We start from the raw sequence: 57,671 nt of genomic DNA on the forward strand, positions 1-57,671 counted from the left end.
TCGATTCACTTTTGCAGGATCTTGCGAGCGAGGAAGACGGCGAGAGTCGTGACACGCAGAGAGCAAAGCTTGAATTGTATCTGCAGGATTATTCCGGCCGCGAGGGTAACTTCGCCCGCATGATGTCGGGCTCAACTGCTCCTCAAACACGTCGCACTCTACAATCTGCTTTTAATAGAGCAAGCAGTTGGCCAATGGTGCTGGTTGCGCAATCACGTGTCGGTCGTGAAGGCCTCAACCTGCATGAAGCCTGCCGCACTGTGGTGCTCCTTCACGCCGAGTGGAACCCAGGCATTGTCGAGCAACAGATTGGGCGAGTAGACCGCAAAAACAGTCTTTGGCTTAGAGATTGGCGGGACTGGAGCCCCGAGCGGGTTGGACCTCCACCCCGTATCAGGGTTCACCCTGTTATTGTCAGCGGCACCTATGACGATCACAACTGGCAGGTTTTAAAGGGTCGTTGGCTGGAGTTGAGAGCACAGTTACATGGCGACGTCCTACGCCCCCACCAACTGGCGTCCGAAATGGATGACACAAAATCAGCATCTATTGAACTGGTTCGTCGCTCGACGCCTGATTTTTCGCCTCCTTGTGGTAGTTATCCGGGGCAACTGGCAGAGCGAGAGTTCTGTAAAAAAAGCTGTGTGAGCAGAGAGATACCAGAAAGAGCCGAGAACTAATCCATCATCTTCAGTGTTCCCCGAATGACATAGACTTACTACAATTCCGGATGTGGTGTTCGAACACTATTCGCAAACCACAATGCGTTGGCTGATGGCATGGTCTTTTGGACGGTTTTCATATGACAAATATCAATCACAATAGGCCGACACTTCGCCTTCTCGACAACTATAAGCGTGAACTTAGGTCCCTGTCACATAGCGATAAAATCTCGAAAGTGGCCACGGAAGAACCGACGCGTGGTAGAAAGAAGCGGATGCCGGACGTGAGCCCATCCGCGCAGCAAATTATTCTTTCAATGTTTGATGCTGCTGATCGATATTACCAGTCTTTCTCAAAATTTTTGCAGACTTTGTCACCAGAGGCCGAAAAATCGATCCGAAAGAAGGGGACTGCATTTCGGAGAGAGTTAGACCACGCCCAAGTAAAGCTCATAGATGAATGCGTTAAACTAGTGGTGGAAGCATTGCGTGAGAAAATTGAGGTGCGGGTTTCACAAAGTACGGGACACGGATTTCAGTAAGTCGCGGACACCGATTTCGGAAAGTCCGGGACAGCAATTTCAGTAAGTCGCGGACAGCATCGCGACAGATTTAGATCGATTTTCGTGAGCGCCGATCTGGCACTTTGCCCTCGTGTTTTTGAGCGAGGAATTGATGCCCAGACGGAAGCTAGCGAGACATACCGACGTGAAGGACATCCGATCGATCCTGCGGCTGACGTTCGAACAGGGATTGTCGATACGCGCCGTTTCCGAACGGCTGAAGATGAGCAAGACGTCGGTTTCGACGTATCTGCTGCGGGCGCGGGAAGCTGGGCTTGCGGTCTGGCCTCTTCCACCTGGCCTGGACGAGGACGACGTTCTGGAGCAACGACTATTCCGCCGAATGGGGCGACCTCCGCGCGATACCGACGAACCGAATTGGCCAAAGGTGGCCAGCGAACTGAAGCGCAAGGGCGTGACGCTCAATCTGCTATGGCAGGAATACCGGGAAGCCCATCCGGATGGCTATGGCTATACGTGGTTTTGCTGCCGGTTTGCCGATCACGAAAGCCGGGCCAAACCCACCTATCGCAGCCGTCATGTTGGTGGCGTAGCGATGGAATGCGACTATGCCGGCCACACGATCCCGATCATCGACCCATCTACTGGCGAGATCCGCGCGGCGCAGATCTATGTGGCAGTGCTGAGCGCGTCACAGTTGACGTTCTCTTATGCCAGCTTCAGTCAAAAGCTGCCCGACTGGATCGAGGCGAACCAACGGGCCTTCAGTTACTTCGGTGGTGTGACGAAGACAACCATCTGCGACAACCTCAAGTCTGCGGTGGCCAAGGCTCTTTGGTTTGAACCGACGTTGAATGCGACATTTGCGGCCTTCGCCGATCACTACGATACGACATTATTGCCGGCACGACCGAGGCGTCCTCGAGATAAACCCTCCGCCGAAGGGTCGGTTTTAATCGTCGAGAGGTGGGTTCTGGCCAGACTTCGAAACGAACGTTTCTTCAGCCTTGTCGATCTCAATATCCGCATCAGCGCTCTGATCGAGGACCTCAATAGTAGAACGATGCGCCGATATGGCAAATCGCGGCGCGCTTTGTTTGATGAAGTCGAGCGCTCCGAGCTCAAGCCGCTGCCTTCAACGCCGTTTGAATATGCGGAATGGAAGGTCGCGAAGGTCCATCCCGATTACCATGTCGAGGTCGACAAGACATTCTATTCCGTGCCGCACGGTCTCATCGGAAGACGGGTCGATATCAGGCTGACGTATCGGGCAGTCGAGATCTTCTTGGACCACAAGCGTGTTGCCAGCCACATCCGAAGCTCGCAGCGCTCCGGCCACATCACCGTCAATGAACATATGCCCAAGGCTCACCAACGCTATGCAAACACGACACCCCACACATTGCGCAAGGAAGCAGCAAAGGTCGGGACCAATACGGCGATTTTTATCGAACGTTTGCTATGCGACCGGCCGCATCCCGAGCAAGGCTACCGATCTGCTCAAGGCGTTCTTTCCCTGGCGCGCCGTTACGAATCCGAGCGGCTGGAACTTGCTTGCGAGCGAGCGCTGGTCATCAACGCACTAAGCTATTCGTCTGTCGCCAACATTCTCAAATCTGGTCTCGATCAGGCTCCAACCATGAGCGAGGCTGTGAAGCCGGCGCCGCCGCACGGCAATATCCGCGGCAAAACCTACTACCAATGAAGAGGACATCAGATGCTGACACATCCAACCCTGGACCAGATGAGTGCGCTTGGCCTCGCCGGGATGGCGACCGCCTATCGCGAGCTCATCGAGCAGGCTCATGGAAACGATCTTAGCTTCGACGAACGGCTGGGCCTGATGCTCGACCGCGAGATCGCGGTGAGAACAGACCGACGGCTGACAAACAGGCTCGCCACAGCAAAGCTTCGTTTTGCCAATGCCTCGATCGAAGACATCGATTTTGGATCTCGCCGCGGTCTTGACCGCCGGAACGTCTTGTCTCTGGCACAAGGTGCATGGCTGAAGGCAAACGAGAACCTGATCCTGACCGGCCAAACAGGCACCGGAAAGACGTGGATTGCCTGTGCTTTCGCGCGACAGGCCGCCCGCCTCGACTATTCGGTGCTCTACGTTCGAATGCCGCGACTGTTTGAGGACCTCGCACTCGCCAGGCTGGATGGACGCTTTCCGCGCCTCGTCGACAAGCTTGCGCGCGTTCACTTGCTGGTGCTGGATGACTGGGGAACCCACACCCTGAACGATCGACAGCGCCTCGATCTGCTAGAAATCTTCGAGGAACGATATCGGCGGAAATCGACCCTGATCACGGCTCAGCTTCCCGTGGCGGCTTGGCACGAAATGATCGGAGAGGCCACTTTAGCTGATGCGATTTTGGACCGTATTGTTCACAACGCACACCGCATAACGCTCGAAGGCGACAGCATGCGGAAACGAAAAATGCCGACGCTCTTGACCGGCGGCGAAATAACCGAAATCAATCACCCGTAACAGCAACCAGGCAACCGGAATTCGATCGCACCCGTTGTCCGCGACTTAGCGAAACGCTTGTCCGCGACTTGCTGAAATGACTGTCCCGATTTACCGAAATCCGCAAATTGAGGGAAAGAATGGTGTCATGGAATGGCTAATCTGGTTCCAAGATGATGCCCAGAACACGAACGATTCCGGTCTGCTTAACATCCTGGAAATTGGTGTTAGGCCGGCCTTTAAGAAGATCGAAGTCGCCATTGATGAGGGTGTCTTCCGACAAAATCCCAGCACCGCAGGGTGCTGAATGACAGACGTTTCCCTCACGAATATTACGATAAACAGCAACAACCTCTGTTGCCGCGAAGCCGCAATTTGCAGCATCGGCTTTGTCAATCTAAAGAGAAACCACCTCGCAACCTATTGCTCTGGAGCATCCTTGAAAGGAGCAATGGAATCGATCTCCGCGATTTTCTGGAATTCGCCGAGATATTCCTGACGATGATGTTCAAGCCAGCGGCTGATGCGGCTATTAGCAAGCAGTTTGGCGACGTATCCCCGTGCTACGGTAAGGTGAAGGTTATCTATCCCGTAAGTTTCTTCAACGCTCTTTACTTGTGTTTGCAATGCAGCCAGCTCCCGCTCCATCCGCGCGATCTGCTGTCCTGACGGCGTGCCGGCGCCTCGACCTGAGCCTTGCTTGCGGGCAACGAGTTGGCTGTCGGGTGTGGCGGCGCGTATCGCTCTGGCAAACATGATGGAAAAGTTGTGTTGACCGATCATCAAGTCGGCGGCCTCAATTTGCCGGACAGCCGACATCTGTCTTAAGACATCAAAGACAGTCATAGAACACGGTGTATCTTTCAGCATTTCTGCGGCCTCTGGACTAATGCCTTCAAGCAGTCGAAACCGACGAATGACCGACTCGACCTGAAGCCCAAGCGCATCTGCAATGTCCGCGGACGACACACCACGTTCAATAGCACGCGCAATCATCCGATGCTCCTGGATCGGGGCGAGGCGATTGACCCGCTTATTGTATGTGTAGGTATCGTCGTCGGTTGCGATCAAACACTCGACCTCGATGGTGCCAAGCTCCTTCAAAGCCTCTAATCGTAGATGGCCGTCGAGCAGAAACCAGAGACCAGGGTTTTTGTTGTCCGCGATGACTACCGGCGCCTCGACCAAACCAATCGCCTTGATCGAACTTAAAACCTGCGCGAATTTCCTGCTTTCGCGGGCGCCTTCAGGCAGGGATTTCAGCGGTACGATCGCAGAAATGGCTATTGTTTTTATATCTCGATCAAATGCGAAGTGAATTCGGCCATCACCGTTGTCATCATCATCGTCATGCCCATCGCTCATCATGCCCTCCTGAAATTCGGCTGGAGAGTGCTTTTGGCATGGTTGCCAATCCCTCCGCTCTCAACAGATTGAGGAAACTTTCATCCGCGATCAGATCCTTCATGGCCTCGACAATGAAGAGAAGCCGGGTCTGTGCAAAATCTGATTTCTTGATCAAGAGCCGCTGTTTTTCGGCCTCCCTTTGATAAACCTGCATGAGATCATGCGCCGTCATCCGCTTTCCGGTGGCTTTGCGGCCGAAACGCCCCTGTTGTATTCCTTTTCCCTGAGCTCGCATGCGGACATCGAGAAGCCGCCTGACGGCAGCAAGTTTTTTCCCCCGAAGCTGACCCGCCTCATAGGCATCCAGGAGCAAGCTTTGCGCCTCCTCGGTCTCAGCTCGAGATATTTCCATCGCAAGGGTAATCGGGATGAGGCCGGTTTCAACGGCTGCGACAAGGCGTTCCTCGCCCTTCTCGAGAAGTGCGGCGATCATGTAGACCCATTGTGCGCCGACACCGATCCTTTTGGCGATTGCAGCGTCGGTGTAGCCTCGTGCTCGCAAGGCACCAATCTCACGCATGAGGTCGATTGGTCGCGGGGTGCGTCGAGCAATATTCTCAACCAAGCTCATGACAAGGCATTTGTCCTCGCTGGCCTCGATGACGACCGCCGGGATCTCGCTCTGTCCGAGCATTTGAAAGGCTTCCAGACGGCCTTCCCCGCAAACCAGATCGTACCGTGGCCCGCCTGGGCCATTGTGGCGGCTGACAGTGATCGGGCGCTTGAGACCGATGGCTTCGATATTGTTCACGATGTCCCGATGCTGTCGTTTGTTGCGCGCGCGGGGGTTGAGCACTGAGATGCGTGAAATCGGGATCATTTCTATATGACTTGAATGAAGAGCGGACATCACGCGGCCTCCGACAGGTTAACGGGCGCAGCAATCTGATAAAGAATAGTGAGGTCATCGAACCGATAGGCATCAAGCTGCAAGGCATTGTCTTCTGCCATCCTCAATCGATCGGCGAGAAGATCCAGCCTTGGAAAGAGGTAGTAGTCGAATGCCTTCTGGTTGGCCGAATCCATGCGGACAACGACGGTGATGTCGGGAGCAAGTGAGGTATCGAAACGCAGGTTCCAACGTAGAAGTCCCGTCGGTGTCTGGAAGCAGCGAGCGATTACAATTGACAGAGTGAACTCCTCGTTGACCGTTACATGATCGGTTTCGATGTCCTGCCACGCCTTGCTGCCAGAGGATTTCAAGGCGCCCATCACCTGCTCAAGCACATCGGGATGGCGCTTGCGGAGTTCTCGATTGATCTCGACGTAACGGTAATCTCGATCCGGATTGAAGCCCACGAGACTGTAGGCTCGCAGAAGGCTGCCGAACCGCGAGCTGTAGGCACTGCTTGACGGCATGCCATCGCATTCATCGATGACGATACCCGACAAACTCCCCGTTCGTTGGTACAGGTCTCGCAGAGACTGCAGCATCTCTTCGTCGCTCAACCGGAATGACCGGGTGTTGATAACGGTCCGAGCCGCCTCGAAGAGGGATCGCTCGATGACAGCGTCGAACACGCCGTTAGCCCTGATCCACATTTCGGGATCATTGCGGACATGGCGTTTCTTTAATTTGAAAGACTGTCGGTTCCAAACATTGTCGCCGGCATATTTCTCATTGATCAGGATTTGATGGACGGTCCCTCTCGTCCAGTTGCGTCCAAGGTCGGATTTAATGCCCCGTTTATTCAGCTCGGCTGCAATTTCGCTCTCACTTTCCCCATGGTGCACGAATCTGCGATATATCTCACGAACCAGCTCTACCTCTTCGGCCGGCCCCAAAGTAAGGATCACACGGTCAGTCTGAATGCTTTTGTGCTCGCCTCGTTGGAGATTACCTTTTACTTGGCCGTGTTCATCGATCAGCGTACGTCGTAACCCGAAACCAGCTGGTCCGCCTTGTCGGTACCCCTTTTCGATCAGACGGCCCTGCCCTGCGAAAACCTTCGTAGACAATTCACGACTATACTCCCCGGCCATAGCCCGCTTGACGCCTTTGACGATGGTGGACACCGGGCTGCCGTCATTTTCAAACTGTTCGGCGCAATACTGGACAGAGATCCCGGCACGACGGCAGATGTATTCGTAGTACGCGCTTTCATCAGCATCCTGGAAGCGGCCCCATCGACTGACATCATAGACCAGAACCATCGTGAAATCTGTTGTGCCGACCTGCACATCCTCGATGAGTTGGCGCAGCGCATCGCGCCCTTCGATTTTCAGGCCACTCTTTCCTGAATCCGCGTATGTCCTGACAATCTCGATGCCGCGCACCCGAGCATAGTCCCGAATTGCCTCCGATTGGTTTTCGGTAGAATATCGCTGATGATCGGTTGACATACGCACGTATTCGGCAGCCCGCACTGGCTGCGAAACCGATGACCTGCCGCTAAAGGTCTCCCGATCCACTGGCCGCCCCTCCTATCTTCAATCAGAGCGCGTCTGATCCTGAGGCTGTTGCGGCGACCAGCACATCCATTCCTGCAGGCATCCGCATAGCAATTCTAGCGCATGAAGGAGCAGAAGATGTTGCCGAAAAAGGGCAGTAAGTTGCCGATTTGGCCTGGCTTTCTCGGCGATCGAGAGGTTCTCGCGTTCACACTCGCCGATCTCTTAAAAAAAGAGCATGGCGATAGTCACAGAGCGACCAAGGAATTGATGCGGCAGACAGGTGCCAGCGAACGAACCGTAAAACATTGGCTGTCCGCTCAACATGCTCCAGAGGTTATGTTTTTCCTTCGTCTAGTCGTCTCCTCGCCAGTGGTACGAGCTTTTTTGCTCGGGATTATTGAAGGGCCAGCATCGGACCGGACCGCTCCTGCGAACGATCACTCCTTTCGTGTGGCCTCGAAAGAAGCCTACGCTACCGGCGAAGCCGCAATCGCCACGCTGGCAGCAAATTCACGTAGAAATGACCCTAATCATGTCCCTGAAATTGACCCTAAAGATGACCCTGAACCCGAGCTTTTCAATCAACGACAGCAGTGGTTTCTCGAACAAATTAAGGCGGGTGAACGCTTCAGCGCCAAGGAGATTGTTCTCACTTGGCACGTCAGCCTGAAAACCGCACGACGAGATATTAGCGCACTGCTTCATTCCAAGTTACTTGAGTATATCGGATCGCGCAGAAAAGGACGCTATCGAATGAATTCACGATGAAAATGAATATCCGTCGGCATCATCGTCGTCCTGCCCACCGGAAGCGTAGTCAGCGAGATCTCTGTTAATGGCATCCGACGCGGCTCGCCTGCTTAGAAGTCCGACGTCCTCGAGTGCCTCGATGTTGGGAAGATCACGGAGGGTCTGAAATCCAAACGCCGACAAAAATCGGGGTGTCGTCACATAGGTGTAGGGCGCGCCTGGCGTCGGACTGCGCGGCCCGGAGCCGATGAAACCTGCACCGCGCAGATTGCCGATCGTATCGCGGCTGACTTCCTTGCCAAAAATCTTCGCCAACTCGCTGCGGGTTACCGGCTGGAAATATCCCACTGCCATCAGCACCAATGCCTCGAACTCAGACAACGCCGCAGCCCCTCCCCTTGTCGGCGCGGAGGACGCGCGAATGGTCTCGGCAAAGCGTGGGCGGGTACGGTGCTGCCAGCCGCCGGCGACCGCCACCAATTCATATGGCCGATCCCGTAATTCCTCGACCAGATCATCAATTAGCAAGTCGATGCAGCAATCCCGACCGACGACGCGTGCCAGGGTCTCGCGGCTGACCGGCTCCGCCGAGGCAAAGATCACCGCCTCGACGCGCATCATCCACTCCCGCCAACGCAGCTCGACCGGAAGATCCTCTAGTTCCCGATCAAACAGACGCTCATCTGCGTCATTACTCTTCCGGCGGGATGGCTTCGACGCGGGCGATCCGGCCATGGTCATAGCCCAAAAATTCGAAACGAAGATCGGCCGGACAATTCACGCACCGCGTCGTGAGCCTCGAGCCTCTCGAACAGGCGGGACGCCGCCCAACGCGACAGCTGGCCCCCGGGTGACGTCGCCGATACTGCATCGTCATTCAACAGCTTCCGGATGACGGATTCAGCCCCTTTCGTCCGAAGCTTTGGGGTCACGGCAACTAGCCGGGCGGCGCGGCGATCAATCTCCGCGGCGGAGCGTAACGCCGCTTCAACGCCTTCAACAAGAGCCAGACAGATTGCCTTCGAATAGGCCGGTTCGCCCGGCCGCACCCGACCTCGGCCGCCAATCGTGCGGAATGCCGAGCTGAACCGTGCTGGCAACAGCAGAGGGACTGGCCTCGGCCATTTCAGTTTCATCGCCAAAACCACGTCGGCCAGTCCTAACGCCAAAACCTCGGCGTCCGGGCGAGGGGTCGCGATCGCCGATATCAGCTCGGCTAACACGAGGGGTGCCGCACGCCCGGACTGGACCGCCGTATCGATGAGATCCGGGACTGACGCAAGGTCGTCGTCCCATCGGATCGAACACAAGGTCGTCAGTTCCTTGACGAAAGGGGTGCCGGGCATCTGGGATCGACGGCAGAGCAGTCGTGTGGCCAGATACAGCTTTCCGGCCGGACCTGGATCGCCATCTGCGGCCGTCATTAAAACGGCGTCGCGCAGTGCGGCCTCTTCCTCATTGCGGCCGAGCATCCGAGCGGCGACAGCGGCCGATTTCAAGGCAAGGCGATCGCGCCAGCAGCCGATCCACAGAGTATCCGAGCGGATCAGATCATCAAGCGCTTTCAGTGCGATACCAGCAGAGAAGACCGCGTCGCACTCGTCGATGTCACGACCGCGCGCCAACGCCCAGCCCGGCAGGTGCGCGGACCATGTTGGTGTCGGAGTTTGCACTGTCGCGATCGAATCCATGCTGCGCAGCATAGTTCAGATGTGCGCTTTAATCCACAAATATCGCACCTAACCGCACTGCCTGTCGCTCCTAAATAATGTCCGATAATCTTGCATTATCGGACGTTCTGTTCATTATAGAGAAATGGCCCAAATCATCGAGCAAAACACCGAAATTCACGTCGAGGAGACCTCAGCGCTATCTCTCAGCATGGCGCCTGGGTGTGATGTTTCCGCGCCGGAGGTGTCGAGCGACAGCCCCCTCCCCTCTCTTGTCGGCGAGGGCGAGACACCGGCTCATCTCGCCAACCTTGCCGATCGTGCCCGGGGCTACGTCGCAGCGGCCAGTTCCGCCAATACACGCAAAGCCTACCAAGCCGACTGGAAGCATTTTTCAGCGTGGTGCCGGCGCGCCAATCTGGCCGCCCTCCCCCCGCATCCGCAAACTGTCGGGCTCTATATCACCGCCTGCGCTTCCGGCACGGCTGAACGGGGTGCAAAAGCGAACTCAGTCTCGACCATCGAACGCCGCCTCTCCTCTCTCAGCTGGAACTATGCCCAGCGCGGTCTCATCCTCGATCGTAAGGACCGGCATATCGCCACCGTGATGGCCGGCATCCGCAACAGCCATGCCAAGCCACCGGTCCAGAAGGAAGCGGTCATGGCTGAAGATATCATCGCCATGGTCGAAACGCTCGATCGCGGCTCTCTGCGCGGCCTGCGGGATCGGGCGATGTTGCTCATCGGCTTTGCTGGCGGCTTGCGACGTTCCGAGATCGTCGGCCTCGATCTCAAGGCCGACCAGACTGAGGACGGTCGCGGTTGGATAGAGATCCTCGACAAGGGCATGCTTATTACTCTGCGCGGTAAAACCGGATGGCGAGAGGTCGAGGTCGGCCGCGGCTCGGCCGATACGACCTGCCCGGTCGCCGCAATTGAGACCTGGATCAAGTTCGCCAAGCTGGCTCATGGGCCCCTCTTCCGCCGCGTCACAGGACAGGGCAAGGCGGTTGGATCCGAACGATTGAATGACAAGGAGGTCGTCCGGCTTGTGAAACGATCGGCGATGGCTGCCGGCGTTCGCGGCGATCTCAGTGAGATCGAGCGCGCGCTCAAGTTTTCCGGCCATTCCCTTCGCGCGGGCTTGGCCTCTTCCGCTGAAGTCGACGAGCGTTACGTCCAGAAACAGCTCGGTCATGCATCGGCAGAGATGACCCGCAGATATCAGCGGCGGCGGGATCGCTTCCGCGTGAATCTGACGAAGGCATCAGGGCTTTAGGTGACCACTCCCCTACTCCGGAGTGAAATCGTAAGGGGAGATTTCAGTGCAGAATTTGTCGCTTAGCGCTTGAAAAAATCAGAAGCTGAAAGCCACATTCGTGACGAGCTCGCTGAGCTTTTACAGACATCGAAACTCCACGGCACCTCATTGATTGGAGGATCACGTGGTCGTATCGCTCCGCAGCACAATCACCTTCCTGTCGGCAAAGCGCTGGACTTGAAGCCCGTAAATTGCGGGGGTATCGCGCTCGGGTAATATAAAGACAAAATCATCGTTACTCTGCCTCGACAGACGGCTGCATCAAACACATCAGTTCTCCGAGGTCGTAACCTACCAATATCTGTTCTTCTAAAAGGCCAAGCAACAGTGCCACGAAAGCGATGGGCCCATTATGGTGGGAAACGGGTACAGAGTAGTATTCAGGCACGAGTCCCCGAATGTCTTCACCTGCTGCAGCCTCCGCAACCAAGGCGTGGTAATCAGGATGAGACTCGACCATATCAAGTGTGCTCCGGTGATGAACCATCAAAGCACGTCTGACCGCGGTGTCATTTACTGTCCTGATCAGAAACTCCCTATCCAGCGTTACTACTGCGTCTGGCTCGATTTCACCGCCCCCGTATCGGTTGTGATCTAAACGTTCTTGCAACGGCACTCTTGCTGTCACTTTTGTTCCGTAGAGTTTGCTGCCGCGGTACGCCACCACCATCGTGAAAGGCCGATGTGGTCTCCGATCTCCTTGTCTCCTTTTCGCCCTGGTCATTGTCGACAAGTGAGACACGGCAGGTATCTCCTCCAACTTCGAGAGGGCGTCAGCTAGCGTTTGCTCGGTCAGCACCGATTTCGCTTCCACTACACCGTAAACATCGTCGTAAGGAATTAGCCTCGTACCCGATTCTTCATCGAGACAAAGGTTTGGAGAATTGTCTTTCCTGAAAATAATCACATCAAATTCAGACGTGACATCTGCAATGATCCTGTCGTTGTCCCACCGCGTGTAAACAATGTAGCCTCGCGATACCCCATACTTCCCCGGCAGCATCTCGCGTAGAAATTTTCTAATCTGCCCTTCCCTTGGACGACCAGTGTTATCTGGCCGCCGGTGCAGCGCGCCACGCGCGAACGCCAGCTCGAAATCTTTCGCAATAATTCCCGTTAAATCGGTAAGTTTTGGCTTCACTCGTCTCTCCAGATGGACATTTAGACGACGAGTCGCCGTTGCATCAAAACTTCTTTATTGTGCAGATCAGGACAATCTGCACAGCGGATGACCCACGAAGGGAGCAGTCATTGCTACGGAAACGCCTGCCGATGTGCAACGCCCTACCCCAGCTCGCGAGCGACTTCTTGAAAATATTCAGGGAATGATTGGAGAAGCGCGCTCACCGCATCGTATTCCTTCCGGCAGCACGCTTTCACACCTGCGCGATCATGCACATTAGGAAAAGCTTCGGCCAATTGTTGCGCAACCACCCTGTCCGCGAAGCCGGATTCGTAAAACGCGAGCGAAGCTTTAGTTTGAAGACCATTCTTCACCTGCCTTTGAAGCAGCGTAACCGGCTCAACGAGGTCAGGCTCGATAGATTCAATAAGGTCGACGACCGAGGCGAGGATCATGGCGAGATGATAGCCAAAACCATCCTCGCAAAGTGAGACGACGTGGTCGGCCGTCGCGTGGTCGCCACTGAAGCGAATATCGCTCTTCGCGAGAATCTCTCGAAGGGAGGCGAAGGAATTCCCCTCGACCCAACCGGAGAGAATTGTCGGGATCACCGTCAAATCGCTTAAAGACAATATCGATTTCGCTGCCGCAAGAGGTGTCGCCTGCTCTAACAGCAGCGGTAAGAGACTTCCATCTTTAACAGCAGCGGTCAGTTGATCTAAGCTCGCCTCGATCCATTTGCTCAATTTGTGAAGTTCCGCAGGCGGCAAAGGCGACTTCTTAATGAGCAAACGGTAGGCTGCGTCGGTATTGCTTTGAACGGATCTTACCGTTGCCTGGAAAAGCTCCACGACCCGTGGTCGGATCTCATCGTCAGCCAGATGGTAAGCCAGCGTGTTCGCAGCGAGTTTATCAGACGCCGCGACGGCATCTTCTGCATCAAAATCGATGTGCTGCGCGAGATACATCGCGATGCTTTGAATCGCACGCGCCCTCCCCTGCAAATAGTCTCGGAGCTCAGAGGAGCTCGCATTCGGGAACTGCTTGAGGACCTCTTCGACAATCGACGCAATCATCTCAGCGTCGGCGAACGCTAAATTCCAGTCCGCGAGATTGAATGTAAGCACGATAGGAGTGCCGACTGTCTGCTTGTAGTCCTCGAATATCTGAAGAATACTACTCTGGCTTGGCTCTGCCCCATCTTGGTCCAGAAGCGTCTTAGCAGCTTCCCAGCGCCATTTTTTATAGTAATCTTCTCGTTCATCGTAGATCGAAGGCGCAGAGAAAATCACGCTACTCTCCGTGTGCATGCCGGCACGCCCGGCTCGCCCCATGAGATTGTGGAAGTCGCGCGTTTTGATTTTCTCTCTGCCTTGTTGCGTAGCTGTGACGACTAAATATTTAATCGGAAAATTTACCCCTTGGGCTAGCGTCGAGGTGCAGGCAACGATACGGGCGTGGCCAGCCTTCATCGCGTGCTCCACGCAGAGACGGATCCCATGAGGCGTGCTTGCGTGATGCGACAGAACCCCAAGTCGGCTCGCGCCGACAACATCTACATCGCCAAGATTGCTGAATATTAGGTTCCCCAACTTTTCCAACTCTTCGGAATCTGACCACTCTCTGGGCTTATCTAGATCTACATTTCGCTTGAAAAGATCGACAACGCGCCAGGAAACTTTCGACACACTGGCCTTTTGGCCGCAGAACAGAGCTACACTCCCGTTGACGCCCAGATGCAGCGCAAGATATAGTCCAATGTCAACGCTTTCAGATATTTCTGCAGGGTGATCGCGGTCCGGAAACACACGATCGCGCTCTCGCTTGCTCTTCTTTTCGAGCGGAAGTTGCTCGATGATCCTTGGAACGAAGTATTCGTTCTCGTCGGGGTCAATCGGGTTCACATATTGTAGCCAGCCGCGCTCTTTCTGCCAGCTGGCAAATGCGATACTCTTCGCTGTTGGCAGAAGCCCCTTTCCCCCCACGATCGCAGTTGCATCTCCAATCAGCCAGTCCGCGATCTGCTCTGCATTGCCGATAACGGCCGAAATCAAGACGATCTGCGCTCCTGGTTTAAGCATCATGCGAAGCGACGAAAGCAGTAGCTCGTAAGTAGGACCCCGCGTGAAACCCTCGAATTGGTGCCCTTCGTCGTAGACAATCAGTCCGATACGCTCCGCCAATTCGGGTGCGCGACGAAGCATAAAAAGCAGTTTCTCGGGAGTTATTACCAGCACGCTATTTTGCGCAAGGAGCTGCCCCATTCCGAAGTCCATAAGATAGGAATCCGAGACCTCGTCCATAAGCACGGGCTCGTCCTGGAAAGCTCGGACGAGGTCAGAACGAATATCGTGACATAGCGATTTAAATGGCGCCACGATAATTGCCAAGGATGTTCTCTTCGATAGGAATGCCGCTCTGATGATAAGCTCAGTTGCGCGGGTTTTCCCAGCACTTGTGGGCATCTGGATTACTGCTGAACGTCCTCTCAACAGCTCGGCATCAGCAATTCGACGCTGAGCCGGCCACAGTTCGATCGGGAAGCCGGGTTTAGAGAGCGCAGTCTTCCACGCCTCAAGGGTCAGGTCAGACGTTGGAGGGAGCCTGTTGCGAGAAGAATTCTGGATTTTTCCTGCGCATATCGCTGTCACAATGTCCCCGTAGAGAACCTCTCGGTCAGTTCCGATCTCGAGTAGTTTTTCGCGAAGCTCTCGGCAAAGCTCTGGAATAGCGCGCTCATCTTCGTCCAGAAGAGCATAATGTCCTCGGATCAGCTCAAGCAAGCGATCGGCAAAGGCCGCATGAAAGATTTCTACCTCTATCGGTCCTAGGCGATTTTGAAGAATTCTGCTTGCGAGCAAGGCTAGCCCGCCGCCAAGAGCTGCGGGAGGCTCGCTCGAGCGCTTGACGACGACCACGGCATTTCCGATTGCATCAGAAAGATAATAGGCTGAAGCGCAGAGAAGCGAGAACTCGAGAGAGATGCTTTCATCTAACTTTGACTCCAAGTAAGAGTCAAAAAAGGTCGCGGCAAAACGCACGTTGTCGATTGCAGAAATATCTTCAGCCCACGTTTCCGGACGGTCACTCACGGTGGGATCGATAAAGTGGCCGGCAATAGCGCCAGCGGCGTCGCCTAGAATTCCAACTGCCAACGAGTAGAGTGAAGCAGGATCCCGACGTATTTCGATAAAGTCCTCTGGGGCGACCCGAAACTCGTGCATCTTTGCAGTCGCGCGAACCGTTGAAAGAACCTGTATTGCGTTTGCTTCAGGCCTCATTCGCGGCCCTCTCGTATAGCGAGTGTACGAGATCCATCATTGAAGTGCCCTTGATCACAACGAGCCTGAGTTTGTCCTTGTTTGGATGCTCGGAGACTTGGGTTTTATCCAGTTCCATTTTATCAGCCGTTAACTCGTCTAGCACGGCAACCGCGCCACTCCATCGCGTGAAGGGGCGATCAGCTTCATTCTGGAACCGTTCGACTTTGAGCGCAGCGTCCCGACTCTTCCGAAGCAATCGTTTTTTTAAGGCGCTAAGCGTCATAGCTTCTCGCAAGCGGTCCTTGCCGGAATCGTTCACCGCCGTTTGGAGTCGATTTTCCTTCGTCGGCCTAAGTCCGGATTTGGACTCGACGATGAATATCTCATCCTTAGGGCTCGGTTTTTCAGACGCGAACCGAAATCCTACCACGTCTGTGCCGTTGTCCGACACATTTGCATTGATCCGGTCTTCATACCGATGTTCGCGGGGACACCAATAGTCTAAAATGAACTCGAGATAGTCCGCAACGAGGATTTCTCCAAAATCGCCTGATCGCGTCGCCGGGCCCGAGCCAACCTTCGCGCTCGGAAATTTGATCTCAGTCAGGAACTCCGAATGCGATTTTCCCGTCCCTGAAACCAACTCTGGAAGCTCTTCATCAAGACAGTAGTGCTGTCGAAAATGCTTCGCCCACGCGGAAAGGACAGCAGGATCATCTTGATGATTGAGCTCCCAAACTTCAACCAGCGCGCCTTCAGCGGTCTTAATGGCTTCTTTGGTCTTGTTCAGCCATTTTACATGGGGTGGCGTCATTGGGCTTATCTTGGAATCTCGAATCGGAATGGATCTTCAATTATTTCGCTAATAAAAGAGTTTAATACAACCAAGAAATCCTCAATCATGTTCTTCCCCCTACATAGTTCGGATTTACTCAATGCCGTTCGACTTTAGAGATTTTTCCACCGCTCTTGAGACCGCTTGGGATCTATCAGCCGACGTGCCGCTTCCTCCTCCTGCACCCGCGCTTCGCGACGAGCAAGACCAACTGAACACGCTTGTGAACAGCGCTATTTCGGACAATAGTAGCTCATTCTTGGCGACGGATCTGCGCAAGCTCATTCGTTATATCGCGCTGTCCGATGTTCTCAACGGCCGAGATGGCGAGTTGCTCCTTGTTTTAGAAAAGCTTGCCGGGCATTTTCCCGTTAGCGCGGGTCTCGCGTTTCCCGTTCAAAGAGACTGGTGCATCGCTCTCGCAGCAGGTCGACGGCTTTTGGCGTTGAACAACTTCAGAGTAGCCGACATCAAGACAGACAACATGGTCAAGGGGCTCGGCCGGCTCTTAGCCGATGGCCACAGCTTCGGCCTGGATGACAGGGGCATAGACCCGAACTCGAATGGCTTCTCGACCGCCTCGACACTCATTTTGCAATATCTGCAACAAGCAGGACGAGAGAAGGCCTTCGCGTTTCTGGAGGGCTTGGCTCGGCTGGTTAACTTGTACGAGTTCGATCAGGTCCTCTATTCTCGAAATCCGGTCAATCAACCTCGTGAGGCTTCCATCCCCTTTGGATTTCTTTGGCAACTTGCGGCTCGCGTAGAGGATCGAGCGCCAACAGTGCCCGACCACAATATTGTCATGCATAAGGCAGTGGCGACTTCCAGGGATCTCGTTGCAATGACAGCAGTGGAGAGCTACGGGCAATTCTGGGCCCTAAATGTGTCCACCAACGATCTGGACAGATGGCTCGCTGACGCGACGCTAAACGACCACCTTTTCTCTCTTCAGCAGTGGACGCCATATATTACTCCACTCATCCTACGCCATTTTTTTGGTACCGATCACGACGAGAAGCTCCGGCGTGAACTGGGTTGGGGGGTGGAGGACGCAGCGATCTTGGCAGAGATAATTTTGACGAAGGCAAGTACCAGTCCTGGATATCTGACTTCCAGTGATGTCCAGCCAGCCATTCCCCTCGAAGTGTCGAAGGCGTTGTTGCGCGACCTCACACACCAGGCGCCCTCGCCAAACGCAAACTATCTAACCCCCTTCTCGGCTACTCAGGCAGATCTTATGTTCCGTCCGTTCTCGCCGTGCGTAAGTTCTGGCCGATTTTTTATTCCGACTCGGTCGGCTTGCGGCCCTGCTCTCTATGAGGCGGTAGTTGCCGGATTTCGCAAAGTCTTTCCGGATGAGATCAGCGACATGACTGGCGATGGTTTGGAAAGAGCAACTGGAGCGATTTTGAAGTTTCGGGGGCTAAACCCGACTATCGAGGCAAAAAAATATCACATGAACGGCATTGACGGGGAATGTGATCTTGTCCTCGAGGACGACCAAACGATTATCTTCATCGAATGCAAAGCAAAGCCAATCACCCGAGCGGCGATGTCCGGCGAAATGGGCGATCCGACCCTTCTCTATCTGGAGGGGATCGTTGCTTCACAGACCCAGGCTCTGCAGCACGAAACGGTCTTAGAAGAACACGATCGCATCGAATTTGAAGACCACCTCGTTCTTGAACGCAAAGGGAGGAAAATTATTCGTCTTTCCATTACCCTTTTTGACTATGGCACTCTGCAGGATCGGTTTGTGTTCTCGCATCTGTCGGCAGCGCTGACTAATAGTGAGCTCGCATCGACGTCTTCCCGCTCAAAGAAGAGAGTGAAAAAAGCGAACGATATCCTTGATAAGCTCAGGTCCAGTATTGGTATCGAAAAAGACATGAGTGAAGATGCAGCGCGCAATGTGTGGATCAGGGCGCTTCCGACGGCATCTCTTTCCATCGGCCAATTAGCCGCAATCCTCGTCGCAGAGGACAATGTGAGCAAGCTTGCACGAGTCATTTCCCGACCCGCTTCATTCGCTACCGGAAGCGTCCTTAAAGAGTATCACTTTTTAAAGAAGCGACAATTAATCTGATCAGACGTTCTCCACACTCCACCATATCATCACTGAAGAGCCGTAGCTAACTAAGCTTTCGTCACATCGAGCCGCAACAATTAGCGCGTTACCAACGGTCGCAAGGCTCAACACCCTCCGGAATGGCGCAATACATGAGCCCAGAGGATGCCCCTCTCGCTACCAATGAAGCTTGGCGCTATGTACCGTTAAGATCCACTTTGAAATGCATCTCATTTGATAGCTCAATCTTCGTTGTCCCTTCCCGAGTCACTCTGACGCTACGCTCTAGACGTGATTTCTCTTAACGCATCGTGATCGGTCGAAGAGTTGTCAGCCGGAAACTTCGACCTTTATATCGTAATATCACGCGGTTACGGCATTCTCACCTACTTGTCCATGATTAGGCCGAGAGCTTTGGCGCATACTGTTTGCTCGAAGCAACGCGAAAAGCATTGGGCCAAGGGAAAATTCCCCTCGCCGCGCCTTTGCCGTGAGATCGCGAAGGTATCCTCCGGCCGAATTGATATGGCCGGCCCGTTCGTAGATGCAGCTGATTGCAATTGCCGCCCCCGCTTGGCCCATCGTCTCGCAAGCTTCCTCGTAGGCCGACGGGCTGACCCCAAGCATTGATCGAACCGTGACTGCGGCGGACATCAGCTCGCGCCAACTCCCAACCGTCCCCCTGGCCCCAAAATTCCCAATCTCAGGGCAAGCGCGGAGCACCATGGATAATGGGAAGACCTCCGGCTCGTCTTTCCGGCGTCTTTCACGATTTTGCTCAGTTCTCTCGCCCTGCTTCTTTTCGAAGCGAGGTTCAAGTTCATTGCAAGATTCGGTATTTGAATTCTGTATGTGACGCCCAAATGCGATGTCATTGCCATCGCTTTTTTGAGATTCTTCCTTTGTTTCCAACATTCTTGCGACTTCCTCGTGCAAGAATGTCATCTCTTCCAGGCTGGAGGTCAGGTCATGAATAGTTGGGCGGCGAGAAAAACGACCTACTATCTCAATGAAGCAGTTCTCAGCCGCGTGCCAATCGCCCGGAAGGCCCTCCTCGATACCGACAGTAATGAGCTTGCGCACATCACGGCGCACGATGGTCAGACGATCCTTAGTCATACGGAATTGGCGCTGCTCTCTTGCGACGTCCTGGGCAAGTGCTGCGAACTCGGCAGCTCTGGCAAGCAGCGGTGCCAGACTGAATCCGTAAGCGTCGGCAATGTCGCCCTCCTCGTCTTTGCGCGCATAGCGCTTCCCATTGGGGCTATCTTTTCGGATGACGATCCCGGCGTCTACGAGTGCTGCGAGGTTCTTGCGAAGGGTCGTACCGGCGATTCCGTTGGCCCTGGCTGACAGCTGAGCGTTTGATGGGAATACGATCAGGTTCTTATCGCCGCTGAGTTCCGCCGATGGGAAAAACGACAGCAGTGCGTTTAGAACGGCGAGGGCGCGATCCTGCAGACCTAGCCGCGTCCTCGCATCACCAACGTCTCGGAAGACGCGCCACTTATCGACAGCGCTCGTCGTTGCCGCGTGCACCGTCTCTTGCTGCCGTTTCACCAAGGCAAGCGTCATCGAGCGCCGCCCAAACGGCGTCGTTATATATCCCGTCTCCATGTCCTTCACCTTTCAAAAGGCAAAGAAAAGGCTACGCCGGAACGGCGCTGACTCTTGACTGTGATTCCGGGAAGTGCGATTCTCTAAGCGACCAAACTGAGAGAGGCCTTCTGGAACACCGTTTCGGAGGGCTTTTTCTTTGCTTTAACGATCCTTTCCACGTTTCATCGCATCTACCGCTTCGCGCTTTTGTAGGAAGCGTAGATCTCTGGCAGCATCGATAGAAGGTAGTCGCCGAATTCCGGCGCCGCTTTCTTGTCGATCATCAGCGTCAGTGTCTTCTTGTCCTGGCGGAAACTCGCAGCTTTGACACCGTCTTCGGCCTGCCATACTTCGGCAGCAGCGACTTTTTCCTTCTTTGTTTTCTTCGGAGCGACAGCTTCAAACACGCGGACGAACCGCTCGTCCGAAGCCAAGGGCTTGATGGCGCCGTCCCGCAGAAGCTCGCGGGCACGGTCCACTGCACCTTCAGCGTTCAATCTCGATGATAACTCATACCAACGATCACGCCCTGTCTTCGGTGCCGGACCGATCAGCCGGATGATGTCGGCTGGCAATTGTGTTGCGGCTTGGATCAAGCGCGAAAGGTTGCTTTTGTCGACCGCAAGTGCGGCCATAATGACGTGCCGCTGAATACCGCCCGCTTCAAGCTGCGCTGCATAAAGAGCGCGCTCGATGAAGGACAGATCTTGACGTGCGCTGTTTTCCTGACCTTGGGCGAGAACCAGTTCGTCGTCGGTCAGATTTCTGACGGCGGCCTTGATCTTCAGACCTGCGGCTTTCACTGCCCGCAAGCGTCTGCGACCGTAGGCGATCTGGTATCGTCCATCGGCAGATGGATGCGGCCGCACGAGAACTGGAACCTGCTGGCCGTTCTCTCGAATGTTGCGTGCAAACTCTTCGAACTGGCTGTCGTCCTCGTCAAGGCGATCGGTAATTGCCGGCGCATCGATAAGATCCGGATCCAACTCAGCCAAAGACTGCGACTTCAACGCCTCTATCGACCGAGACACGGCACCAATGGCACCGCGCGGCGCATATTGGGGAGGAGGGGCCTCATGATTGGCGGCTTCCTGATCGTCCCTTTTCGATTGTGTCGAGACCTTAAGGTCGGAAAGAAGATGCTTCCTAGCCATCTTTTTCGTCTCCTGCGCCGGAATAACCAGTTGATCGAAATGCGAAAAGCGCGCGGGAGATCGAAAAGTTTCCGGCTGGCAACTTTCTGCGCCGCAAGGTCGATTTGATTTGCGTGACGGCCATCATTTTCTGCCCCAAGCGGTCTGGATCAATTGCTCGATTTCGCTGTTGACGTTGTCAAGCGATTCCATTGCGCGATCATAGGTCGCTCTCGTGAACTGGTCTCGGCTGACTTCGTACAAGGTCTGTTTGGTAATCCCGGCATCCGAAATCGCGGTGCTTTTCAGCATCGGATGGTTCAGGACGTGGTCGCCAAACATGGTCCGCATAAACGAAACCATCTGGTTCTGTGGACCATCACCCGGCTCATAGCGCGTCACGAGATAGCGCATCCAGTCGTAATTCATGCTGCCGCCGGCGTCCGCGACAACACTCAGAAGTTCTGATGTCATCAGGAGGAACTGGCACATGGACATAACGTCCAGCATTTGCGGATGAACGGTGACGAGAACGGCCGTCGCCGCGCAAAGCGCCGAAATGGTGAGGAACCCCAACTGTGGGGGGCAATCGACGACCACGACATCGTAATCGTCCGCGACAGATGCAATCGCGTCATCCATCCGGGTGAAGAAGATGTTCTTGCGATCGTTCGAACTGAGCACCTTCGCGGTGTCATGCTCGAACTCCATCAACTCAAGATTGCCTGGAACCAGATCAAGATTGGTGAAGTAGGTCTTCTTGATGACGTCTTTTAGCGGGCGTCGATCGTTATCGTATCTCACAGCGCCATAAAGGGTCTCGTTGTCCTTGACGTCGAACTCCGGCTGGAAACCGTGGAGCGCTGACATACTGGCCTGAGGATCGAGATCGATCGCCAGGACGCGATAGCCGTTGAGCGCGAGATACTGGGCGAGATGGGCGGCCGTCGTGGTTTTTCCGCTTCCGCCTTTGAAGTTGACTGCGGTGATAACCTGCAGGTGCTCACGCCCGGAGCGCCGCGGGGAATAACGACGATCGCCTTTTCCGTTCTCATCCAGATACTCACGGAGCGCCTGAATGGTCTCAACAGAGTATGAGCGACGGTTGTTATTGCCAATCTCCGGCTGCGGGCCCTTCCCCTCGATCGACAGATGGCGGAGATAGCCGTCGTTCACCCCGATAAGCTTTGCCGCCTCAGTCGACGAGAATGAACGAAGCGTTTTACGCGCCTCGGGGGGATAGAGCTTCACGCGATGCTCGTGCAACGCGCCCGAGAGATCTCGCGCATGCGCCGCTATCAGTTTATGAATAGCCTTCTGAAGCTGGGCGGGATTCTCCACGACGTCCTCTCGTACACACGGTAAATTTCGTAAACACACCTTTTTGCCGTCTATAGGTCAACCTATTCCGGATCGTTTTGCAAGATATTTAAAGTTAATCAAAGGTTAAGGAGCGGTGGCGCCGAAGCCCGCCACCGCTAACAAAATGCCGATTCAAGATTTTGTAACAGTAAGTTAGCACCAAACGGCCGGATCTCAGGGAAACGACCTTACTAACACATTTGCTAGTGAATAAGACCGCCGGGGCCGCCCGATTCCGCGTGCCGACGAGCGGAGCGGTAGAATCAGTCGCTAACACTTTTGATAGTAGATTGTGGATTCAACACGTCGCAAACCTCCTCGGGCGACCACCACAACGAGGAGCTATGTCGATGAACTCACGTCGTCCCAAACTCGCGAGACTATCCCAAGACCAAACCGCTATTCTGCTTTAAGGGAGGGGCCGCAGTGAACCACTCCCGCTCTCTCCCTCGACTTATCCGGAAGCTCCAGGAAGCCCTGGGCGACCTGATCTGCACGGCACTTGATGATCCGAGTGTTGTCGAGGTCATGCTGAACCCCGATGGAAAGCTGTTCATCGAACGGCTGGGGCACGGTATAGCCACCGCGGGGGAAATGACCGCAGGCGCGGCCGAAATCGTCATCGGTAGTGTGGCGCATGTTCTTGATTCGGAAGTCGATGACACCAGGCCGATTGTGTCCGGCGAATTGCCGATCGGCGGCCATCGCTTCGAGGGTCTGCTGCCGCCCGTCGTCTCATCCCCATCCTTCACCATTCGACGTCGCGCATCGCAGCTCATTCCACTGAACGAGTATGTCGCGAAGAAGATCATGACATCAGAGCAGGCGTCGGTAATCCGCAACGCGGTTCAGTCCCGGCTGAACATCGTGGTCTCCGGCGGCACGGGCTCGGGTAAGACGACGCTCGCCAATGCGATCATTGCCGAGATCGTGGAGTTTGCTCCGGAAGACCGATTGGTCATTCTTGAGGACACAGCTGAGATCCGCTGTGCGGCCACCAACTCGATCGCCCTTCACACGAGTGATGCGATCGACATGTCCCGGCTCCTGAAGAGCACGATGCGGCTTCGGCCCGATCGGATTATCGTCGGTGAGGTTCGCGACGGCGCGGCCCTCACGCTCCTGAAGGCATGGAACACCGGCCATCCCGGTGGCCTTTGCACGATCCATTCAAACACAGCGAAGTCCGCGCTGCAGCGGCTGGAGCAGCTGACGGCCGAGGCCAGCCAGCAGCCGATGAACAGCGTCATCGGTGATGCCGTCGATCTCATCATCTCAATCGAGCGAACCCCGAAGGGCCGTCGCGTGACGGACATTCTGCATGTCACGCGCTTTGCCTGCGGCCAGTACCAGACTGAATCCTATGGAGAGGAGCCCCGGAATGCGGCTTAACGGAATGATCACAACGCGCGTTGGATTTGCACTTCTGGCTCTCGCCTTCGCCACGCCGGCTTTGGCCAGCTCGGGCGGAAGCCTGCCTTGGGAAGGCCCCCTCCAGCAGATCCAGCAATCGATCACCGGGCCGGTCGCCGGCTATATCGCCCTTGCAGCCGTCGCCATCGCCGGCGGCATGCTGATATTCGGCGGTGAGCTCAACGATTTCGCTCGGCGGCTGATGTATGTCGTCCTGGTTGCCGGCATCCTTCTCGGCGCCACCACGATTGTCGGCCTCTTCGGCGCGACCGGTGCTTCGATCGGGATCGAACTGCGGGCACAGGATCGTCTGAGCGACAGGGGAGGGGAGGCGGCCAATGTCTAGGCCGCAGTCCAACCTTCAGCACAACAGGATCCACCGTGCTCTGTCGCGGCCAAACCTGCTGATGGGCGCCGACCGTGAACTCGTCCTGATCACGGGCCTTGCCGCAGTGATCCTGATCTTCGTCGTGCTGACGGTCTATTCCGCCGTTCTCGGCGTGGCGATCTGGATCTTCATCGTCGGGCTATTGCGGATTATGGCAAAGTCCGACCCGCTGATGCGGCGCGTCTATGTCCGCCACATCTCCTACAGGTCCCATTACAAACCGACCAGCGCGCCCTGGCGCCGCTACTAAGGAGGCTCAGATGGTTGCCCTCAAGCGCTTCCGCGCGACCGGACCGTCCTTTGCAGATCTCGTGCCGTATGCCGGCCTGATCGACAACGGCATCATGCTCCTGAAGGACGGAAGCCTGATGGCGGGCTGGTATTTCGCCGGCCCGGACTCAGAAAGCGCGACCGACCTCGAGCGCAACGAACTTGCCCGGCAGATCAATGCCGTGCTGGCGCGTATGGGATCGGGCTGGATCATCCAGGTCGAGGCCGTCCGCGTACCCACGGTCGACTATCCGACGCAAGACCGATCGTATTTCCCTGATCCGGTCACACGCGCCATCGATGATGAGCGTCGTGCTCACTTCGCCCGTGAACAAGGGCATTTCGAGAGCAAGCACGCGATCATCCTGACCTACCGGCCGCTGGAATCGAAGCGGTCATCATTGAGCAAGTACATCTATTCCGACGAGGAGAGCCGCAAGCGCTCCTATGCCGATACGGTCCTGTTCATTTTCAAGAACGCGATCCGCGAGATCGAGCAATATCTCGGAAATACGCTGTCGATCCGGCGCATGCAGACCGTCGAGACGGCTGAACGGGGAGGGGAGAGGGTCGGCCGCTACGACGAGCTGCTGCAGTTTGTCCGCTTCTGCATTACAGGCGAGAACCATCCGGTCCGGCTACCTGATGTGCCGATGTATCTCGACTGGGTGGCTACTGCCGAGCTCGAGCATGGCCTCACCCCGCGCGTCGAAAGCCGCTTTCTCGGTGTCGTCGCAATCGATGGACTGCCGGCCGAAAGCTGGCCCGGCATCCTTAACAGCCTCGATCTTATGCCGCTCACCTATCGCTGGTCGTCACGCTTCATCTTCCTCGACGCCGAGGAAGCGCGCCAGAAGCTCGAACGGACCCGCAAGAAATGGCAGCAGAAGGTGCGGCCCTTCTTCGATCAGCTCTTCCAGACCCAGTCCCGGTCGGTCGACCAGGACGCCATGACCATGGTGGGCGAGACCGAAGACGCAATCGCTCAGGCCTCGTCCCAGCTGGTAGCCTATGGCTATTACACACCCGTCATCATCCTCTTCGACGAAGATCGGGAAGCACTCCAGGAAAAGGCCGAGGCGGTGCGCCGCTTGATCCAGGCCGAAGGTTTTGGCGCCCGCATCGAGACGCTGAATGCAACCGACGCCTATCTCGGCAGCCTGCCGGGCAATTGGTATTGCAACATCCGCGAACCGCTGATCAATACCAGCAATCTCTCCGATCTAGTCCCGCTGAACTCGGTGTGGTCGGGAAGCCCGGTCGCGCCTTGCCCATTCTACCCGCCGAACTCACCACCGCTGATGCAGGTCGCCAGCGGATCAACGCCATTCCGCCTCAACCTGCATGTCGACGATGTCGGGCATACCTTGATCTTCGGCCCGACCGGTTCAGGCAAATCGACCTTGCTGGCGCTGATCGCGGCACAGTTCCGACGCTACGAATACGCCCAGATATTTGCCTTCGATAAGGGGCGATCGATGCAGCCTCTAACGTTGGCTGCCGGTGGCGATCACTATGAGATCGGCGGCGACAGGCATTCGGAAGGGGGAGGGGAGGGGCCACAGCTCGGTTTCTGCCCGCTGTCCGAACTTTCGACGGATGAGGACCGGGCCTGGGCATCTGAATGGATCGAATTGCTCGTATCCATCCAGGGTGTCACGGTCACGCCCGATCACCGCAACGCCATTTCGCGCCAGATCATGCTTATGGCGCTCTCGAATGCCCGCTCGCTGTCGGACTTTGTCTCCGGCGTCCAGATGCGCGAGATCAAGGACGCCCTGCATCACTACACGGTGGATGGTCCGATGGGTCATCTCCTCGATGCGGAACAGGATGGATTGTCACTGCGTGCGTTCCAGACCTTTGAGGTGGAGCATCTGATGAACATGGGCGAGCGCAATCTCGTACCGGTTCTCACCTATCTCTTTCGCCGGATCGAAAAGCGGCTCGATGGGTCGCCGAGCCTGATCCTTCTCGATGAGGCTTGGCTGATGCTCGGGCATCCCGTGTTTCGTGACAAGATCCGCGAATGGTTGAAAGTGCTGCGCAAGGCGAACTGCGCCGTGGTGCTCGCGACGCAGTCGATTTCGGATGCCGAGCGGTCCGGCATTATCGACGTGCTGAAGGAGTCCTGCCCGACGAAGATCTGCCTTCCGAATGGCGCGGCGCGCGAGACTGGAACGCGGGACTTTTACGAGCGCATCGGCTTCAACGAACGACAAATCGAGATCGTCGCGACGGCAATGCCGAAGCGGGAATATTACGTGGCCACTCCGGATGGCCGGCGACTGTTCGACATGTCGCTCGGACCTGTCGCGCTGAGCTTCGTCGGCGCGTCAGGCAAGGAAGATCTCAAACAGATCGATCGGCTGCGCGGCGAACATGGTGTCGCATGGCCGGCACACTGGCTTCACATGAGAGGAGTGAACGATGTCCTATCGTCAGACCACGCGTAGACGGCTGACATTCTTTTCCGCGACCGTTCTCGGCTTCGTGTCGGTTACCCCGGCGAATGCGGGAACAGCGACAGGAGCTGCGACCGAGTGGACGCAGCTCCTGAACAATGGCGAGCTGATTTCGCTCGTCGGTCAGTCCGGCGAGCAGATCCAGAACCAGATCACGCAAATCACCCAGCTTGCCGAGCAGATCCAGAACCAGCTCAATATCTACAAGAACATGCTGCAGAACACCGCGCAGTTGCCGAGCCACGTCTGGGGCGAGATCGAGGGCGACCTCAATAAACTGACCGGCGTGGTGAAGCAGGCCCAGGGCATTTCGTTCTCGATGGGCAATGCAGACGACATCCTGAAACAGCGATTCAAGAGCTATGCCGATCTGAAGACGAGCCTGCCGAACGGCGACAATTTCTCCACCACCTATCAGAGTTGGTCCGATACCAACCGGGATACGATTGCCGGCACGCTATCGGCGGCCGGGCTAACCGCTGATCAGTTCGACAGCGAAGAGAGCACGATGAAGCAGCTTCGTTCGATGTCCGAATCCGCCGATGGCCAGATGAAGGCTCTCCAAGTCGGCCACGAGATTGCCGCTCAGCAGGTCGGCCAGATGCAGAAGCTGCGTGGTCTCGTTTCCCAGCAGATGACGATGATGGGCACCTGGCTGCAGACGGAGCAGACCGACAAGGATCTGGCACAAGCCCGGCGAGAGCAATTCTTCAAATCGACGGCGCCGTCGACGACGGGCGGCGAGGGGATGAAGATCGAATGGTGAAGATGAAGCTGATCCTGACTTTGCTCGTGGGCATTATCGCCCTGGGAGCCGCCACGACCTGGTTGTTCGTCGCCCGGCAAGAAGCAACCGAGCAGCGCCGTTCCGAGTTCTTCGCGGCGCCGAAGCAATACCCGACATCCGGCGGCCAAAAAATGAGGCTGGAGTGGTGACCGACACGAAGGACACCGCCATCCGGATTGTCTCTGTTTCGCTCGTGACGATCGCGGTGCTTGTCGCGATCCATGAGCCTGCGCTCGCGCAAGAAGGATCCGTGCTAACGTCACTGCAGAACCAGATCGCGACGGCCGCCAAGGGGTGGGAGACGACCGTCATGGATGCAGCCAGATCGCTGTTCTGGATCCTTGCAACGATTGAGATCGCCATCGCGGCCGTCTGGCTCGCCCTGCAGGCGGCGTCGCTCGACAGCTGGTTCGCGGAGATCGTCCGACGCATCATGTTCGTTGGCTTTTTCCTTTTTGTCATGACGCAGGGACCGACCTTCGCGAAGGCCGTCGTCGACAGCCTGTTCCAGCTTGGCGCTGGCGGCGGAACCGCTTCTCCGGCCGACGTCTTCAATGCTGGCCTCTCTGTGGCGTCGAAAATGGCGGAGAAGGCCCAGTTCGGCGTCTTCGAGGATAACGCGCTTGCGATCGCCGCCGTCTTCGCCATGATCGTCACTGTGATCGCGTTCTCGCTCGTCGCGGCGATCTTCGTCTCGGTTATGGTCGAAATGTATATTGGCCTGTTGGCAGGCATGATCATGCTCGGCCTCGGCGGATCGTCTTACACCAAGGATTTTGCCGTCCGCTATCTGGTCTATGCCTTCTCGGTCGGCATGAAGCTGATGGCCCTGGTGATGATTTCACGCATCGGATCGGAGGTCCTGATCGGCCTCGCTAACGAGCCGGAGATCGGCGACCAGTTCCAGACAGCCCTTGCCATCGCCGGCATCGCCGTTGTGGTTTTCATTATCTCCATCTACGTGCCGAACATCATGCAGGGCGTCGTGCAAGGTGCATCCGTGTCCGGTGGCATGGAGGCGATACGCCATGGCGGGCAAGCGGCATCTTTTGCAGCGGGCGCTGGCTTTCTCGCAACTGGAGCGATGGGGGCCGGCTTCGCCGCAGGGCAGGCGGCTCGGGCGGCCGGTTCGTCGGCCGCTAGCGCAGTCCTCAAGGGGATGGCCGAGGGCGTCGGCTCGGTTGGCAGAGCCGCGGGTTCGGCCGCCAAGGAGAAGGCGATCGGCTCCCCTGGCGCCTATGCCGGCTCCATCCTCGGTTTGGCGAACGCCAAGCTCGACCAGAGCCGGTCCGGCGGCGGCACACCGCCGCCGCCACCTGAGCGAAACGATAAGTAAATTTCAGAAATGGATAGATCGATGGCGGCAAACCGCGCACCGGAAAACCCCTATCTTGCCGCGCGCCAGGAATGGTCCGAGCGCTACGGCACCTATGTGAAGGCTGCCGCCGCTTGGCGCATCGTCGGCATTCTCGGCTTGACCATGGCTGTCATCGGCTTCGGCTACGCGCTCTATCTCAGCTCACAGGTCAAGCTCGTCCCGTACATCATCGAAGTCGACAAGCTTGGCAATGCCGTCAATGCCGGCTTCCCCCAGCAGATCGAATATGCAGATGCTCGCGTGGTCCGCGCGACGCTTGGCAACTTCGTCACGACCTTCCGCAGCATCACGCCGGATGCGGTCGTCCAGAAGCAGTATATCGACCGGACTTATGCACTGCTCAGGACCTCCGATCCGTCGACGGAGAAGATAAATTCATGGTTCCGCGCAAACTCGCCGTTCGAAAAGGCCAAGTCCGCGACCGTCGCCATCGAGGTCAACAATATCGTCGCCTTGTCGAACCAGACCTATCAGATCGACTGGACGGAGTACGAGCGCGACCGGAAGGGCAAGGAAATGGGCACGCGCCGGTTTCGAGGGATCGCGACCGTCGCGCTGACCGCACCGCAGGACGAGGCAACGATCCGGCTTAATCCAATCGGCCTTTACGTTCGCGATTTCGACTGGACGGCACAGCTTTAAGAGCAGGGGATTTCATATGCAAAGGACGACTTTCTTGACAGCCGCCCTCTGGCTGTCGGTGGTATCGCTTGCCGCAGCAGCCGACACGCAGAGTATGAACTACAAGGAGGCGAAAGGTACTGGCCTGTCGCAGAGCTGGCGTGGATCGACTGGCCTTGTCACTCGCGGTGCAGACGGGAAGGTGATCTTCCTCTTTGGCGAAACGCAACCGTCTGTCGTCTGCTCGCCGCTGCAGGTATGCGATATCGAACTCCAGGGCGGCGAGATCGTCCGTGACGTGCTTGTCGGCGATACCGTTCGCTGGAAAGTCGAGCCTGCCACATCGGGGGCGGCCAACGGCCAGGCGATCCATCTTGTCGTCAAACCAGCGGAGCCCGGATTGGTGACCTCCATGGTCGTCACGACATCTCGCCGGACCTATCATATTCAGCTGAAATCGCACCCGACCCAGTACATGGCACGCGTCGGTTTCGAATATCCGGAAGACGTCTCGACCAAGCTGGCGGACATCAATTCCCGGCTCGAGGCCGGTGGCGGTGTCGGCGGTTCTCCCGACCGCCTAAATTTCGGCTATTCGATGAGCGGCAGTGCGTCCTGGAAACCGAAACGCGTCTATTCAGACGGACAGAAGACTTACATTCAGTTCCCGCGTTCGATCAGCGGCCAGGACGCGCCAGTCCTCTTCGTCGTCTCTGGAGGCCAGAACCGGATCGTGAATTATCGGATGAAGAACGACATGATGATCGTCGACTATGCGATCGATAAGGCGATCCTCGTCTCCGGGGTAGGTTGGCACCAGCAAAAGATCACCATCAGAAGGGGAGGGTGATCATGCGCATGCGCTATATGCTCTTTGCCGTTACGTTGCTGGTGACTGGGTGCCAGACCGCGGATGATAGTCTGTCCGTCAGCTCCACACCGGTAGTCATTTCCGGCGCTGCGGCGAGTGCGATCGCTGGTGATCTCGCGAGCAGACTGGCCGAGCAGCTGCCGCCGGCGACAACGACAGTCAGGATGGAAGCCGACAAATCAGACTTCGCGGTTGCCCTTGAGGCCGCAATCAAGGGCTGGGGCTACACGGTTGTGCCGGATGCCGGAACAAAGGACAGCAAGTCGATCAAGCTGGGCTATTCGCTTCAGGGCATCGATGGCCAGCTGCTTGCGCAGGTTTCGACACCGGCAATCGCGCTAGGCCGTGCCTACACGGCCTCGAGCACAGGCGCCGTGCCGGCAAGCCCACTCTCCATCATGCAACGGAATTAGGAGGCGCATCGTGGTTCAGTCGCTGCAACTCGGCACGTCCAGTCAAGGTGGTGGAGAAGGTGGCATGCGTCGCCTGAACCGGCTGCCGATCATCGCGGCGATCGTCTTCATCGTCCTCTTCATCGGCGTTGTCGTCATCGGTCTCTCGTGGCGCGGCCTGTCGTTCAACAGAGGCAATGACCTCGATGGAGCCTCGAATTCCCCGGCAACATCGTTCGGCGACCAGCTGAAGCGCGGTATCGGCGACGGCATCATCGGAGATCCGCAGGATCGAGAGATCTTCCAGCCAGCGCCAACGCCTCCGGCGCCGCCGCGATCCGAAACCAGACCACAGACCACTGCGTCTCCCGCGAGCATCGACAGGTCGCAGCGCAGCGCTCAGCTGGAACCGGAAGAAGAATGGAAGGCGCGGCTGAAGCGCGAGCAGGACGAGCAGATCCTCCGGGAGAAAAATCGTCAGCGCATGGCGCGCTTGCAGGCCCAGGCCACGGCGCTCGACTCGCCGCTTAAGGTCGATGTTTCCGAGGTGCAGCGAGATGGCAAAGCGTCGGCGGCCGGCAACCCGCCATCCAGCTCAGGCTCAGGCGGGTCCGATCTCTATGCCGCGGCGATGAAAGCGGGGTTGCAGGGACAGAATGCCGATCCAAACGGGCAGGCGTCGAAGGAGGACTTCTTCAACCAGGACATCAAGGATCTCGGCTACTTACCGAACCAGGTCGTCCCGCAGATGTCACAATACGAGTTGAAGCGCGGATCGGTTATCCCGGCGACGCTCATCACCGGCCTGAATTCCGACCTTCCCGGCCGGATCTCAGCGCAAATCAGCCAGAATGTCTACGACAGCGCGACCGGCTATCGCCTCCTCATTCCGCAAGGCGCAAAGCTGTTCGGCCGATACGATTCAAAAGTGTCGTTCGGGCAAGAAAGGGTCATGGTGGTCTGGACCGATCTCATCTTCCCGAATGGATCCACGTTACAGATCGGCGGGATGTCCGGCACGGATGCAGAGGGCTACGGCGGCTTCCAGGACAAAGTCGATCGTCACCTGTGGCGGACCTTTGGGTCGGCCGCCCTCATCGCGCTGATCGGGACGGGGATCGACATGTCGGTTCCGCAGAGCTCTACACTTGCGACACAGGACTCCGCCTCGGATGCAGCACGGAGAAATTTCGCCGAGACGTTCGGGAGAGCGGCGGAGCAGACCATCTCCAAAAATCTCAACGTCCAGCCAACGATCAACGTTCGACCAGGATACAAGTTCAATGTTCTCGTTGACCAAGACATCATCTTCCCGAGTTTATATCGGCAATAGGATAGAACGTGTCAGGCTGGGCATTCGCAGTGTAGCTGGATCGCGATGACATCGTACAATCTTACGCAGTTGTATCCTTTCTCCCAGCACTCAGCTTTCGGCGAGTATGTTCACTTGCTTTGTCGCCATTGCGAAGCTACCGAACTCGCGGCAAGGGACTACATCTGATCGAACCCCACAATCGCAGCGCCGATCAGTCCAGGTTCCGTCGTGCACTCTGCGGGAACAACGAGAGGAGTATCAAACTTCCTAAGAGTCCGATTCCTAACCTTAGTGTCGAGTGCACTAACGAAGGGCTTGCACTTCGACAAGCCGCCACCAGCGGGAATGATTGAAGCACCGGTGACGTTTACCAGCAATGCTAAGGGAGCCGACAGCATACTAAGAACGCTCTCGATTGTTTGGCTAGCTCTTGGTTCGTTGCGAAGCCAACCATCAAGTATTTCTTGCGCGGTTAGCTCTTCGCCAGCCTGGTATCTGTAAAGACGTTCAATGCCCCGTGCGCCGCATGTGGCGTCCAAACATCCATCGAGACCGCATCCACATCGGAAAAGCGGCAACGCGTACTTATCGATTGAAACATCAAAATCATGGGCGGGTAGTCCGTGCCCCCATTCACCTGCGGATCCTCCAGAGCAATTAATGAGCCGCCGGTTGATAACTAGGCCCCCGCCAATACCTGTACCGAGGATAACGGAAAAAACGATCTCATGCCCACGGCCAGCTCCCACGATGCTTTCCGCAACTGCACAACAATCTGCATCGTTCGAGACGGTAAGCGGCACATCAAGGGCAAGCTCCAGTTCATCTTGAATAACCCTTCCATTGAGACAAGGGATGTTCGCGATCTTCCACCTCTTGGTCGCCGCATCGACGCTTCCCGCAAGCGAAATTGATATAGCTTCAGGCCGTGCTGGCGCCGCGTCGAGAACGAATTTGAGGCAGCCAATAAAAGCGTCGAAGTCCTCAAGCGGAGTAGGCTGCCGCGCGTAGGGGCGCACATCAGTCGCTGAGTGCGCAAACGCACTTTTTACCGCGGTGCCACCAATATCGAAACACACAATCATATCTCAACCCCTGCCACATGATAGTCGACACATATTAATTTCCTTAGCGGAAGTAAATGCTGTCCACGGTGTTGACATCGATTATTTTCCATGGTGGAAATAAACCGCAACCAATAAAGGGGAGTAGCTCGATGAAGCTCAACGGATGTTTGATTTTCAGCTTGGCGATGGTCGTAACACATGGAGTATCGGCAGAAACACTGCGTTACATGGGTTTTGACCCATCACAGCTCGAGGCGGAGCGACCAGCAATCGCAGCGTTTGAGGCGTCTCATCCAGGCGTAACGGTGCAAGCTCAGGCTTTGCCACAAAAAGACTTTTGGCCAAACGTTTCGGCCCAGGCCGCGTCAGGCACTCTCCCAGACGTCCTGATGATGTCCTCCGCCTATATAGACCAATGGGCGGCATCGGGGAATCTGGCCGATGTCCTGCCCTTCAGCACCAGCCTCAATCTGGAAGGTTATACCCCCAGTGCCGTAGATGTCGGTCGTATTAATGGTAAGCTATATGCTGTGCCGCAAAGTTGGTCAGGTGCAGTCCTCTACTACAACAAAGACGCTTTTGATGCCGCTGGCCTAACCTATCCGACAAAGGACTGGACCTGGGAACAGTTTCTTGCAGCGGCAAAGAAACTAACGGTTGATAGAAATGGAGATGGGAACCCCGAGCAGTGGGGTTACTACATTTCAGGCCGATATGCTCAGGTGGACGGGTGGGTCTATCGGAATGGCGGGCGATATCTGAACGCCGAAGGCACTGAGATGACGCCGAATCCCGAAGCGCTGCATGCGTTGAAATTTCTGACCGACCTTGTCTTAAAAGAAAAGGTGGCGCCAAAGCCGAAAGATCTGGAAGGCGTTCGCTTCCAAGATGTCTTCCCATTGGGAATGGCCGCAATGTGGGTTGATGGCGCGTGGAATATCTCAAATAATCGCACAGTTATTGGGTCCAAGTTTAAGTGGGGAATCGCCGAAATCCCACGAGGCCCGGACGCAACCGACACGACCGTGCGAAATTACGCTTGGCCGGACCTGCTGTCAGTGGCAGCAAATTCCACTAAGAAGGAATTGGCGATCGAGTTCATCAAGCACATGACCCAAGGGTCGCGCAGCGCGAAAGATTTCAAAGGGGGAAAAGTTCCCGCTTTCGAAGAAGTGGCGCAAAGGCCAGACTGGCTTGAGCGAGATCAGCAGCCAGACAACAAAGAAGTTATCCTTAACTTGGGTCAGGGCAAGCTCTACACGGGCTTTGCCAAGCGCTGGGACGGATGGCGAGGCTATGGCGCATCCGGTTCTGGCGGCATGAACGGGGAACTCGACGAGGTCTTTAACGGGCGTAAATCGCTCGAAGACGCGGTAACAAGCTTCACTTCTTACACAAATGACGTGTTGAAACGCTAACATTCTCAACGTCGGAGGGTCGAGAAACGTGCTCCCCTCCGACTGAAGGACTTTGCCGTGAAAATCATTATGCGATCATTCCCGTGGCTAGCGCTGTGTTTCCTGCTGCCCACATTGATTGGTTTAACCGTGTTCAGGCTCGTTCCGATTGTCTGGGCATTTGCGATGTCGTTTACGCGCTGGCAGATTTTCGATACGCCGCAATGGGTCGGGCTCGATAACTACTTGCACATCCTTTCCTCGCCGGCTGCAGCGAAGGTATTCCTCAACACCGCGTGGTTCAGTGCGATCTATGTGCCAGGAGCGATTGGTCTCGCTTTGGTTCTTGCCGTACTGCTGAACAATTCCTTGCGAGTATCTGCATTCTTTCGCGGGGCGTTTTTCCTACCCTATATTACCGCAACTGTGGCAGTTGCCCTCGTGTGGAAATGGATCTTCTCCACCAAGTTCGGGATACTCAATAACATTCTGCTTTGGTTTGGTTTTGTCGATCCTCCCGCGTGGCTGGCGGATCCGTCGTGGTCCTTGCCTGCGATTGCCATCGTCTCAATCTGGAAGGACAGCGGCTTTTTCATGCTCCTGTTGCTTGCCGGCCTGCAAACGATAGACCCGGTTGTCTACGAAGCAGCCCGCATGGATGGAGCAAGCCGGGTGCGCCAGTTCTTCGAAATAACCATCCCGTTGCTTTCCCGGAGCCTGTTCTTTGTTTTGGTGATCGCGATCGTACGTTCAACGCAAACGTTTGAAATGACGTATGCGCTAACCGGCGGTGGCCCGAACGGCGCTTCGACAACGCTTGCATTCTTTATCTACGAGAACGCCTTCGTAAGCTTTCAGATGGGTTACGCCTCCGCGCTCGCCTATCTTTTATGTTTCGCAGTAGGTCTCGTTACCCTTCTTAACTTTTATGTTCGCAGGAAGTGGGTCCATGAATAGGAATCTCACGTTACTTACCCTCTACGGTGTCTTGTCAGTCTACGCTATCGTAACGCTATCACCCTTTGCGTGGATGCTGATCACGTCCTTTAAGGAACCTGCAGACCTTTTTCGACTTCCGCCGACCTTGGTGCCAACTCAGCTCTTCTCCAGTACTCCGCTTGCTAACTACACATCGGTGCTAACAGAACGGGATTTTGCAACTTACTTTAGGAACTCACTCTTCGTATCCGGCTCAGCGGCACTAGGTCAGGTCATAACGTGCGCGCTAGCGGGCTATGCTTTTGCAAAGCTGCCTTTCCCTGGACGGAACATCTTCTTCGCCGTGGTTCTGGCAACCTCCTTTGTGCCAACCGAGGTAACTATCATTCCGGAATATCTGCTCATGCGGCAGTTTGGATGGATCAACACATTCTTGCCTTTGATTGTGCCATCATTCCTAGTGGGATCCTTTGGGACCTTTATGTTGCGAGAGTATTTTGGGGCGCTTCCGAACGATTACGCAGAAGCTGCGCGGATGGACGGGGCATCGGGGTTCCGTATCTTTTGGGATATCTACCTACCTCTCTCCCTGCCGGCACTCATATCTGTGTTCGTTGTCGCTTTTATTCACAACTGGGACGAATTGCTCCGGCCTATTCTCTACCTGAATACGCCTGATCTTTACACAGTTCCTCGCGGCCTCATCAGCTTAGTGAGCGAGTATGACGCACAGTGGACCTGGTTCATGGCAGGATCGGTGATCTCAATACTACCCCTTGTCGCCATTTACGTCCTTGGACAGCGTTATGTCATTCAGGGCTTTGCCGGTGGCGGTATTAAATAATCGAAAACTGAAAGCTTTCAGAAATGTCTTCAATCGTCAAAGAGACCGTTCGACTACCCTCAGGTATCGAAGCCAACATCGTGACCATTCACGTGAAGGAATTTAGAGTTGAGCCGTTCAATGAGGCGCCACCTTCGAAGTTGGCATCTCAAACCGAGGCCGGCCTCGCCAAAGGGAGACTTGCCGCCGAAACGTATTCGGTGGAGCACCCGGCGGCGCGCAGTTCGGTGACAGAAACCATGTCTGGTCTAGGCGGATCGACAATTGAATTATGGGCGGACCGTGCAACCACTATGGCGAGATCATATCGAAAAGTTGGCCTTGACGCTGCCGCGCTGTGGATGGACCGTCGCGGCGACAAACCAGGCAGATTTCCGGTTCCCGTTGCCCACACGGATTTGATGCGCCTCAAAAGCGCAACGCTTGCCGAAGACGAGATTTTCGCGAATGCAAATTACTTTCTGTTCGAGCCGCGGGAATTTGATACGCCATTCGAAGCTTATGGAGATCCGGTTGCAATGGTCGTTGCTGGAGGTGTCGTCCTTTACCCACCTCAAGTACGTCGAGCCTGCCTTGTAAGTTACGACAAACGAACGTCGATCGAAAAATTTGGCTTCGATGACGTAACGATTACACTTCCAGGCAATATGGCCATCAATAGCCATCCGCCGGGCGTTTTTGATCGTCAGGGGGCAGGCCAACAGCCTGTAGCCTTGGCGCGCTATTTCGGCTCGCTGGACGGAACGACACCCGCTGAAGATGGCGTCTGTGAGATAGCCATTGTTGGTCGCTATGCGGTTGCACTCGGACACGGTGGAAAGCTGCCCATTCCTAGAACAGGTTGCGTACTCCGCTTCCCAAATGAACCCGATCCCGCCTTGATCGCGGCGCTGCGTGCGGGAGAGCCGATTACTTACGCACTGCGCCAAGGCTGTGTCAGCGAAGGTATACAAACAGGTCCGCGGCTAGTCACTGATGGCAAGGTTACCGACGATATGGCGGTCTTCACCGAAGAGGGAATGTTTGTCTCAATTGGTGATGGGGACCTCCTACAACCCTCACCCTTCAACTGGAAGGCTGACTGGCACGAAACGCGTGCGGCGCGGCTAGGTGCGGGTCTAGATCTGCAGGGAGGGCTTTTCTTTGTCGCCGTCGAGGGACAGTCCACCTATGCGAAGAATGGCGGACCGCTACGCGGCGCCACCCTGTTCGACCTTGCAGAACTTTTGCGCGAACGGGGAGCGGTAGAGGGAATGCATCTCGACGGAGGGGGCTCAACTCAACTATTTCGCCCATTCGGCGGCTCCATCCTCCGTCCCGGCAACTTTTGCAGAGGCTTTGAAGGTGTAGAGGCTGACTATGATCGCCCTCTACCATTAGGTTTGCGGCTAAAACTTCAGGACTTGGACCAAAACGCGTGACCCTTCATCAGGACCTAAACGACCTTCAGCGCCAGACGTTGGAGACTGTGATCATTTCCGACGAGGCTCCCAGCCGCTTCGAGTTGTCAACTTTATTTGGTGTTTCACCTCAGACGATGACACGAGCCGTCAAGACACTTGTTGAGAATGGCATTATCGATGAGCAGCCGGAGGCCACGGGTAATAGAGGCCAGCCGTCACGTAGGCTGGTTTTCCGGCCAGAGAGTCTGCTGGTGCTTGGACTTGTTCTTGCCAATCATCAAGTGGTCTTGACCGTTGAAGATTTGGCCGGAAAACGACTGTTCAAGTTTGAAGAGCCTGGTGACTTCCGGGAACCTCGACCCACGTTGGAAACCGCAGCCCACCTAGTTGAAAACGCACTCAATGCAGTCGGCGGCATAGACAGGATTGTCGGCATCGGGCTCGCGGCACAGGGTTTCTTTGTCGAAAAAGGTCGGCGTATCGTATCAATCGGCAACCCGGTAGCATGGGCGGAAGTCGACCTCAAAGGATACTTCGAGAACAAGTTTTCACTGCCGGTTACGATCCATAACGATGCCAAAGCGGTTGCAGTGGGGACAATACGGGAAGGCATTGCCCGCCGGCACAGCCACTATTTCTGCTTTTATGTCGCTGGGGGCATCGGTGGTGCGTTGGTTCATGATGGCCAACTTTATGAGGGGCTTTTCGCAAACGCGGGTGAAGTCGGCTACTTCGTGCCACGAAATGAATATCGCCCTACAGTGTCGAATTTTCTACGTGCGGCAAAGATCAGTGATCTCGGAGATTGGGACGAAGCAAACGTGGTCGAGGGGCCCCTCCGGGAATGGTGCAAACGGGCGGGCGAAGCTCTTTCTCCCGCTGCTCAAATATGCGTCCGCATCTTTGACGTAGACACGATTTTTGTCTGCTCACCGTTACCGCGGGCCGTACTTGAAACGATTTGCCGAGCGGTCGAAGTCGACCCCATCGGGAGCAACATCCTCAATGATAGTGACGCGAAACGCTTGCTCAGATGGCCGACAATCATTGCGACAAACGACACCTCACTCAATCGTGGCGCTTGCGCCCTCGCAGTCTACCATTTTCTCCACGCTTCAGCTGATACCGCAGCGTTTTGATGATCCAGAAAATGTACAACAATAATGAAAGGGAACTCTTATGGCGCCAATCTCTCTCCGCGATGTGAAGAAGAATTATGGCAACTTTCCTGTAATCCATGGTGTGGATCTGGAGATCTCGTCTGGCGAATTCATTGTGATCCTTGGGCCGTCAGGTTGCGGGAAGTCGACGCTTCTACGCATGGTCGCCGGACTAGAGGAAATTTCCGGCGGTGAAATTGCGGTCGATGGTCGAGTGGTGAATAAGCTCGAACCGCGAGAGCGGGGGTGTGCAATGGTCTTCCAAAACTATGCCCTTTATCCTCACATGAATGTCGCTGCCAATATCGGCTATGCGTTAAAGGTAGCTGGCGTCTCTAAAGACGAGCGCAGGCGCCGTGTTGAGGAAACCGCTAAAATAGTGGGCCTTTCGGCCTATCTCGATCGTAAACCTGCAGCGCTCTCTGGGGGGCAACGCCAGCGAGTAGCAATGGCTCGTGCTATCATCAGAGAGCCTAAGGTATTCCTTTTTGACGAACCGCTATCAAACCTAGATGCAAAGCTCAGAGTTGTAATGCGGGCAGAAATCAGACGCCTCCATCAGCAATTGTCGGCCACCTCGATCTTCGTAACCCATGACCAGCATGAGGCGATGACATTAGCTGACCGCATAATCGTTATGAATGGTGGAAAGGTGGAACAAATCGGTACGCCGGAGGAAATATATCATCGACCGGCGACCCGCTTTGTTGCTGGTTTTGTCGGAACTCCCTCAATGAACCTGCTTGAAGGATCCATCACTGAAAATGGCACGTTTACTGACGACAAAGGTAACACTCTAAATTTCAGAGATCCTCCACCCGCTCCGGCCGGTGCATCTGTCGTTCTGGGGGTTCGAGCAGAGGCTGTAAGATTGGTCGAGCCCGGCATTGATGGAGCTTTTGTGGGCACCGCTGAGTTCGTCGAAGAACTCGGAGCGACGCGGGTAATACACGCAGTAGTTGGCGATGCAGCGTTCGCCGTTTCCACCTCGGATCAAGTCCGTGTTGAACCGGGTGCCAGACTTGGCTTTGCCTTTGATCCAGCGACAACACATCTGTATTCGTCGGAAACTGGGTTGAAGTTGAAACCAGAGGCTGTGCACATTCCCTAAAACCTCTGGGCAATGACTGTGACAGGGATCAGCGACACCCGGAATAAGCCAAAGCGCTCGATCTTCTGCAAAGGTTGCTTCGGGTCGTTTGGTCTCAGTTTACTCCTCGAAGGTTTCGGCGGTCAGTGAGGCAATGCGCTTCCCCCCGCCGATAACCTCGACCCTTCCCGCACCTACGACGCAGTCAAAATTGTATCTGGGCGTCGTTTTGTGACGTCTGGCCTTTCTAGGACAATCCAAATGCTTAACAATATAACGAACATGCGCAAGGAGATCGACGAGGCTCCGGAAGCGGTCGCCCGCCTGCTGGAAGGCTCGGCAAACGAGATTGCCGCCGCCGGCCGCGCTCTGCGCGAAAAGGACCCCGCTTTCCTGATCACCATTGCGCGCGGTTCTTCCGATCATGCCGCGACCTTTATCAAGTATGCCGTCGAACTCACCGCCGGCCGGCCGGTCGCTTCGCTCGGTCCGTCGCTCGCCTCGATCTATGGCGCCAACCTGAAGCTCGACGGCGGAGCCGCCATCGCCATCTCACAGTCCGGCAAGAGCCCGGACATCGTTGCCATGGCGGATGCCGCGACCAAGGCCGGTGCCCTGACTATCGCGCTCACCAACACGCTGCCCTCGCCGATCGCCACCGCCTCGATCCATGCGGTCAACCTGAATGCGGGGCCGGAACTCGCCGTCGCCGCAACCAAGTCTTTCATCAATTCGATCGTCGCCGGTCTCGCCGTGTTGTCCGAATGGACGGGTGATGATGCTCTCAAGGCGGCCGTTCGCACGCTGCCGGAGCATTTCGAAAAGGCCGTCAAACTCGATTGGAGCGAGCTTGCGCATCAACTCTGCGATGCGGAATCGCTCTACATGCTCGGCCGCGGTCCGGCGCTGGCGATTGCCAGCGAAGCTGCCTTGAAGTTCAAGGAAACCTCGAACATGCACGCGGAAGCCTATTCTTCCGCCGAGGTGCTGCATGGTCCGGTCGCGCTGGTCGAGCGGCAGTTCCCCGTCGTCACCTTTGCCGCGCGTGACGCTGCCGAGGCCTCGGTCGTGGAGATCGTCGACGGCATGGCCGCCAAGGGCGCACTGGCGTTTGCGACGTCCGACAAGGTGAAGGAAGCCCGCAAGCTGCCATTCGTCGCAACCGGCCATCCGATCACCGATGCGCTGGCGCTGATCCTTCCCTTCTACGGTTTCGTCGAAGCCTGGTCGCGCTCCAAGGGGTTCAATCCCGATGCGCCGGTCGCCCTGAAGAAGGTAACGGAAACCCTATGAGCAGGAAGGCTATTACTGGTGCCCGGATTTTCGACGGCACCTTCTGGCATGAGGATTCGGTACTCATTTTCGCCGATGGCAGAATCGAGGCGATCCAGCCGGTTGCCAAGCTGCCGGACGGCATCGAGCGGATCGATGCCGGCGGCGGGATGATCGTGCCGGGCTTCATCGACCTGCAGGTCAATGGCGGCGGCGGCGTGCTGCTGAACGAGGACCCGAGCATCTCTGGCATTCGCCAAATTTGCGCCGCGCATGCCAAATTCGGCACGACCGGCCTGTTGCCGACGCTGATCACCGATACCTACGAGATCACCTCGAAAACCGTAGAGGCCGGCAAGCAGGCTAAGGCGGAAAACGTGCCGGGTTTCCTCGGCCTTCATCTCGAAGGCCCGCATCTTTCCGTCGCTCGCAAGGGGGCGCATGACCCGCAGCTGATCCGGCCGATGGAGGAGAAGGACATCGAGTTGATGCTCTCCTGCAAGGGCGGGTTCGACGCGATGATGATCACCATTGCGCCGGAGAATGTCACGGCGGAGCAGGTGAAGCGCCTTTCGGAAGCCGGCTTCATGGTGAGCCTCGGCCATACCGACACGACTTACGAGACGGCCAAAGATTATGCGGAAGCGGGCGGGCGCACCGCCACGCATCTGTTCAACGCCATGAGCCCGCTCGGCCATCGCCAGCCGGGTGTTGTCGGTGCGGCGTTGGATATTGGTTCGCTTTATGTCGGGATCATTTCGGACGGTATCCATGTGCATCCGGCGGCGATGGGCGTGGCACTTCGGGCGAAGAACGGTCCGGGAAAAATCTTCATAGTCACCGATGCGATGTCCACCATGGGCACTGATATGAAGAGCTTTACGCTGAACGGCCGCGAGATCCTGCGGCAGGACGGGCGGCTGACGCTGGCTGACGGGACGCTGGCCGGTGCGGATATCGACATGATCTCGTCGGTACGGTTCGCGCATCAGGTGCTCGGTCTGCCGGTTGAGGAAGCCTTGCGGATGGCTTCAGCCTATCCGGCGGAAGCGGCATGGCTTGATCGGTGTAAGGGAGCGCTCAAGGCGGGCTTTCATGCGGATTTTGTGCTGCTAACGAATGGGCTTGAGATGAAGAGCACCTGGATTGGTGGGGTGATGGTCTATCAAAACTGATCCCCGGAGGCGCTGGTCATCAGAGCCGACGCGTTTTGACCGGTAGATCGATGGCACCGTAACTTCTCAAAATTGGTCACAAACCTGACAGTTGCCGAGCACAATCGAGGTCGGAGTAACCCAATATGCAATCGACAATTGTGATAATCAATCTGTTTGGTGCCATAGCACTGCTGCTCTTCGGCCTCGCGCAGGTCAAGGACGGCGTATCGCAGGCCTTCGGCGCACGGCTCCGCACGGGGCTCGCGACCGGCACGGCAAGTGGCCAGCGATCCTTCCTCTCCGGCTTCGTCGCCACGGTCGCGCTGCAGAGCTCGACCGCCACCGCCATGATGACGGCCTCCTTTGTCGAGCGCGATCTCATCCAGCCGCGCATGGCGCAGATCGTGCTGCTCGGCGCCAATGTCGGAACGGCCGTCACCGCCTGGATCGTCGCGACCGGCATCGAATGGCTCTCGCCGCTGCTGATTCTCGTTGGCATCGTGCTCTACCGCGGCACCTCCACGACCCGTCGCGGCGGCGGCGCGGCAATGATCGGCATCGGCCTGATGCTGCTGTCGCTGCATCTCCTCTCCGCTGCCACGGAACCGATGCGCAGCTCGCCGGCACTCGCAGCCTTTCTCGGTCTGCTCGACAATGCCTGGCCGGTGGCGCTGATTTTCTCGGCCGTCATCGCCTTCATCTCGTCGTCCAGCCTTGCCGTGGTCGTGCTGATCCTGTCGCTGGCCTCCGCCGGCGTGCTGTCGCCGGAGCTTGTGATCGTCCTGGTGCTCGGCGCCAATCTCGGCGGCGCCGTGCCGCCCGTCGTCGCCACCCTTGCCGGTCCGACCTCCGCCCGGCGCGTCACGCTCGGCAACCTGATCGTCCGCTCCATCGGCTGCCTGCTGGCGCTTCCGGCCGCCGGCTACGGCGCTGATCTGTTGCAACTCCTGCCGTTCGGCCCCGCCAAGCTGCCGGTCGATGCCCATCTCGGCTTCAACCTGATCCTCGCCGCCGTCGCCTGGCCCTTCTCGACGCTGCTCTCGAAACTCACGGCCCGCCTGATTCCCGATGACAGCGAACCGGACACCGGCCCTCGCTATCTCGACATGCAGGAACTCTCGACCCCGGTCGTGGCGCTCGCCAGCGCCACGCGCGAGGTTCTTGGCGTCGGCGACCTGATCGAGCGCATGCTGATGCGCGCTTCCGACGCCTTCGAGAAGAACGATCTCGCGCGACTGGCTGAGCTTCCCAGCCTGGAAAAGCGCGTCGACAGTCTCCAGCAGGAGATAAAAGTCTATCTCTCCAAGCTCGGACGCGGCGGCTTGAGCGACGAGGACGCACGCCGCTCGGTCACCATTATCGATTATGCCATCAACCTCGAACACATGGGCGACATCATCGAAAAGGGGCTGCTGGAGCAGATCGGCAAGAAGGCATCGCTTGGCCTGAAGTTCTCCGAGGACGGCTATGCCGAGCTCCGAAAGCTTTTCGACCTGACGATTGACAATCTGCGCATCGCCCAGACGATCTTCGTCACCCGCGATTTCAATCTCGCCAAACAAATGATGGAACTGAAGGTCGAAGTTCGCCGGATGGAAAAAGAGTCGGCTGCCCAACATCTGGAGCGGTTGCGAGACGGTCGTGCCGACAGCCTGCAAACAAGCTCGCTACATCTCGACATGCTGCGCGACCTCAAACGCATCAATGCTCACATCGTCTCCGTCGCTCATCCCATCCTCGATGAGAGTGGACTCCTGATTGAAAGCCGATTGAAGGATGTGGGGTAAGAGCAGAGTGAAGCGAGATAGAAACAAAGACAATCCACCACGGACGCAGTATGCAGCTCTATGTGTGCGCCAGCGTCAGGCCATCTCCGAAATCCTGCTCATCACCAGCCGCGATACCGGTCGTTGGGTTATCCCGAAAGGTTGGCCGATGAAGAAGCGGAAGCCACACCAGGTCGCCCAACAGGAGGCACTGGAAGAGGCCGGTATTGTCGGACAGGCCGCCAAACGCAGCTTCGGCTCCTATCAATACGAAAAGCGCCTATCTGGCGGTGACGCTGTGACATGCATCGTGAAGGTCCATCTTTTATCCGTCTCCGATACCGTGGCAGAGTTTGCAGAACGGGGCCAACGACAGATGACGTGGATGGCCCCGCGTGAAGCCGCCAAGCATGTAAAGGAGCTGCAATTGAAGGAACTTATGGAACGCCTCGCCGACGAATTCGAGGCCGTGAACTGTCACGCCTCAACGATGCGGGGAAGATATTAGAAGTTTGCATTTCTTATGGTTGACCGCTGGATTCACGTCTGGCATTGACCCTAAACACGACTCTCAGTCGCATATACTTTCACGCATCGGTAAGCGTGCATTCGTTTCAAAATAGACGGAGGCATGAATTGAATCAGTGGTTTGAACACCTGGTCGAGCAGATTTCGCTCGTGGGAGATGAGACGGCAGCCAACGATGTTCTGGCAAAGCTGACGCTGACTGCGGGTTTCAGGAATTTCGCTTATGTCAGTCTTCAGCCTGGCACATACAACGTCATCTCCAACTATCCGGATCTGTGGAAGGCCAGATATATCGAGAAGGCCTATGTCAGCGTCGACCCGGTGATGAAGGGATTGAGACAGCGGACGAGCGTGTTTCACTGGGCTCCGCCTGTTGGCAGGGTGTCAAAGGAGCGGCGACAGTTTTTCGCAGAGGCGGCGGAGTTCGGCATTCGCTCGGGCATCTCCGTACCGATCAATGCCGGTTTCGGGCATACGGCAGTCTTCACCCTCAGTTCTGATGACGCCGAATTTGCGGAAACCCAGACTGTTGACCCGGTTCAGGCTGCCGGAGCGTTCGGCCAGGTCCATGCCCGGCTCGATGCGATGCATATGATGCCGAAGCTGCGCACGCCGATTAGGCTGAAGCCGGACGAGCTTACGTGCCTCAAATGGTCTGCCGAAGGGAAGTCGATGAGGGCAATCGCCACCATCGAAGACACAAGCTATGCGAACGTCTGCTTCCACCTGCGCAACGCCAAGCAGGCTCTGGGAGCAAGTACTCTCCCTCAAGCGACATCGATCGCAACAGCGCTTGGCCTCGTGTGATCAGTGTGATGTCGCGCCGGGTACGTCGGGGATGTAACCTAAAATATCCAGAAGGGTCGAGACGACTGTTTGCTGCGCATGCATTGCGATCATCGCTGCCACATAAGCGCGCTCGACCTCGACCTCGTCCTTGCCGTCACCGTCAGCCGAACTCAAACGTGCGTCGAGGGTTGATGCCTCGTCGCGTAAACGGCGATGCTTCCGAATCTCCTCGACAGTGAACCGCTCCACCTCAGCCTGTGAGCGGCCGTTCATAAGTCCAATTAGTGGCGTCAGAACAACCTTGTTGTTTGACAACTCCGCCTCCCTTTCGTTGGCGCCGTATCGGCGCCAACCGCAACAATACCTCGCGGTGCGCCCCCGCAAAGCTATCCTTTGACCCCTTGACCGGGGGTTAGAAAAACCGAACACAGTCGGCCCCTGAGACCTTTAGCACGAGTGCCTGGACATACGTCACAGGCCCCCGGCCGAATAGCCAGAGGATCCGATATCGTTTCGGCCGATATCAGCCGCTGTGTTCAGGGTTTCTACGCCCCGGGACGGTACGTGCCGCCTTAATCGTCTCTATAGAGAAGAGCAGTGGAAGACGCCAGCCTTTGCATCAATCGAAGGTCGAGGAGGGGAGCCCAGTGATCGAGATAAATTTCGAACAAGTGTGGGGCTAAAAAGACTAAAGGCGCGGTCGGTAAGACCACGCCTAGCCATAATTCCGTTTAGACTCTCCAAGTGCCGTGGTAAGGCCACGGGCTCGCAGCACCATTGTGCCACCACTCAGCGAGTGACTATATTATAGAGATCCGACTCGGGAATTGCAAGGGGGACAAGTGTCTAGCGTTACCAAACGGCATGTGCCGACGTCCCAGTTGCTCGGGGAGTATCTCACCTTCGTGCCCACCCCGCAACAGGTCGACCACTTCAAAGTCGATATGCGTACTTTGAACCCGACCTTGCTACGTGACAGCATACGTGAAGGCGTGAAGGTCCAGGCGCTGCAGCAGATACCCGTGCATGAGCAGCGACTGGTCATCCACCGGATTTATACCCGTAAGGTCAAGGAGTTCTCCTCAATCTATCCTTTCGTGTTTGCCGTCGAGAACGGCTTGCGCTCGGTGCTGGCTGACTATTTGGAGGAGCGCTTTGGCCGGATGGATTGGTGGGTATTGATCCGCAATGCCCGGCAAAATGGACAGGCCTACACCGCCTTCCCGAACATTCTCGGCACACCGGTCAATCCTGCCTTCGTGAAAGCTGTTTGGCGAGTGTTCGACAACATGGTCAACCCCCAGCACGTCAAGGATGTGAACGGTAACAACAAGTCTGATGAATTCTACTATTGCCTGACACTTGGGGAACTTTGGAAGATCATGGAGGCCGATTGGGTTCTGATCCGCGACATGTTCGCCCCTGACGCCGTTCTTGGCTTTACATTCACCAAGACCATGTTCATCGATACGATGCGAGTGATCAAGGAGACGCGCAACGAGTTGTTTCACAGCAACCCGATCAAAGATCGCAAAAAGATCGTCGAGGCCTGCGAGCGCATCTTGAATGGTTTGCAGTTCCATCTCGGCGACTACGATTTCGATCTTGGTGCCGCGACCTACGTCCGAGTGCCGCCGACCATCTTACGTCAGGCTCGGCACGTCATTCCGGCTCGATAGTGAATTCGAGGAATGCGGCGCGATCCTCGCACGGTGGTGCAACGGTGATCTTCAGAAAATTCCTGACGTTGCTAGCCCGGTGTCGATGATCCACCTCCTGCAAGCAACGGTTCAAGTCTGCGCGGTTCGACGCTACGACCCGAAACCTGATCAGAATTCTGATGGGTAAGCCAGAATTCAAAGAGATCGGTTTTCGCGTCTAGCCTCTCGACATGGGTGATCTGCCTGGTGTCCTCTTCATTGAACGGTGCCGCAAGGCCGTCGACGGAAGATGCATCGCCGATGATAACGTGATCGAAAGTCTTCCTCTGATCGTTGGTCACCTCGACCTTGCTCCCACGAAGCTGCAACCTAGTGCCCGGTATGACCCCGACGCGCACGATGTCTGGACAAACCACTTCAAAGTAAGCTGCCTCCGATTGCACCATCGGGTGGAGATAGACGTGAAATGGCGCAATGTCTCCGAGAAGCACCTGGAATGGCATTGCCTCCGTCCTGCCTTTCGTACTGTCGCGATAGACATCGAGGGTAAGAACCTGCTCCCTGAGCCGCTCCGACGTGGTCTGAAACCTGATCTTGCCGACACTCGACATCGCTATCGTTTGCAGATCCCGCTCGTCTCTAATCCTGGATAGGGTCGTAAAATAGGCGTACGCCACATTCGCAAGGCGCCGGGTGCCAGCAAGGTTCCACGCCGACGACCAGAGTTCCCCGGACATAGAAATGCTTTTTGCGTTGGCCGGCGTCGTGTGGTGAAAGAGGTCCAGCCGAAAGTCGTGGCCGTCCTGCCTGCAAGTACCGCTTGCGAAAGAAGCCAGGCCAGGCGGCCCGTCGATTTCGCATTTGTAGAGCTGGGCACCATCAACGTAGCTGTGAACCCGGTCTTGAGAACGTATGTTGAGGACAAGACGTTCCCTTCCGCCGGTGCGAGGACTTCCAACGTCAATATTGAAGCGAGCCCGATGCCTTCCCGGCTCTATGTTGAACTCCAAAATTGGGGGACCAAAAAATGTTGGAAGGAAGAAGCGGCAGCCGGCCACGGCGATCACGACATCCGGAACAAGGTAGCTGCGACCCTCGCTATGGCCGAGACGTAGCTTTATGAACCCCTCATACGTCCTGCGTTTGCCGGTCGACGCGAACGCCCAACGCGACGGCTCGCCTCTGAGGTTTCCCCAAACCTTGTTGACATCCATTGCCGTCGATCCTCCTTCCCGTGCTCCACTGGCAGACCTCATGTGGGTTGCAGCCGGCAGCGCATCAATGCATTGCCGACGGTGGTGCACCGTATGTTCCCTACTTTTGGCCCCCGATCCGAGACAGGTCGACCCTAATGCCAGCTGCATTCACTTCGTTGACGCCAGATTCGAGGGCGGGTGCATCGGCGCCGATCTCCGGCATACCGGCTTCAGGGCGGCTGGCAGCAGGCCCCTCGGCCTTACCCGCGAAGAATGTCGGCCCTCCCGGGTCGTCGGACCTGAAGACATTGCTTCCCTCGAAATTACCCGTCTTCCAGGCATAGACAGCATCATCGAACATCTGCCCAAACAGCTCCCTGTTTGTCGGGCGGCCATACCATTTGGTGACGATCCGAGCCACTTTCGCGAACATCGCAGTCCCTGTACGCAGGTTGGCGCAACCATCAAGCAGATCGGGCTTGAGGTCAGCCACGTCAGTCACACCGATCCCCGCAGGAAACTGGGTTAGCCCTACCCGTACAGAGGCCGTGTCGACATAGTCGCGGAGATTGGCCATGGCCTGCTCGGTATTGGTCGGCTTTGGAATGAGGACAACGCGGCCATTGGACCGGACAGTGATCGCCAGAGGATCATCGGAACCAGCGGCCGCGAGGAATTTTTCGACGATTTCCGTAGAAAGTGACGGATCTGAGCATTTCTCAATCAAAGCAGCATCGACCACTTCAAACCTCCATTATGTGTTGAACGAGATGATCACTGGTTTTGCGAACAGACGGGCCCAGGCCTGGGTACTCGCACGCTGGATGCGGACGATTGAAGTACCGGCGGTCCACCAGCCATTTCCCGCCGCCACGATCAAGTCGGGCTGGTAGAGGGCTGACGCGATTATCGGCCAAACGAGAAGCTGCTCGTAGCAGATCAACGGAGCCACTCTCGCGTTGCCGACATCGACGACGGGATTGGCAACGAAATGTGCCCGGGCGCCGCCCCGTTCGCCAATCCAGCCCCGCCACGGCTGCCACATCGAGCCCGGGACCGGCATTCGCTCCCGATAGAGAACCTGGCTCCCAACGGCCGACAGTTTTACGAGCGCATTGTCATAGCCTTGGCTGTCGACAATTGCCGCTCCCGCGATGACGGTGATGCCCGTTCCTGTGAGGGCTCGCTGCCAGTGGCGGGCAACCGTCGGCGTCCAGAAGCCAAGTGCGCTTTCCGGCAGCACGACCGTCGTGCCGGGCGGGTGACCGCGCACGATGTCTATGAGGTCGTCTTGACGGTGCAGACCAACATCACGTCCAAGGGATGAGCCCAGTTCAAGATCGACACCTGTCCATGACACAGGTAGAATCGGTGGCGTCCACTCAGCGGCGGACCAGAGCCAGAGGCCTGCCATGGCCAAGGCTGCAGCCGGCCGATATTGCGTCGTCATGACGCCCAGGCCGGCTGCCATCGCTCCCAGACCCCACCATCCCCAGTCAGGAAGCAAAACGCCGGCGGCGGTAATCGGATGCGCCCATCCCAGAATACCGAAAGGCGGGACCGCCATCGCAAAGCAAGCAGCGATGTATCGGAGCGGCTTCCTCCATCCAGCGCGATCGGTCCAGAGCACGGAATGGACCGCCACGAACGCGGAGGAGGCGACCAGCCAAAGTAGAAGACCGGGCCAGATATTCGATGAATAGAAGTTCGCCACGCCCTGCGGCAAACCCCGCGATGCAGCTAGGAAGTAGGCGGCGGAGAATGCCATCGCCTGCGAGCGCGTGCGCGCCAGGGACCAGAGCGTAGGGAAGGCCGCCGCGATCGGGAGCAGGAGCACGTGTCCGCTCCAACCGATCCACCCTGCACCCGTGGACAGTGCGACAAGGACACTCGTTCGGAACCTATCAGGGTGCATAGGTCCAGACCTCTTGCGCCAGCCCGAGGACCCCGTCTATCGGCAAGGGACCGAAGTATCGGCTATCGAACGACCCCGGAAAATCGGAATGGAGGAAGACCGCGCCGGGCGGAACGACGCCCCCATCGTATGGCACCATCTCAAGCCCCTGGCCGTCCACAGATGCAACGCGAGAATGAGGCAGCGGCCGACCATCGATGCGCACATCATCAGCGATCTCGATCGCCTGTCCGGATGTTGCCACTACCGTCTTGATCAGGGGCGCGACGCGGCCGGCGCAGAGGCCGAAGCGCAGATATCCACGTGCGCGGGCCTCTCGCATGGCGTCGGTGTCCGGTGGGCAAATGAAGATGAGATCTCCGACCAGGATCGGGCGATCGGGTTGGACGATGCGCCACAGCCCTAGCGGCTCGCTTGGTGTGAGATTGACCCTGAACCCCTGACCTCCGAGGAACACAATGAAGCCAAGTGTGAACAGGCTGATGCTGCTGATCCGATAGAACCAGACGAGCCGTTTCATGCGCCGTAGCAGTCTGTCTCGATGACGCATCTTCATTTCAGGGTAAGCCCCTGAGATTTCGTCTGGCGCAGTGCTTCAGTCTGTTTGAGAGCCGTCACGCTGCGTTCGTGCGCGGAAAGCTGCTGCACCGTCCGCATCGTATTCCAGGCTTGTTGCACCTCGTTTTTCTGGGCAGCACTCATGCCTGACGTGACGCGCTGGAATGCCTCGCCATTGGCGTCTTTCGCAGCAAGTGGCAGGAAGGTCCTCTCTCCAAAACGCTCCGTAACCGCCTTGGCGAAACCTTCGAGTTCGGCCTTCACCATCTTATCGGCAAGCGCATATTCGAGACCCGATGGCAGATCGTTTCGGTCGATGGCATCCCGCACGCGTTCTAGAACGTTCTTCGCATTGGCAGAAAGGGCGGGGATCTCCAGAGCGGCCTTCTCACGAACGGCAAGTTCCTGTGCGTGGTTGCGGCGTTCAGCTTCGCGACGCTGACGAAGATAATCGCTGATGCTGTCGGCGAGCGGCGTGACATTATTCAGCGCCCGATCCCTGTCGGACTTGTCAGCGCGACTGGCGAGCAGGCCGGTTTTGCCCTTGAGAGTGCCGAAGGCTTCAGGCTCAGCAGCCATCCTTGCAATTGTCTTCGCGGCCGTCTCGTGATCCCGCAACATGGCATCAACGTCGACGGCCCTGAAGGCAGCTTCGGGGTTGGAAAAAACATGATGGAAGCGCATGGACACTTCCTCCCACTGCTTCTTCAAAGCAGGGTCGGTAGCGATCCGGTCCTCGACTGCCTGATCCATGGACTTCGGGAAGTTGGTAATTCCTGCCACCATGGGCTTTTCCTCCTTGGCTGTGTTCGGAATGAAGTTGTCGGTGCGGCCTCGGGCGAGGCCGAGCTTTGCGCCGAGTGCCTTGAGCCGTGCGGTGAGCTCGATCAACCGCTGCTTCTGCCGGACCGTCCACGCGAGCCGGTCTCTGGATATCGTGCGCGCAACATTCATCAGATGCAGGCCACGCGCCTCCGCAAACTGCAGCGCGGCGCGATAGGACGATGCATGTGCATAGTCGAGGGTCGTCTCCTTTGACCCATCGCGCGCAAGCCACTCCCTCAGCCGCTCCATTGCCAATTCCCTGATGGGTGTGACCTTCCAGGTGTTACGCTCGGCCATCGTGCCATCCGGCAATGTGACGGTCTCCGATCCATCGCGCTTCAGACCGATGCGATCACCGATGTTGGGCTGAGCGACCTCGATGGCACGTTTGAGATCGACGCCCCAGATGGTGCGCTGCTGTCCGTCCCGATGCTCGAGCGTCACGAAATAGCTGTCGCGGTTCCCAGGCTTGTGTTCGTAAGGCGCCACACCATGCTCGACCAGAATACCGCCGCGCCGATTGGTGAACTCTTCCATGCCGACATGGAGCTCTGCTACCTCGCGATGTCGCGTCATCGCGACATAGGTCAGATGACGATCGAGCGTGCTTGATGCGAGGACTTTTACTCGGTCGACGGTTGCGCCCTGGGACTTGTGGATCGTGGTCGCATAGCCGTGATCGACATTGGCGTAGAACCGTTGTTCGACGATGACCTGTGTTCGGTTCTCCCCGTCGCCGATCTCGGCCACGATGCGACCAGGTGCTGCTTCAACGACTTTGGCCAGCATGCCGTTCTTGACGCCAAGACTGCCTTCGTTCTTCAGGAGGACGATCTGATCGCCGGAGGCAAAGTGACGTTGACCATCCTCGGTCTTGAACGCGAAACCCTCTCCGATAATGCCGCGTTCCACCAGCTTCGCCCGCGCCAGTTGATTCAGCTCACGGACGTCACGACGACGGTGAGCGAGCATGAGGGTGGTCTTGTCCGGATCAAAATCCTGGTTCCAGCTCTCGATCAGACCTTCTATCGCGTCCTGCCGTGTCCAGTGGGCTTGTACCAACCCAGCCTGCTCATAGGCATTCAATGCGGTCGCCACGTTTCCGCGCGCCAGATCGAGAGAGGCATCACGCATCCACTGATCTTTCTGGCGATAGATGGTCTCCAGCTCAGCGTAACCGACGCGATCCGCAATGGCCCGGAATGCCGCACCTGCCTCGATCGGCTGTAGTTGATCGGGATCGCCGATCAGGACAAGCTTGGCGCCGGTCTTCGTCACCGCACCAACGAACAGGGCAAGCTGGCGAGACGACACCATGCCAGCCTCGTCCAGCACGAACACCGTCTTTTCGTCGAGCTGCCCGCGGCCCTGGTTCCAGCGGAGTTCCCAGGACGAAAGCGTGCGCGAGAAGATACCGGCTTCCTTCTCCAGGCCCTCGGCCGCCTTGCCAGCGAGTGCCCCGCCGACGACACGATAGCCGGCGGCCTCCCACACCTCGCGGGCGGCTTTCATCATCGTCGTCTTGCCGGCGCCTGCACGGCCTATTACCGCAGCGATCCGCTCACCACCGGCGACATGTTCGATGGCGGCCTTCTGCTCGTCCGACAGCCGCTCATGGCGCGCAAACGTCGCGTCAAGCACCGGCTGCCTGACGCCATGCGACGACCGTTGCGACAGCCAGATCGCCCGGTTGGCCATCTCGGCTTCGAGCCGGATCAGCTCGCGTGTCGTGTATTTCGCCGGCGCCCGGACCCCGGTCGCGAAGTCCATCCGTTCGCGGTCAAGTCGAAGGGTTTCCGGGTTCTGTAGGATGCGCGCCATCAAGCTTTGGAAGAGGCCCGCATCGTCGATATAGCGATGGAGGATTTTTGCGACATCGCGCTCGTCGAAGACGCTCTTCTCCCGCGTGATCAGATCGAGCACGATCTCCGGATTGTGCTGGATCCGGCGAGCATTCTCCGCCCTTCGCTCTTCCTGCAGCTCCAGCCGTTCGAGTGCGGCTTTCTCCTCCCCACCCTCAGCTTTCCTCTCGATCGCCTTCGTGCCGACGCCGAGATGGATGGTCGGTGTCAGATCGATGCCCTGCTTCTCGAAGGACCGGCCATCGATCCTGATATCGAGACCGGCAAGGGCCAAATGCCGGTTCTGGCAGGCGAACCAGCCGTCCCGAAACGCATTGAAGTCCCCGATGCCACCGGCCCAAAGCTCATAAACGATCTTGCCGCTATCGTTGCGCAGCACGTTGCCGTCAGGGCCGGTGACCGCCACCTTCTTCGATCCGAAGCCGCCCTCGGTCAGCGGTCGCAACGTGGTCATCAGATGGATGTGCGGATTGCCAGGGGTGTCGTGGAAGACCCAATCGGCAACCATGCCCTGAGCCGTGATATGGAGCGCCACGAAGTGCCTGACGAGTTCGATGTTCTGCTCGGCTGAAAGTTCAATCGGCAGGGCGATGGTGACATCCTTGGCGAGCTGCGCATCCGATCGTTTCTCGAACTCCTCGACCTTGTTCCAGAAGGCTTCCGAGGCCCCGGATACGGACCGATCAGCAATCATTGATTGCAGCCATTCAGGTGCATCAGCAGGGATGACGAACTCTTCGTGCAGCAGACCCTGCTTGCGGGTGTAGTCGATCGTGCGGGCCTCCCGCTCATAGTCCATCTTGGCGCAATGCCGATAGGCCGCCGACAGCACGGCGCTGCCGCCGGTGCCGCGGGCAACGATGCTGACTGAGAAATGCGGTACGGCCATTACAGAAAACGCTCCTGCGATCGAACAAAATCAATGTGTTCGTGAGGAGCGGAGGGCCCCGCCAGGGCCGAGAAGCAAAGCGTCGCATCAGCGACGTATAATTGCGCCCTTCGGATCCGTCCTTCGAACGGTCGGGATGATGCTCAAAAGCGTAGGCTCCGCCTACTCGCATTTCTGTTAGTAGATCGGCACGCCGATCTGAACGACTCTGGCCGCGTGAACCACGTCATGCACCAACTGAGGACAATCCAGAGATGAAGAAGCCATCATCCAAGATCCGCGAAGAAATCGCCAAGCTCCAGGAACAGCTCAAGCATGCGGAAACGAGAGAGGCCGAGCGTATTGGTCGCATCGCGCTTCGGGCAGGCCTCGGCGAGATCGACATCGAGGAGACTGAGCTTCAGGCGGCGTTCGAGGAACTGGCGAAACGCTTTCGCGGAGGTAAGTCCGGCGCGAGCGGACGGAAAGGGACAGGCGAAAACGGCACGTCCGGCGGGCAGTCCGAAGCGCTCACGTCTGGCGCGACTTCGAGCAGCGATCGTGAGGCTTGAAAGGATGAGCAGGAACGCAACGTCCGATGCCCGGAAGAAGGATACGCGCGACAAGATTGAGCTCGGCGGCCTGATCGTCAAAGCCGGCCTTCGTTTCGAGAAGCGAGCGCTTTTGCTCGGCGCCTTGATCGACCTGCAGAAGCGGCTGAAGTCCGACGAAAGGGAGCGAACACGATTGACGGCGATCGGAGCGGAGGCGTTTGGCAATGAAGGCGAATAGGATCGTTTTCGTCGTTCTGCCTGTCGCCGCGATGATCGGGACCCTGTTCATTGTGACCGGCATCGAGGTATGGCTCGCTGGCTTCGGAAAGACGGAGGCTGCGAGGCTTGCTCTAGGACGGGTAGGGGTCGCGGCGCCATACGTGGCGGCTGCGGCCCTCGGTCTGATTTTCCTGTTCGGAACGGCGGGGTCGGCGAGCATTCGCGCTGCAGGCCTTGGAGCCGCTATCGGCAATACGGTGGTCATCCTGGTGGCGTGCTTGCGGGAAGGAATACGCTTGGCAGTGCTCTCACCCCAGGTCCCAGCCGGAAAGTCTGCGCTATCCTACCTCGATGGCCCGACCATGATCGGCACGGCCGCTGCACTGATGTCAGGCTGCTTTGCAGTGCGAGTGGCGATGGTCGGCAACGCCGCATTTGCGCGGGCTACGCCGAAGCGCATCGTTGGCAAACGCGCTCTGCACGGCGAGGCCGACTGGATGACACTTGCCAGAGCCGAAAAGCTGTTCCCGACGACCGGCGGCATCGTCGTCGGTGAGCGGTATCGCGTCGACGGTGACGGTGCCAGCGGTGTTTCCTTCCGTGCAGATAACAGTGAGACGTGGGGTGCTGGAGGCCAGTCGCCCCTGCTTTGTTTCGACGGATCGTTCGGCTCCTCGCATGGTATCGTCTTCGCTGGATCGGGCGGTTTCAAAACGACCGCGGTCACAATCCCGACTGCTCTGAAATGGGGCGGACCGCTCGTCGTGCTCGATCCGTCGAACGAGGTCGCGCCCATGGTCTCGAAACATCGTGAAGACGCCGGCCGGCGCGTCAGGATCCTCGATCCGCGCATGCCCGCGAACGGCTTCAACGCCCTCGACTGGATCGGTCAGTATGGCGGCACCAAAGAGGAGGACATCGCCTCGGTCGCATCATGGATCATGAGCGATAGCGGTCGCGCGTACGGAGTGCGCGACGACTTCTTCCGTGCTTCAGGCTTGCAACTCCTGACCGCAATCATCGCCGACGTCTGCCTGTCCGGTCATACGCCGAAGGACCAACAGACGCTGCGCCAGGTACGCAGAAATCTATCAGAACCCGAAACGAAGCTTCGCCAGCGACTCCAGGATATCTTCAACAATTCGGATTCGGACTTCGTGAAAGAGAACGTCGCCGGTTTCGTCAACATGACGCCGGAAACATTCTCCGGCGTCTACGCCAACGCCATCAAGGAAACACACTGGCTCTCTTACCAGAACTATGCGTCGCTGGTCTCGGGTTCGACATTTCGAACCGAGGACATCGCATCCGGAACGACGGACGTGTTTATCAACATCGACTTGAAGACACTGGAGACCCATAGCGGATTGGCGCGTGTCGTGATCGGCTCATTCCTGAACGCGATCTATAATCGCGATGGCGCGATGGAAGGGCGGGCGCTGTTCCTGCTCGATGAGGTCGCGCGGCTCGGTTACATGCGCATTCTGGAGACCGCGCGGGATGCTGGCCGCAAGTATGGCATCACTCTGACATTGATCTACCAGTCGATCGGCCAGCTGCGCGAAACCTATGGGGGGCGCGACGCGTCCAGCAAGTGGTTCGAGAGCGCGAGCTGGATCAGCTTTGCCGCAATCAACGATCCGGAAACAGCAGATTACATTTCTCGCCGCTGCGGTATGACGACCGTCGAGATCGATCAGGTTAGCCGCAGCTTTCAGTCGCGCGGGTCGTCACGGACCCGGTCAAAGCAGGTTGCCGCTCGCCCGCTCATCCAGCCGCATGAAGTGCTACGGATGAGAGCTGACGAGCAGATCGTCTTCACGGCAGGAAACCCGCCGCTCAGGTGCGGCCGCGCAATCTGGTTCCGGCGCAACGATATGGAAAGTTGCGTGGGGCACAACCGTTTCCATCGCTTTTCCACATCTTCAAATGCGTCACTTGAACCGCGCGAGGCAGACCCGCAATGAACTCAAAAACACCGCGCACTCGGCGCTATGGCATTGTCGGGAGAACCGCGATGCTCTTGGCGATCGGTGCGACGGCTTGGTGCAGTTGCGCTGCAGCCGCGGGTACAGACAGCATGTCAGCCGACTTTACGATTTGCGACGAAGAAC

The 57,671-nt window shown here is 57.0% G+C and carries 52 protein-coding genes (1 of these 52 running past the window's edge); 34 read left to right on the forward strand and 18 right to left on the reverse strand.

Annotated features, from left to right (window positions below; translation table 11 throughout):
- The 4 genes from ACQZ63_RS26210 to istB form a co-directional block, all read left to right on the forward strand.
- On the forward strand, window positions 1-680 hold a 680-nt coding region (locus ACQZ63_RS26210; RefSeq protein WP_448799449.1), incomplete at its 5' end, for a C-terminal helicase domain-containing protein.
- A 122-nt stretch (window positions 681-802) separates the two neighbouring features.
- Entirely contained in the window at window positions 803-1,204 is a 402-nt protein-coding gene (locus tag ACQZ63_RS26215; protein ID WP_448799450.1) for a hypothetical protein, read from the forward strand.
- Window positions 1,205-1,337: 133 nt separating this feature from the next.
- Window positions 1,338-2,891 carry an IS21 family transposase gene (gene istA, locus ACQZ63_RS26220; RefSeq protein ID WP_448799451.1) on the forward strand — a complete coding sequence of 518 codons (1,554 nt, stop codon included), beginning with the start codon at window positions 1,338-1,340 and terminating at the stop codon, window positions 2,889-2,891.
- 12 nt (window positions 2,892-2,903) lie between these two features.
- Window positions 2,904-3,680: an IS21-like element helper ATPase IstB gene (gene istB / locus ACQZ63_RS26225; RefSeq protein ID WP_448799452.1), complete on the forward strand. Its 777-nt coding sequence runs from the start codon at window positions 2,904-2,906 to the stop codon at window positions 3,678-3,680.
- 399 nt (window positions 3,681-4,079) lie between these two features.
- Here istB and ACQZ63_RS26230 read toward each other — a convergent pair whose 3' ends face one another.
- Genes ACQZ63_RS26230 through ACQZ63_RS26240 form a run of 3 tightly spaced genes read right to left on the reverse strand, consistent with a single transcriptional unit; the run spans window position 4,080 to window position 7,478 of the window.
- Complete coding sequence (locus tag ACQZ63_RS26230; protein ID WP_448799453.1) at window positions 4,080-5,024, reverse strand: plasmid partitioning protein RepB C-terminal domain-containing protein; 945 nt, start codon at window positions 5,022-5,024, stop codon at window positions 4,080-4,082.
- Window positions 5,008-5,916, reverse strand: coding sequence for a plasmid partitioning protein RepB C-terminal domain-containing protein (locus ACQZ63_RS26235; RefSeq protein ID WP_448799539.1), 909 nt, complete (start codon window positions 5,914-5,916; stop codon window positions 5,008-5,010). The genes ACQZ63_RS26230 and ACQZ63_RS26235 overlap by 17 nt, the downstream gene beginning before the upstream one ends.
- Window positions 5,916-7,478 carry a recombinase family protein gene (locus ACQZ63_RS26240; RefSeq protein ID WP_448799454.1) on the reverse strand — a complete coding sequence of 521 codons (1,563 nt, stop codon included), beginning with the start codon at window positions 7,476-7,478 and terminating at the stop codon, window positions 5,916-5,918. Before ACQZ63_RS26240 ends, ACQZ63_RS26235 begins: the two co-directional genes overlap by 1 nt.
- Window positions 7,479-7,580: 102 nt before the next feature.
- Between ACQZ63_RS26240 and ACQZ63_RS26245 the strand changes: the two genes are divergently transcribed.
- Window positions 7,581-8,228: a hypothetical protein gene (locus ACQZ63_RS26245; protein WP_448799455.1), complete on the forward strand. Its 648-nt coding sequence runs from the start codon at window positions 7,581-7,583 to the stop codon at window positions 8,226-8,228.
- Here the strand turns inward: ACQZ63_RS26245 and scpB are convergent.
- Window positions 8,220-8,945, reverse strand: a complete 726-nt coding sequence (gene scpB / locus ACQZ63_RS26250) for an SMC-Scp complex subunit ScpB (RefSeq protein WP_448799456.1) — start codon at window positions 8,943-8,945, stop codon at window positions 8,220-8,222. The two genes, ACQZ63_RS26245 and scpB, sit on opposite strands and share 9 nt — an antisense overlap.
- A gap of 2 nt (window positions 8,946-8,947) precedes the next feature.
- Complete coding sequence (locus ACQZ63_RS26255; RefSeq protein WP_448799457.1) at window positions 8,948-9,901, reverse strand: DUF1403 family protein; 954 nt, start codon at window positions 9,899-9,901, stop codon at window positions 8,948-8,950.
- 124 nt (window positions 9,902-10,025) lie between these two features.
- Here ACQZ63_RS26255 and ACQZ63_RS26260 point away from each other — a divergent pair, with 124 nt between their 5' ends.
- On the forward strand, window positions 10,026-11,159 hold the full coding sequence (locus ACQZ63_RS26260; protein ID WP_448799458.1) for a site-specific integrase: 1,134 nt from the start codon (window positions 10,026-10,028) through the stop codon (window positions 11,157-11,159).
- A gap of 277 nt (window positions 11,160-11,436) precedes the next feature.
- On the opposite strand, the gene ACQZ63_RS26265 is transcribed toward ACQZ63_RS26260, so the two are convergent.
- From ACQZ63_RS26265 to ACQZ63_RS26275, 3 genes are all read right to left on the reverse strand, one after another.
- On the reverse strand, window positions 11,437-12,342 hold the full coding sequence (locus ACQZ63_RS26265) for a DUF6602 domain-containing protein (RefSeq protein WP_448799459.1): 906 nt from the start codon (window positions 12,340-12,342) through the stop codon (window positions 11,437-11,439).
- Between the two features lie 143 nt (window positions 12,343-12,485).
- Window positions 12,486-15,605, reverse strand: coding sequence for a DEAD/DEAH box helicase (locus ACQZ63_RS26270; RefSeq protein WP_448799461.1), 3,120 nt, complete (start codon window positions 15,603-15,605; stop codon window positions 12,486-12,488).
- On the reverse strand, window positions 15,595-16,401 hold the full coding sequence (locus ACQZ63_RS26275; RefSeq protein WP_448799462.1) for a hypothetical protein: 807 nt from the start codon (window positions 16,399-16,401) through the stop codon (window positions 15,595-15,597). The genes ACQZ63_RS26270 and ACQZ63_RS26275 overlap by 11 nt, the downstream gene beginning before the upstream one ends.
- 121 nt (window positions 16,402-16,522) lie before the next feature.
- On the opposite strand from ACQZ63_RS26275, the gene ACQZ63_RS26280 reads away from it, so the two are divergent.
- Window positions 16,523-18,511, forward strand: a complete 1,989-nt coding sequence (locus ACQZ63_RS26280; protein ID WP_448799463.1) for a hypothetical protein — start codon at window positions 16,523-16,525, stop codon at window positions 18,509-18,511.
- A gap of 345 nt (window positions 18,512-18,856) precedes the next feature.
- Here ACQZ63_RS26280 and repC read toward each other — a convergent pair whose 3' ends face one another.
- From repC to repA, 3 genes are all read right to left on the reverse strand, one after another.
- Window positions 18,857-20,110, reverse strand: coding sequence for a plasmid replication protein RepC (gene repC / locus ACQZ63_RS26285; protein ID WP_448799464.1), 1,254 nt, complete (start codon window positions 20,108-20,110; stop codon window positions 18,857-18,859).
- 173 nt (window positions 20,111-20,283) lie between these two features.
- Complete coding sequence (gene repB, locus ACQZ63_RS26290; protein ID WP_448799465.1) at window positions 20,284-21,246, reverse strand: plasmid partitioning protein RepB; 963 nt, start codon at window positions 21,244-21,246, stop codon at window positions 20,284-20,286.
- Window positions 21,247-21,369: 123 nt separating this feature from the next.
- Complete coding sequence (repA, locus tag ACQZ63_RS26295; protein WP_448799466.1) at window positions 21,370-22,566, reverse strand: plasmid partitioning protein RepA; 1,197 nt, start codon at window positions 22,564-22,566, stop codon at window positions 21,370-21,372.
- Window positions 22,567-23,013: 447 nt separating this feature from the next.
- Here repA and trbB point away from each other — a divergent pair, with 447 nt between their 5' ends.
- From trbB to trbI, 11 genes are read left to right on the forward strand one after another with little or no spacing between them, the layout of a single operon-like run.
- A complete protein-coding gene (gene trbB, locus ACQZ63_RS26300; protein WP_448799467.1) occupies window positions 23,014-23,979 on the forward strand; it encodes a P-type conjugative transfer ATPase TrbB in 966 nt (321 codons plus the stop codon).
- Window positions 23,969-24,346 (forward strand): TrbC/VirB2 family protein, encoded by a 378-nt coding sequence (locus tag ACQZ63_RS26305; RefSeq protein WP_448799468.1) that lies wholly within the window; start codon window positions 23,969-23,971, stop codon window positions 24,344-24,346. Before trbB ends, ACQZ63_RS26305 begins: the two co-directional genes overlap by 11 nt.
- Window positions 24,339-24,638 (forward strand): conjugal transfer protein TrbD, encoded by a 300-nt coding sequence (locus ACQZ63_RS26310; RefSeq protein WP_448799469.1) that lies wholly within the window; start codon window positions 24,339-24,341, stop codon window positions 24,636-24,638. The genes ACQZ63_RS26305 and ACQZ63_RS26310 overlap by 8 nt, the downstream gene beginning before the upstream one ends.
- A gap of 10 nt (window positions 24,639-24,648) precedes the next feature.
- Entirely contained in the window at window positions 24,649-27,114 is a 2,466-nt protein-coding gene (locus ACQZ63_RS26315; RefSeq protein WP_448799470.1) for a conjugal transfer protein TrbE, read from the forward strand.
- The gene (trbJ, locus tag ACQZ63_RS26320) at window positions 27,089-27,889 is read left to right on the forward strand and encodes a P-type conjugative transfer protein TrbJ (RefSeq protein ID WP_448799471.1); all 801 of its coding nucleotides are present in this window, start codon (window positions 27,089-27,091) and stop codon (window positions 27,887-27,889) included. The genes ACQZ63_RS26315 and trbJ overlap by 26 nt, the downstream gene beginning before the upstream one ends.
- Window positions 27,883-28,059, forward strand: a complete 177-nt coding sequence (gene trbK, locus ACQZ63_RS26325) for an entry exclusion protein TrbK (RefSeq protein WP_448799472.1) — start codon at window positions 27,883-27,885, stop codon at window positions 28,057-28,059. Before trbJ ends, trbK begins: the two co-directional genes overlap by 7 nt.
- Before the next feature lie 20 nt (window positions 28,060-28,079).
- Window positions 28,080-29,246: a P-type conjugative transfer protein TrbL gene (trbL, locus tag ACQZ63_RS26330; RefSeq protein ID WP_448799540.1), complete on the forward strand. Its 1,167-nt coding sequence runs from the start codon at window positions 28,080-28,082 to the stop codon at window positions 29,244-29,246.
- A 21-nt stretch (window positions 29,247-29,267) separates the two neighbouring features.
- A complete protein-coding gene (locus tag ACQZ63_RS26335) occupies window positions 29,268-29,930 on the forward strand; it encodes a conjugal transfer protein TrbF (protein WP_448799473.1) in 663 nt (220 codons plus the stop codon).
- A gap of 16 nt (window positions 29,931-29,946) precedes the next feature.
- A complete protein-coding gene (gene trbG, locus ACQZ63_RS26340) occupies window positions 29,947-30,759 on the forward strand; it encodes a P-type conjugative transfer protein TrbG (protein WP_448799474.1) in 813 nt (270 codons plus the stop codon).
- Window positions 30,760-30,761: 2 nt separating this feature from the next.
- Window positions 30,762-31,193 carry a conjugal transfer protein TrbH gene (gene trbH / locus ACQZ63_RS26345; RefSeq protein ID WP_448799475.1) on the forward strand — a complete coding sequence of 144 codons (432 nt, stop codon included), beginning with the start codon at window positions 30,762-30,764 and terminating at the stop codon, window positions 31,191-31,193.
- A 10-nt stretch (window positions 31,194-31,203) separates the two neighbouring features.
- Complete coding sequence (trbI, locus tag ACQZ63_RS26350) at window positions 31,204-32,505, forward strand: IncP-type conjugal transfer protein TrbI (protein ID WP_448799476.1); 1,302 nt, start codon at window positions 31,204-31,206, stop codon at window positions 32,503-32,505.
- Between the two features lie 158 nt (window positions 32,506-32,663).
- On the opposite strand, the gene ACQZ63_RS26355 is transcribed toward trbI, so the two are convergent.
- Window positions 32,664-33,572 carry an ROK family protein gene (locus tag ACQZ63_RS26355; protein ID WP_448799477.1) on the reverse strand — a complete coding sequence of 303 codons (909 nt, stop codon included), beginning with the start codon at window positions 33,570-33,572 and terminating at the stop codon, window positions 32,664-32,666.
- A 131-nt stretch (window positions 33,573-33,703) separates the two neighbouring features.
- Here ACQZ63_RS26355 and ACQZ63_RS26360 point away from each other — a divergent pair, with 131 nt between their 5' ends.
- The 11 genes from ACQZ63_RS26360 to ACQZ63_RS26410 all read left to right on the forward strand — a co-directional run bounded on the left by ACQZ63_RS26360 (window position 33,704) and on the right by ACQZ63_RS26410 (window position 45,917).
- Window positions 33,704-34,972 (forward strand): ABC transporter substrate-binding protein, encoded by a 1,269-nt coding sequence (locus ACQZ63_RS26360; protein WP_448799478.1) that lies wholly within the window; start codon window positions 33,704-33,706, stop codon window positions 34,970-34,972.
- A gap of 57 nt (window positions 34,973-35,029) precedes the next feature.
- A complete protein-coding gene (locus ACQZ63_RS26365; RefSeq protein WP_448799479.1) occupies window positions 35,030-35,908 on the forward strand; it encodes a carbohydrate ABC transporter permease in 879 nt (292 codons plus the stop codon).
- A complete protein-coding gene (locus tag ACQZ63_RS26370; protein ID WP_448799480.1) occupies window positions 35,901-36,734 on the forward strand; it encodes a carbohydrate ABC transporter permease in 834 nt (277 codons plus the stop codon). Before ACQZ63_RS26365 ends, ACQZ63_RS26370 begins: the two co-directional genes overlap by 8 nt.
- Window positions 36,735-36,757: 23 nt before the next feature.
- A complete protein-coding gene (locus ACQZ63_RS26375) occupies window positions 36,758-38,155 on the forward strand; it encodes a phosphodiester glycosidase family protein (RefSeq protein ID WP_448799481.1) in 1,398 nt (465 codons plus the stop codon).
- Window positions 38,152-39,276, forward strand: coding sequence for an ROK family transcriptional regulator (locus ACQZ63_RS26380; RefSeq protein WP_448799482.1), 1,125 nt, complete (start codon window positions 38,152-38,154; stop codon window positions 39,274-39,276). The genes ACQZ63_RS26375 and ACQZ63_RS26380 overlap by 4 nt, the downstream gene beginning before the upstream one ends.
- Window positions 39,277-39,316: 40 nt before the next feature.
- Window positions 39,317-40,408, forward strand: a complete 1,092-nt coding sequence (locus tag ACQZ63_RS26385; protein ID WP_448799483.1) for an ABC transporter ATP-binding protein — start codon at window positions 39,317-39,319, stop codon at window positions 40,406-40,408.
- A 240-nt stretch (window positions 40,409-40,648) separates the two neighbouring features.
- Window positions 40,649-41,680 carry an SIS domain-containing protein gene (locus ACQZ63_RS26390; RefSeq protein ID WP_448799484.1) on the forward strand — a complete coding sequence of 344 codons (1,032 nt, stop codon included), beginning with the start codon at window positions 40,649-40,651 and terminating at the stop codon, window positions 41,678-41,680.
- Window positions 41,677-42,834, forward strand: a complete 1,158-nt coding sequence (nagA, locus tag ACQZ63_RS26395) for an N-acetylglucosamine-6-phosphate deacetylase (protein ID WP_448799485.1) — start codon at window positions 41,677-41,679, stop codon at window positions 42,832-42,834. The genes ACQZ63_RS26390 and nagA overlap by 4 nt, the downstream gene beginning before the upstream one ends.
- A 125-nt stretch (window positions 42,835-42,959) precedes the next feature.
- Complete coding sequence (locus ACQZ63_RS26400) at window positions 42,960-44,603, forward strand: Na/Pi cotransporter family protein (RefSeq protein WP_448799486.1); 1,644 nt, start codon at window positions 42,960-42,962, stop codon at window positions 44,601-44,603.
- A 64-nt stretch (window positions 44,604-44,667) separates the two neighbouring features.
- Complete coding sequence (locus ACQZ63_RS26405) at window positions 44,668-45,090, forward strand: NUDIX hydrolase (RefSeq protein WP_448799487.1); 423 nt, start codon at window positions 44,668-44,670, stop codon at window positions 45,088-45,090.
- Between the two features lie 128 nt (window positions 45,091-45,218).
- Complete coding sequence (locus ACQZ63_RS26410) at window positions 45,219-45,917, forward strand: autoinducer binding domain-containing protein (protein WP_448799488.1); 699 nt, start codon at window positions 45,219-45,221, stop codon at window positions 45,915-45,917.
- Here the strand turns inward: ACQZ63_RS26410 and ACQZ63_RS26415 are convergent, their stop codons facing one another.
- Entirely contained in the window at window positions 45,918-46,214 is a 297-nt protein-coding gene (locus tag ACQZ63_RS26415; RefSeq protein WP_448799489.1) for a transcriptional repressor TraM, read from the reverse strand.
- Between the two features lie 527 nt (window positions 46,215-46,741).
- Here ACQZ63_RS26415 and ACQZ63_RS26420 point away from each other — a divergent pair.
- Window positions 46,742-47,578, forward strand: coding sequence for a hypothetical protein (locus ACQZ63_RS26420; RefSeq protein ID WP_162724504.1), 837 nt, complete (start codon window positions 46,742-46,744; stop codon window positions 47,576-47,578).
- 71 nt (window positions 47,579-47,649) lie between these two features.
- Here the strand turns inward: ACQZ63_RS26420 and ACQZ63_RS26425 are convergent, their stop codons facing one another.
- From ACQZ63_RS26425 to traA, 5 genes are all read right to left on the reverse strand, one after another.
- Complete coding sequence (locus tag ACQZ63_RS26425) at window positions 47,650-48,774, reverse strand: hypothetical protein (protein WP_448799490.1); 1,125 nt, start codon at window positions 48,772-48,774, stop codon at window positions 47,650-47,652.
- A 100-nt stretch (window positions 48,775-48,874) separates the two neighbouring features.
- The gene (locus ACQZ63_RS26430; protein WP_448799491.1) at window positions 48,875-49,498 is read right to left on the reverse strand and encodes a TraH family protein; all 624 of its coding nucleotides are present in this window, start codon (window positions 49,496-49,498) and stop codon (window positions 48,875-48,877) included.
- A 12-nt stretch (window positions 49,499-49,510) separates the two neighbouring features.
- Window positions 49,511-50,671 (reverse strand): conjugal transfer protein TraB, encoded by a 1,161-nt coding sequence (locus ACQZ63_RS26435; RefSeq protein WP_448799492.1) that lies wholly within the window; start codon window positions 50,669-50,671, stop codon window positions 49,511-49,513.
- Complete coding sequence (gene traF / locus ACQZ63_RS26440; RefSeq protein ID WP_448799493.1) at window positions 50,661-51,227, reverse strand: conjugative transfer signal peptidase TraF; 567 nt, start codon at window positions 51,225-51,227, stop codon at window positions 50,661-50,663. The genes ACQZ63_RS26435 and traF overlap by 11 nt, the downstream gene beginning before the upstream one ends.
- Window positions 51,224-54,805 (reverse strand): Ti-type conjugative transfer relaxase TraA, encoded by a 3,582-nt coding sequence (traA, locus tag ACQZ63_RS26445; RefSeq protein ID WP_448799494.1) that lies wholly within the window; start codon window positions 54,803-54,805, stop codon window positions 51,224-51,226. The genes traF and traA overlap by 4 nt, the downstream gene beginning before the upstream one ends.
- 254 nt (window positions 54,806-55,059) lie before the next feature.
- Here traA and traC point away from each other — a divergent pair, with 254 nt between their 5' ends.
- The 4 genes in view from traC to ACQZ63_RS26465 are tightly spaced (at most 50 nt apart) and all read left to right on the forward strand, a layout consistent with a single transcriptional unit that may run on beyond the window.
- A complete protein-coding gene (traC, locus tag ACQZ63_RS26450; protein WP_448799495.1) occupies window positions 55,060-55,356 on the forward strand; it encodes a conjugal transfer protein TraC in 297 nt (98 codons plus the stop codon).
- Between the two features lie 4 nt (window positions 55,357-55,360).
- Window positions 55,361-55,576: a type IV conjugative transfer system coupling protein TraD gene (gene traD, locus ACQZ63_RS26455; protein ID WP_448799496.1), complete on the forward strand. Its 216-nt coding sequence runs from the start codon at window positions 55,361-55,363 to the stop codon at window positions 55,574-55,576.
- Window positions 55,563-57,524, forward strand: a complete 1,962-nt coding sequence (gene traG, locus ACQZ63_RS26460) for a Ti-type conjugative transfer system protein TraG (protein ID WP_448799497.1) — start codon at window positions 55,563-55,565, stop codon at window positions 57,522-57,524. The genes traD and traG overlap by 14 nt, the downstream gene beginning before the upstream one ends.
- Before the next feature lie 50 nt (window positions 57,525-57,574).
- A protein-coding gene (locus tag ACQZ63_RS26465) for a thermonuclease family protein (protein ID WP_448799498.1) crosses the window boundary here: on the forward strand, window positions 57,575-57,671 show its 5' portion. It continues 317 nt past the right edge of the window; only the first 97 of its 414 coding nucleotides appear in the window; its start codon is at window positions 57,575-57,577; its stop codon lies beyond the right edge, outside the window.

The organism is Agrobacterium sp. CG160-95 (genome assembly GCF_053521725.1).

Bases quoted from the DNA above. Each gene is read 5' to 3' on its own strand.
- ACQZ63_RS26215 (WP_448799450.1), top strand. From the start codon at position 803: ATGACAAATATCAATCACAATAGGCCGACACTTCGCCTTCTCGACAAC.
- istA (WP_448799451.1), top strand. From the start codon at position 1,338: ATGCCCAGACGGAAGCTAGCGAGACATACCGACGTGAAGGACATCCGA.
- istB (WP_448799452.1), top strand. From the start codon at position 2,904: ATGCTGACACATCCAACCCTGGACCAGATGAGTGCGCTTGGCCTCGCC.
- ACQZ63_RS26230 (WP_448799453.1), bottom strand. From the start codon at position 5,024: ATGAGCGATGGGCATGACGATGATGATGACAACGGTGATGGCCGAATT.
- ACQZ63_RS26235 (WP_448799539.1), bottom strand. From the start codon at position 5,916: ATGTCCGCTCTTCATTCAAGTCATATAGAAATGATCCCGATTTCACGC.
- ACQZ63_RS26245 (WP_448799455.1), top strand. From the start codon at position 7,581: ATGAAGGAGCAGAAGATGTTGCCGAAAAAGGGCAGTAAGTTGCCGATT.
- scpB (WP_448799456.1), bottom strand. From the start codon at position 8,945: ATGGCCGGATCGCCCGCGTCGAAGCCATCCCGCCGGAAGAGTAATGAC.
- ACQZ63_RS26255 (WP_448799457.1), bottom strand. From the start codon at position 9,901: ATGGATTCGATCGCGACAGTGCAAACTCCGACACCAACATGGTCCGCG.
- ACQZ63_RS26260 (WP_448799458.1), top strand. From the start codon at position 10,026: ATGGCCCAAATCATCGAGCAAAACACCGAAATTCACGTCGAGGAGACC.
- ACQZ63_RS26270 (WP_448799461.1), bottom strand. From the start codon at position 15,605: ATGAGGCCTGAAGCAAACGCAATACAGGTTCTTTCAACGGTTCGCGCG.
- ACQZ63_RS26275 (WP_448799462.1), bottom strand. From the start codon at position 16,401: ATGACGCCACCCCATGTAAAATGGCTGAACAAGACCAAAGAAGCCATT.
- ACQZ63_RS26280 (WP_448799463.1), top strand. From the start codon at position 16,523: ATGCCGTTCGACTTTAGAGATTTTTCCACCGCTCTTGAGACCGCTTGG.
- repC (WP_448799464.1), bottom strand. From the start codon at position 20,110: ATGGAGACGGGATATATAACGACGCCGTTTGGGCGGCGCTCGATGACG.
- repB (WP_448799465.1), bottom strand. From the start codon at position 21,246: ATGGCTAGGAAGCATCTTCTTTCCGACCTTAAGGTCTCGACACAATCG.
- ACQZ63_RS26305 (WP_448799468.1), top strand. From the start codon at position 23,969: ATGCGGCTTAACGGAATGATCACAACGCGCGTTGGATTTGCACTTCTG.
- ACQZ63_RS26310 (WP_448799469.1), top strand. From the start codon at position 24,339: ATGTCTAGGCCGCAGTCCAACCTTCAGCACAACAGGATCCACCGTGCT.
- ACQZ63_RS26315 (WP_448799470.1), top strand. From the start codon at position 24,649: ATGGTTGCCCTCAAGCGCTTCCGCGCGACCGGACCGTCCTTTGCAGAT.
- trbJ (WP_448799471.1), top strand. From the start codon at position 27,089: ATGTCCTATCGTCAGACCACGCGTAGACGGCTGACATTCTTTTCCGCG.
- trbK (WP_448799472.1), top strand. From the start codon at position 27,883: ATGGTGAAGATGAAGCTGATCCTGACTTTGCTCGTGGGCATTATCGCC.
- ACQZ63_RS26335 (WP_448799473.1), top strand. From the start codon at position 29,268: ATGGCGGCAAACCGCGCACCGGAAAACCCCTATCTTGCCGCGCGCCAG.
- trbG (WP_448799474.1), top strand. From the start codon at position 29,947: ATGCAAAGGACGACTTTCTTGACAGCCGCCCTCTGGCTGTCGGTGGTA.
- trbH (WP_448799475.1), top strand. From the start codon at position 30,762: ATGCGCATGCGCTATATGCTCTTTGCCGTTACGTTGCTGGTGACTGGG.
- ACQZ63_RS26355 (WP_448799477.1), bottom strand. From the start codon at position 33,572: ATGATTGTGTGTTTCGATATTGGTGGCACCGCGGTAAAAAGTGCGTTT.
- ACQZ63_RS26360 (WP_448799478.1), top strand. From the start codon at position 33,704: ATGAAGCTCAACGGATGTTTGATTTTCAGCTTGGCGATGGTCGTAACA.
- ACQZ63_RS26370 (WP_448799480.1), top strand. From the start codon at position 35,901: ATGAATAGGAATCTCACGTTACTTACCCTCTACGGTGTCTTGTCAGTC.
- ACQZ63_RS26375 (WP_448799481.1), top strand. From the start codon at position 36,758: ATGTCTTCAATCGTCAAAGAGACCGTTCGACTACCCTCAGGTATCGAA.
- ACQZ63_RS26385 (WP_448799483.1), top strand. From the start codon at position 39,317: ATGGCGCCAATCTCTCTCCGCGATGTGAAGAAGAATTATGGCAACTTT.
- ACQZ63_RS26390 (WP_448799484.1), top strand. From the start codon at position 40,649: ATGCTTAACAATATAACGAACATGCGCAAGGAGATCGACGAGGCTCCG.
- nagA (WP_448799485.1), top strand. From the start codon at position 41,677: ATGAGCAGGAAGGCTATTACTGGTGCCCGGATTTTCGACGGCACCTTC.
- ACQZ63_RS26400 (WP_448799486.1), top strand. From the start codon at position 42,960: ATGCAATCGACAATTGTGATAATCAATCTGTTTGGTGCCATAGCACTG.
- ACQZ63_RS26425 (WP_448799490.1), bottom strand. From the start codon at position 48,774: ATGGATGTCAACAAGGTTTGGGGAAACCTCAGAGGCGAGCCGTCGCGT.
- ACQZ63_RS26435 (WP_448799492.1), bottom strand. From the start codon at position 50,671: ATGCACCCTGATAGGTTCCGAACGAGTGTCCTTGTCGCACTGTCCACG.
- traF (WP_448799493.1), bottom strand. From the start codon at position 51,227: ATGAAGATGCGTCATCGAGACAGACTGCTACGGCGCATGAAACGGCTC.
- traA (WP_448799494.1), bottom strand. From the start codon at position 54,805: ATGGCCGTACCGCATTTCTCAGTCAGCATCGTTGCCCGCGGCACCGGC.
- traC (WP_448799495.1), top strand. From the start codon at position 55,060: ATGAAGAAGCCATCATCCAAGATCCGCGAAGAAATCGCCAAGCTCCAG.
- traD (WP_448799496.1), top strand. From the start codon at position 55,361: ATGAGCAGGAACGCAACGTCCGATGCCCGGAAGAAGGATACGCGCGAC.
- traG (WP_448799497.1), top strand. From the start codon at position 55,563: ATGAAGGCGAATAGGATCGTTTTCGTCGTTCTGCCTGTCGCCGCGATG.